Below are 57,252 nucleotides of genomic sequence, written 5' to 3'. Positions count from 1 at the left end.
TGAAGGCTATGCTCCTCATGGTGTAGCAGTAATTATTGATACCGCTACCGACAACACCACCCGTACGGTTGCCAACCTCCGTATGCACTTCACCAAAGGTGGAGGTAGCCTCGGTAACAGTGGCTCAGTGGGCTTCCTGTTTAACCGCGTAGGTGAATTCAAAGTAAAAAATGCCGGGCAAAACCTGGAAGACCTTGAACTGGAACTGATAGATTTTGGCCTGGAAGAAATAGGGGAAGATAGCGAAGGCAATATCATTATCCGCGCGGCATTTACCGAATTTGGTACTATGGCCAAAGCCCTCGATGATAAAGGCCTCGAAGTAATTAGCTCCGAGCTGAAACGCATTCCTACTACTACCGTTGAATTGAATGACGAACAGGCAAAAGAAGTGCTGGAACTGGTAGACCGCCTGGAACAGGATGATGACGTACAGCAGGTTTTCTACAATCTGAAATAGTTGTTTATCAACATATAAAAAAGAAAACGTCCGCCATTACAGCGGACGTTTTCCATTGGATGGAGTTAACCAAACCAAAAACAGCTAAATCTTAAAGATGGTGTGTGAGCGATCCAGGTCATCCGCGATAAACATCAGTCCCTTGCCATGGTAGGTTTCGAGTTTTACAGCAGGATCCTGTGCAATGTGTTTACGAAGCCTGGTCAGGTAAACGTCCATAACGCGTGATGAGAAGAAATCATCCTGCCCCCAGATACAAGTCAGGATATCATCTTTTTTCAGCTTTTTGTTTGAATTCTCGCATAGAAAGCGAAGCAACTCCGCTTCTTTTGGGGCCATACGAACATGGGAATCTGCATTTTTATGCCGAATATTATATTGAGAATAGTCAAAAACGAGGTTGCTGATGGTGTAAACAATGCGCCTTTCGCTCTTTAACAGCCTGCTCCGCTTCAGGTATACATCTACCCGGCAAAGCAATTCCTGGATGTTGAAAGGTTTTACAATATAGTCATCAGCTCCGGATTCAAAACCTTGCAGGCGGTCTTGCTCCATATAACGGGAGGAAGTAAATAAAATGGGGACATTTACGTCAGTTGACCGGATATCCTGTGCCAATGCAAAGCCATCCTTCTTCGGCATTACCACATCAAGCAGGCAGAGATCAAAAACATGTTTCTGAAATTTCTCCCAGGCTTCCTGTCCATTTTCACAAAAAGTAACATTATAACCGGCGCGTTCGAGTTGTCTCTTAACTACTTTAGCAAAAAAAATATCGTCCTCTGCCAAAAGAATGCTTGGTTGCATGTACGTTGGTTTTAAGCGGGTAAATATTTAGATTTTAGTTGTTGCTCTTAATGAGTGTATCCGATACGTTTATTCAAAAATAAATAACATATCTATAAACCTGTCCATCCATCCCTATTCACTTCTTACAGGAATATTCATTTCAACCATTCCTTTTAGAAATATCCCCCGGCGGTTATGATTTGCGGTTTAGTGCTCGCTTACAACATAAAAACATATTTACCCGCTTCACGGGGAATACTAATTAATAATATTTTGTGGCACCCCTCCCAAAAATGCTTTCACATTCTCTACAGCTGTATGCATCAGTCGTTTTCGCGCGGCCTGCGTAGCCCAGGCAATATGCGGGGTAATAATAGTATGAGGCGCAGTCACCAGCGGATTGTCGGCCAAAGGTGGCTCTACCGACAATACGTCCAGGGCCGCACCGGCGATAACGCCCTCTGCTAAAGCCCTCGCCAGGTCTGCCTCCTGGATCAGCGGCCCACGGCTGGTATTAACCAGGAAAGCTGTTTTTTTCATGGTAGATAATAATGCAGCATTTACAAATTCTTTATTGGCTGCATTCAGCGGACAATGCAGCGATACCACATCTGCTTCCCGGAAGCAGGTAGCCAGATCCACAAAAGTGACGCCTTCCATTTTATCCCGGTCGGGATGCTTATGATAAGCGATCACCTTCATCCCGAAAGCCAGCCCAATCCGCGCTACTGCCTGCCCTATCTGCCCCAGCCCTACAATCCCCAGCGTACCGCCGGCCAATTCTGTTAACGGAGTTTTCCAGTAACTGAAATCAATACTCCTGCCCCATTCACCTGCACGTACACTTTCCGCATGTAACCCGGCATGATGGCATAGCTCCAATATGAGCGCAAAAGTGAGCTGTGCTACGGAGGCAGTGCTGTAAGCAGGTACATTGCTAACCGGTATTTGCCGGCCGCGCGCGGCCGCAATATCTACTACATTATACCCCGTGGCAGTAACCCCGATATACTCCAGCTCCGGCAACTGACGGATAGTATCTGCATTTACAATGGCTTTGTTGGTCAGCAGGATATGTGCATCCTGGGCCCTGGTCAACACTTCCCCCTCCGGTGTACGGTCATACATCTTCACGTTTCCCAATGCTTCCAAAGCCCCCCAGTCAAGATCACCGGGATTCAGCGTGTAGCCATCCAGTACTACTATATTTTTCATCCTTTAATATTTGAAGGTTATTTGAATGTATTCACTGTTGCAATGATATAGCACATTACAACATAAAGCAATAATCCGCCCGGTTATCAATGGGGAAAATATCTGTTACATCAGCTTAAAGGCAGTATCCATATATATTTCAAGCCATCAACCACCTGATGTGCTGATGTGAAATAATCATTAACTCCGCTACTGGCGCATTGTTCATCTACAAAAAGCACACACCTTTGCTGCGCCATAATAGCAAAATATTACTAAGCCTTTCAACTGCTTAATTTTAAAGGAGCCATCACTTTAGCAGATAATATGCTAATATGATGGCTCCGCCAATTTGAGGACATACCAAAGAAAAAACGCCGGTTCCCGAAAAGGAAACCGGCGCCGTTATTATTTAGAGCAGTACTACTCCTGCATCATTTCTGTAACTATTCTGATCACATCTTCGGTATTGGGCTTGGAGAAGTAATCCCCGTCAGAACCATAAGCCGGGCGGTGTGCCTGCGCACTCAGGGTGCGGGGCGCTACATCCAGCCAACGGTAACCTCCCTGTACTTCTATCACCTGCTGGAACATATAGCCAGTGCCTCCACCGGGTACATCTTCATCAACAAAGAGAATACGATTGGTTTTCTTCAATGATTCCACAATGCTGTGGTGAATATCAAACGGCAGTAAGGTTTGTACATCTATCAGTTCACAGGAAATACCAATCTCACTTAAGGTTACCATTGCTTCTTCTATAATGCGGGTCATAGAACCGTATGTTACAATGGTTACATCTGTTCCTGCCTGCAGTACTTCCGGAATGCCCAATGGCACGGTAAATGATTCCAGGTTAGCCGGTAATTTTTCCTTTAAGCGATAGCCATTCAATGATTCAATCATTAGTGCCGGTTCGTTGGCTTGCAGCAAAGTATTGTACATACCGGCTGCCTGTACCATGTTGCGGGGCACGCATACATGCATACCTCTCAGGGAGTTAATAATCATTCCCATTGGAGAACCGCTATGCCAGATACCTTCCAGGCGATGGCCACGGGTACGGACTATCAGCGGGCAATGCATAATTCCTTTGGTACGATATTGCAACGATGCCACATCATCACTCAGTGGCTGCAAACCATACAACAGGTAATCGAGGTATTGTATTTCTGCAATAGGACGAAGACCTCTCAGCGCCAGGCCAATGCCTTGTCCCATGATGGTCAGCTCACGTATACCGGTATCGGCTATACGATCTTTTCCATGTTTTTGCTGTAACCCGGCAAAACCCTGGTTCACATCTCCGATCTTACCCACATCTTCACCGAAGGCAAATACTTTAGGGTTGTTGGTAAACAGCTGATCAAAATACCTGTTAAGTACTTCGTATCCATTGATGGTAATGCCTTCCGCATCATACTCGGCTGGTACTACCGGTACATTCAACGCTGAGTTAACACCGCTGGCATATAAATCAGCATTATAGGTGTCTTTCTGTTCCTGTAAATAGCTGTCGTAAAACTGCTGCAATGCCTGTATGGCCGGATCAGCCTTCAGTGACGCATGTTTCAGCAAAATAGTGGCAGTAGCTTTGAGAATATCGCGGCGTAAAGGTTCCCGGTTATGTTGCAGATCGCGGATCGCTACGTTAACCATATCAGCGTCGGCGCCGGCAATTGCAGCCACTGGCGTAGCCTGTGCTATGAATGATTGTACATGCGCTTTGATGGGCGCTATATATTTCTCCCAGGCAGATTTGCGGGCTTCCTGGGCTTTTACCTTGGCCTCTGCTTCAATTGCCTGCAGGTTTGCCTCATCGCTGATGGCATTCTCAATAATCCAGGAACGCATTTTTACGTTACAGTCAAATTCCCGTTCCCAGGAAAGACGTTCCTTGCTTTTGTAACGTTCGTGCGAACCGCTGGTAGAGTGGCCTTGTGGCTGTGTTATTTCCTCTACGTGAAACAGGGCAGGTATATGCGTTTCCCGGATTTTGCGGATGGCCGCCTCAAACACTTCGCACATGCCGGCATAATCCCAGCCTTTCACATTATAGATATCAAATCCGTTGGAATCTTCCGTTTTACGAAAGCCTTCCAGTGCGGCACTGATAGAGTTTTTAGTAGTCTGGTATTTACGGGGAACAGAAATGCCGTAGCCGTCGTCCCAAACAAATACCGCCAGGGGTACCTGTAATACACCGGCAGCATTCATGGTTTCCCAGAAATGGCCTTCCGACGTGGAGGCATCGCCGATAGTAGCAAAACAAATTTCATTACCATTATGAGAAAGCCCGGTGTAGGTATGTAACGCTTCTACTTCTCTAAATACTTTAGAGGCGTAGGCCAGTCCCAATGCGCGTGGCATTTGTCCGGCTGTAGGCGCCATATCAGCAGCAGAATTCTTCATATCCGCCAGGTTAAGCCAGTTACCGTCTTTATCGAGATTAGGCGTGGCAAAATGGGAGTTCATCTGGCGACCGCCTGAAAAGGGTTCATTTTTCAGGTCGGGATCTGCATATAACTGCGAAAAGAATTGTTCTGGAGTGGCAATACCAGTGGCAAATGCAACGGTTTGATCGCGGTAATAACCGGAACGAAAATCACCTGGCTGAAAGTATTTGGACATTGCTATCTGCGCCACTTCCTTACCGTCACCAAAAATGCCAAACTTTGCTTTACCTGTAAGCACTTCCTTACGGGCCAGCAGACTTATTTCCCTGCTATCACAGGCCAACCTGTAATCATTTAGCACTTCCTTGCGGAACTCTTCGAATGACAACCGGCTTTCTAAATTCATAGCTAGTTCGTTATTTTCTATCATGCCTCATGGTTAAAGTACAAAAGTAAGGTTAATTATACAGTAGAAAAACGGGACGATTCCACCATTTAAAATAATCTGATTTTTTTTAATAAGATTTTAATAAATTGTAAGGTTTATAATACTTTTTGGCCGTAAATTTGTTCATACCAAGAAAGATATCAATATTTTTTAACGGTCGCATTAAAACCATCATATGAAAATGAAAAAATTTATCTTATCCCTGTTTGCGAGCATGCTGCTGACAACAGCACTGTGGGCTCAATCTGCACCAGCTCAAAATCCGACTGACACCAAAGTAAAGTTTGCCAAAGAAACTGTCGATTTTGGTAAAACTGACTTCAACAAACCAGTGACCGCTGATTTCGAATTCACCAACATTTCCAAAGAACCTGTATTGATCGAAGCTGCCCGCGCAAGCTGCGGTTGCACCACTCCCAAATGGACACAGGAACCTATTCTGCCTGGTAAAAAAGGTAAAGTTACTGCTACTTACAGCGCTAACAGCTTAGGCCAACAGAACAAAACCATCTGGGTGAAATTCAGAGGTGTTGACCAGGATAAAGAACTGCACCTGACCGGTACAGTAAGCGCTGCCAACAAATAATCGTCTCCCATAAGATATTAAAACCTTACAGCCCAATGCTGTAAGGTTTTTTTGTTGCCTATAGTATCCCCTATACCCCTATATTTGTACCGCAAAAGATCAAAACAATTTTATGCCTACCATTAGTCAGAGAGGAGAGCAAATGCCACCTTCTCCCATCAGAAAACTTGTCCCATTTGCTGAAGCAGCCAAGAAAAGAGGGGTTAAAGTATACCACCTGAACATCGGTCAGCCGGACATTGAAACACCCAAACCAATACTGGATGCTGTACGTCATTCCGATTTCAAAATCCTGGAATACAGCCACAGCGCGGGTAATGAAAGCTATCGCCGTAAACTGGTGAGCTACTATGAAAGATTCAATATCTCTCTCCACCACAACCAGATCATTGTTACGACCGGCGGCTCTGAAGCCATTGTATTTGCATTCATGGCCTGCCTCGATCCGGGAGATGAAATCATTGTGCCCGAACCTTTTTATGCCAACTACAATGGTTTTGCAGTGGAAGCGGAAGTGAAGATTAAAACGATCACCGCCAGTATTGAAACCGGCTTTGCGTTGCCTGCTATGTCAGACTTTGAGAAAGCTATTACACCGCGTACCAAAGCTATTCTCATCTGTAATCCTAATAACCCTACCGGGTATCTTTATAGCAAAGAAGAGATGGAAGTACTGAAGCAGTTGTGTTTGAAACATAACCTGTTCCTCTTTTCTGATGAAGCCTACCGCGAATTTTGCTATACCGGTACGCACTTCTCCGCGATGAACCTGGAAGGAATGGAAGACAATGTCATCCTGATGGATACGATTTCCAAAAGATACAGTGCCTGCGGCGGACGTATAGGTGCCTTTGTTACCAAAAATCAAACGGTATTGGATGCAGCCATGAAATTTGCCCAGGCCCGTCTGAGTCCTCCTTCCTTTGCACAGATTGCAGGTGAAGCTGCAGTAGATCTGCCAGCCGACTATTTTGATGGTATCAAAGCAGAATACATGAGCCGCCGGGATATATTGGTAAAAATGCTCAACGACATTCCGGGTGTGTTCTGTCCTAATCCTGGAGGTGCTTTTTATGCTATTGCCCGTCTTCCTATCGACGATACTGATAAATTCTGCCAATGGATGCTGGAATCTTTCTCTTATGAAGGGCAGACCGTAATGATGGCGCCAGCTACCGGCTTTTATGCTACCCCCGGATTAGGTAAAAATGAAGTGCGGTTAGCCTATGTGCTTAATACCACAGACATTCGTCACGCAATGGTCTGCCTGGAAAAAGCATTGGAAATATATCCCGGCAGAACTACCAAATAATTTTTATTATAAAACCAGGCATAAGCATTCATAAAAGAGACTAAAAACACATTATGAATAAATTAATGTGTGTTTTTTAAAACAAAATGCAATTATTTAACACCAGATGCTTGGAATTTTGATGTTTTGTTTCGTACATTTGATATGTAAATAACAACAACGACAAAAAATATCGAATTATAAAAATATTTACATATACGATATCGGGCAAAATCTAAACTTGTTTAAGAAAAATTTAACCTGCTTTATTTCTTATAACGTTTATTTGGTCCGACCTTTGACTAGTCATTACAAGAAAGATTTATCAATCTTCTGTAAAACTCAAAGAATAACTAAAACGTTTTAGCAAAATATCGTATTTTTGTATCAGTTTTTCATAACGTGGAATTTATAAAGGCAAACGGCTCTGATCACAGAGCCGTATTTTTTTGCCCAATATTCCCATTATCTCCGTAAAAACTTCAAAAACTTCCATTTTACACCATTATTCCAAAAATATTCCCCTTTTCGTTGACCTTTTTTCTATAATATTGTTATGTAATAAAACGGGCGAGAAAACCTACACCTCGTGTTGTAGTAATTTCGTTTGTTTTCATAACGTGGAATTTTAAAATGCAACGGTCCCGATTCTTCGGGACCGTTTCGTTTTTTCGAGAAATAACCTAAAAAAAGAGCGAAGACAAATGCGGTCAGGCATTGTTCTTCGCTCGGTAGTAATATGAATGCTTCAGATAGTCTGAAAAATGACTTATGCTTTATGGGCTTTGATCATTTCAAAGAAATCATCGAACAGGTAACGGCTATCAAATGGACCAGGAGTTGATTCCGGGTGATATTGTACACTGAACGCTGGCTTATTTTTGATACGGATACCTTCCACAGAATTATCATTGAGGTTAATGTGGGTTACTTCCACATTTTCGCTCGCTGCTACTGCTTTAGGATCTACTGCGAAACCATGGTTCTGGGTAGTGATTTCACAAAGGCCTGTTTTCAGGTTTTTAACCGGGTGATTCAATCCGCGGTGGCCATGGTGCATTTTATAAGTAGGGATGCCATTAGCCAGGGCCAACAACTGATGCCCCAGGCAAATACCAAACATAGGCCTTTCCGCTGCCAGGATCTTTTTCACCGTATCCACTGCGTAGGTCAGCGGAGCCGGATCTCCAGGGCCGTTAGAGATGAAATAGGCATGTGGTTTAAATTCTTCGCAAGCTTCAAACGCAGTGTCTGTAGGGAATACCTGCAGGTAAGCGCCCTTATCAGACAGGCATTTCAGCATATTTCTTTTCACACCGTTGTCCAGTACCGCAATGCGGATGTCGGCATTAGGATCTCCAACATTGTACACCTCGGTAGTAGTTACCTCTTTGCACAGCGCCAATCCTTCCATAGAAGGTACTTTTGCCAGTTCTGCTTTCAGTTGCTCTACATCAAGGATAGCCGAAGAGATGATGCAGTTCATGGCGCCTTTGCTGCGAATGTGTGATACGAGGGCACGGGTATCTACGTCGTAAATAGCCACCAGGTTATTATCGGTCAGGAACGTTTCCAGGGAAGCGTCTGCCATTTTCCTGGAATAGTTGTATGCGATATTCTTGGCGATCAAACCATTGATCTTTACACTGCCGCTCTCTACATCGTCTTTCTTGGTACCATAGTTTCCGATGTAACAGTTGTTCATTATAAGTACCTGTCCTTTATAAGAAGGGTCCGTAAACACTTCCTGGTAACCCGTCATACCGGTATTGAAAGCTAATTCACCGGCTGCAGTGCCAATTTTTCCAAAAGCTTTTCCCTGAAAAACCGTACCGTCGTCTAACAGCAGTATGGCAGGTTGGATGGTTCTTGTCTGAGGCATTTCTGGTATCTGTCTTGTTTTATATTTTAAAAAAAACCTTCAAGGGTACAAAAAGCCCTGAAGGTTCGGATAAAAAACCGTGCAAAGGTATGAAATGCAACAGTTAATTACAGATTTTTTTTCCCGGAAATTGATATGTTACTTAATTTTTACAGATTTTAATACTCTTTGTGCCACCTGGCGCCCGATTTCATCGTCGTCGCGATAGCTGATCTGTATTTGCCAGCGGTTACTACCTTTAATCATTACCAGGTTGCAAAATGCCAGCCGGATACCTCCTTTATACATATAATTCCCCTCTTCCAGGATGCCTTGTGTGCCGGAAATCAGCACTGGCACAGACTTACACTGAACATCGGAGGCGTTTTCCTTTAACTGCATGCTATTATGGGAGTCGGCAATGGCTTCTTCCAGGGTATTGGTCACTTTACTGAGATAGCTGTACATATTCACTGCGATACGAATGCCTCCGCCTTCTTCATTCCGGTAACTTTTGGCATATTCGATCATTTTTGCCTCCTCTCCTTCCAGTGGCTGGTCGTGTACCCATAACTTTACCGGGGTACTGATTTCCAGGGCCTGCCGGCCAATAGTAGCTGTTTGCCAGCTGTTATACAAGCTACTGGAGGGCACCTTGGGATAAATAAACGTAAATACCGCTCTTTTCCCGAATAACGTGCCGGTTACTGCCAGTAATGCCACGAAAATGCCCATAAACAAAAATACCTTTCCCCGGTTAGCAGGCTCCCATTGCCGTCGGGCCCAGGTGAAAATATTTGTTTTTTCCTTTTGAAGAGAGATGCCCACTTCCCGGACATATTCAGGGAAGGAAGCCATAGGATGATGTTTTCGCCAATCTGCATAGATGTTCGGCAACTTTTTGCCACAGGCGTCACAAAAGGTCAGGTATTCAGATTTAAGCGGGTTGGTGTGTCCACAGCTATCGCAACGCAGGTATTTCATAGGACTATCATTATCTACTGTAATATTACGAAATATATACATTTATAAGCGCATAAAAAAGGACAAAGCCAGGCTTTGTCCTTTTTCTCGTATCGTTGATATAAGATTACTCAGCAGATTTTTCTTCTGTTGCAGTATCAGCAGCTTTAGTTTCAGTTGCATCTTCTGCAGCTTTCTTCTTAGCACCTCCAGCGCGACGGGTTTTCTTAGCAGCAGCTTTTTCTTCTGTTTTACCATAGATTTCGTTGAAATCTACCAGTTCAATCAGTGCAACTTCTGCGTTATCGCCCACACGTTTGCCTAATTTAATGATACGGGTGTAACCACCAGGACGGGTAGCTATTTTTTCACTGATCGTACTGAACAGTTCCTTGATAGCTTCTTTATCCTGCAGGTAGCTGAACACAATTCTACGGTTGTGGGTAGAATCGGTTTTGCCTCTTGTCAGCAGTGGTTCAACATACACACGCAGGGCTTTCGCCTTTGCCAGTGTAGTAGTGATACGTTTGTGGCTGATCAGTTCGCAAGCCAGATTAGACATCAGGGCTTTACGGTGAGAAGCAGTTCTGCTTAATTTGTTTAATTTAACTCCGTGACGCATGACATTTTGTTTTAGACCTTACACCGTGTCAGGAATTGCAAGGTATTGTTGATATAAAGCGGTTAAGCCAAAGCATCTGCAGATTGCAAAGCTTTGGCTTAACACAAAAATTTACTATTCTTCTTCGAGCTTCAGTTTAGACAGATCCATACCGAAGTGCAGACCTCTTTCGCCTAATACCTGTTCAATTTCGCTAAGGGATTTCTGACCGAAGTTTCTGAACTTCATCAGTTCTTCCTGTTCGTATTGAACCAGTTCGCTGAGGGAGTTGATCTTAGCTGCTTTCAGACAGTTGAATGCACGTACGCTCAGATCGAGATCTTCCAGTGGTGTTTTCAGTATCTTACGCAGTTGCAGTGTTTGTTCGTCTACTACATCTTCTTTTTCAGTATCCTTGGTATCAAAGCTGATGTTTTCATCAGTAATGATCATCAGGTGCTGAATGAGGATGCGGGACGCCTGTTTCACTGCTTCTTCTGGGTGGATAGTACCGTCGGTGATCACCTCCATAACGAGTTTCTCATAGTCGGTTTTTTGTTCCACACGGGTATTTTCTATGCTGTACTTTACGTTTTTGATGGGCGTAAAGATAGAGTCGATCGCGATGTAGCCAAATACTGCATCTTTGGGTTTGTTTTCCTCTGCCGGAACATAACCACGGCCTTTACCGATAGTCAGTTCAATATCCAGCTTGGCAGAAGGATCCAGGGTGCAGATTAACAGCTCAGGATTCATGATCTGGAAAGCACTGGTGGCTTTTTCAATCATATCCGCACGGAATTCTGTTTTACCCTTGATCGACAGCGTGATCTTTTCGTTCGTTACATCACTCTCAGAGATTTTCTTGAAGCGAACCTGTTTCAGGTTCAGGATAATCTCAGTAACGTCTTCCGTAACACCTTTCAGCGTAGCGAACTCGTGATCTGCTCCTTCAATTTTAATACCCACAATGGCATAGCCCTCCAAAGAAGACAACAGTACGCGACGTAACGCATTACCGACAGTCACAGCATAACCTGGTTCTAATGGACGGAACTCGAATTGAGCTTCAAAGTCGGTAGACTTCTGCAATACGATCTTATCAGGTTTCTGGAAATTTAAAATTGCCATTGATATGATTGATTTATTTGTTAAATATGAGGTTAGTCCATGACCTGGGAGTCATGGACTAATTATTTATTACTTAGAGTACAATTCTACGATCAGTTGTTCCTTGATATTTTCAGGAACGCTCTCTCTCTCAGGATAAGCAATGAATACACCTTTCATTTCTTTTTCATTCCAATCCAGCCAGCTGAATTTTGGATTTTTTCCACGAATAACGCTGGTCAGTGCAGAATTGTTTGCTGTTTTATTTTTCAGGCTGATAACATCTCCTGGTTTCAGTTGGAATGAAGGAGTGTTTACTACGATACCGTTAACAGTAACGTGTTTGTGAGAAACCAGCTGACGGGCAGCAGGACGGCTAGGAGCGATACCCAGACGGAAAACAGTGTTATCCAGACGGGCTTCCAGCAGTTTGATCAATACCTCACCGGCAACACCTTTTCTACGGGTAGCTTCGTCGAACAGGTTACGGAACTGGCGTTCCAGCAAACCATAGGTATACTTAGCTTTTTGTTTTTCTCTCAGCTGCAGTGCGTATTCGCCTAATTGTTTGCGTTTACGGTTAGCACCATGCTGACCCGGAGGGTTGCTGTTTTTGCTTAAATACTTACCATTACCGAGAATGGGTTCACCAAAAATTCTGGAAATTTTGGTCTTTGGTCCTGTGTACCTTGCCATGATTTAAATATACTTTAGATTTTTTAGTTAATGATGCATGCTCTTCAAAAAATCTGAAAACCTGATCATGCACCCATTGTCAAATATTAAACTACAAAGTCCAGATACCAAATTTCGAAAGAAACCTGGTATCTGGATGCAGTGAATATATATTCCTATACTCTTCTTTTCTTGGGAGGACGGCAACCGTTGTGAGGTAAAGGCGTAACGTCTTTAATCATGTTCACTTCGATACCTGAGTTGGCGATCGCACGGATAGCGCTTTCACGGCCAGCTCCTGGTCCTTTAACAAAAACATCTGCTCTTTTCAGACCTGAGTCCATAGCTACTTTAGCAGCATCCTGTGCAGCCAGCTGAGCTGCATATGGAGTGTTCTTTTTAGAACCTCTGAAGCCCATTTTACCTGCAGAAGACCAGGAAATAACCTGACCGTGCTTGTTGGTAATGCTCACGATGATGTTGTTAAAGCTGGCAGAGATATGAACATCTCCGTAGTTATCAACTTTTACTACTCTTTTCTTACTAGCAGCAGTTTTTGTATTATTTGCTTTTGCCATAATGATTTAAATTCCAAATATGAAATTCCAGATCCCAAATTTACACGACTCACAGCCATTGAAACCCCTCTGATTCGGAATTGGGATTTCAACCTGGGATTTTATTTATTACTTCTTAGTTGCTTTTTTCTTACCAGCCACTGTCTTACGTTTACCTTTACGGGTACGGCTGTTGGTACGTGTACGCTGACCTCTTACCGGTAAGCCTTTCCTGTGACGCAGACCGCGGTAGCAAGCGATATCCAGCAAACGCTTGATATTCATTTGTACTTCAGAACGCAGCTGACCCTCTACCTTGAACTCTCCGTTGATAATGTTACGGATGGCAGCTTGTTCATCATCATTCCACTCCCGCACCTTTTTATTTACATCAATTTCCGCCTTGTTCAGGATATATTGGGCGGTAGAACGGCCTATACCAAAGATATAGGTGAGGCCAATTTCTCCTCTTTTATTTTTAGGAAGATCTATACCGGCTATACGTGCCATATTTCTATTTTGATTTTATGATTCTGATTAAAAAATCAAATTCCGTTGGGGAACCGATTAACCCTGGCGTTGTTTAAAACGAGGATTCTTTTTGTTGATCACCAACAAAACACCTTTTCTACGAACTATTTTACAATCCGCACTTCTTTTTTTGATTGCAGCTCTTACCTTCATGATTATTACTTTATAAAAGGTTATGATATTTATTTAATTAAAAATCCAGTCGCCTCTACCCTTCCCGTCTTATTTGTATCTGAAAATTATACGGCCTCTTGACAAATCGTATGGGCTCATCTCTACGCCAACCTTATCTCCTGGTAGAATGCGTATATAGTGCATTCTCATTTTTCCAGAAATGGTGGCCAGGATCTCATGCCCATTTTCCAACTTTACACGGAACATAGCGTTCGACAAGGCTTCTAATATAATTCCATCCTGTTTAATGAGTGCCTGTTTTGCCATAAAAATTTTTAGGACTGCAAAGATAGCATTTATCTTTTGAAATAGAAAAATTTACCTCGATTATTATTATTATTGCCGATTTTTCCGTCAAAACCTACCTCATTTATCAATAAAACCCATTTGTATTAGAAAAATCCAAATGACGAATTAGTAATTTGAATTCAATTCCGGGTTATTTTTCTCTTCTCTTTCTATATCCACATAGGTAGATAATACATCTGCTTTCCCTTTTCCTACCGCTACCGTGTGCTCGAAGTGAACGGATGGGCTGCCATCACGGGTAGCAACTGTCCAGCCGTCTTCCAGGTATTCTACGTCCTTGGAGCGGAGATTAATCATGGGCTCAATGGCAATCACCAGGCCTTCCTTCATTACGGGGCCGCTACCGCGTTTGCCGTAGTTAGGTACCTGGGGATCTTCGTGCAAATGACGACCCAGGCCGTGGCCTACTAATTCCCTTACCACACCATAACCGCGTTCTTTCTCTGTATATTCCTGTATAGCGTAGGAAATATCTCCGATCCGGTTGCCTATCACCGCTTTTTCAATCCCTTTATACAGGGCCGCTTTGGTAGCAGTCATCAGTCGGAGTACATTCTCTGCCACGTTACCAATAGCAAACGTATAAGCGCTGTCGGAGTGGTAACCATTCATATACACGCCTACGTCTACTGTCACAATATCACCATCCTTCAGCACATATTGGTTAGGGATCCCATGTACCACTTCTTCATTCACTGAAATGCAGCAGGCGTTGGGGAAGCCCTTATAATTTTTAAAAGAAGGAGTAGCACCATTTTCAACAATAAACTTATCGGCAATCGCATCTACTTCCAGTGTGCTCATACCTGGTTTCAGCTTCCGGGCGACTTCAGCCAGGGCGGCACTCAGGAGCAAAGCACTTTTGCGCATCAACTCTATTTCTTCCTTCGTCTTATAATGAATCATACTTTCAGCTTTTAGCTGTTGGCTATCAGCTGTTAGGTAAATGCTAAAAGCTAACAGCTAACGGCTTCTAAAATAATATAGCCACTAAAGCGTAAAAGCTTCTGTGGCTATTTTATTGTTATTGTAACGATTTAACGTTCAATTACTTATGCATTAGCCGGGGCAGTTCTGCCTTTGATACGGCCGGTGCTCATCAAACCATCGTAGTGACGCATGAGGAGCTGGCTTTCAATCTGTTGCAGTGTGTCCAGGATAACTCCCACCATGATCAGCAGGGAAGTACCACCGAAGAAGGTAGCAAAGTTACTGTTGACCTTGAAGGCGGCAGCGATACCAGGCATGATACCCACCAGTGCCAGGAAAAATGCTCCGGGCAAAGTGATACGGTCCATTACTGCACCGATATAATCGGCAGTAGCTTTACCAGGCTTGATACCAGGAATGAAACCGTTGTTACGTTTCATTTCATCCGCCATTTGAGTAGGGTTGAAAATCAACGCAGTATAGAAGTACGTAAATACAATCACCAATACGGCGTAGATCAGGTTATACCAGCCATTAGTGTGGTCACTAAAGATGCGGATAAAGCCGGAAGCACTTTCAGAAGAAGTAGCAAAGCCTATCGCGGTAGCCGGGATAAACATAATCGCCTGGGCAAAGATGATAGGCATTACACCAGCTGCATTCACTTTCAGTGGGATGAACTGACGTACACCACCATATTGTTTGTTACCTACAATGCGTTTAGCGTAGTTTACCGGTATTTTTCTTGTACCCTGTACCAGGAGGATCAGACCTACGGTGATCAGGATGAAGATAGCAATTTCAATGAGGAACAGGATCGGTCCACCCGCTTCACCTGCCACCTTACTGGAAAATTCAGCGACCAGGGCCTGTGGCAAGCGGGCAAGGATACCCATCATAATGATGATGGAAGTACCATTACCAATACCTTTATCTGTGATCTTTTCACCGAGCCACATTACGAACAGGGTACCTGCGGTAAGCACAACGGTAGTAGAGAGCCAGAAGAAGAAGGTGCCATATTCAGCGATAATAGCGCCACCGGATTGATTACGCAGGTAGGCTACATAAGCGCTGGCCTGGAAGCCTGTTACGATTACGGTGAGATAACGTGTAAACTGGTTAATTTTTTTGCGGCCACTTTCCCCCTCTTTCTGCAGCTTCTGGAAGTAAGGAACTGCTATCGTCAGTAACTGGATAGCAATTGAAGCAGAGATGTAGGGCATAATACCCAATGCAAAGATCGAAGCCCTTGAAAATGATCCACCCGCAAACATGTTCACCAGTCCCAGGATACCCTGATTAGAATTTTTCTCAAAGTTGGTCAGTGCGTTTGCATCAATGCCAGGCAAAGCGATATAGGATCCTAATCTGTAGATGAGGACCAGGAGCAGGGTGGTCAGGATGCGGTTACGCAAATCCTCAATACTCCAGATATTCTTAATCGTTTCGATAAATTTCTTCACAGGAAGATAAAGGTTTAATAGCGCTATTAAATATGAAAAGACGCACTACTCCGTAGGCGTCTCCTCAGTCGTAAAGTCTTATACCAGTTCTACTGATCCACCTGCTGCTTCGATGGCCTGCTTAGCTTTTTCGCTGATTGCGTTTACTTTAACAGTCACTTTAGCTTTGAGTTCTCCGTTAGCGAGAATTTTAACTTTAGCTGTTCTGTTAATCAGGCCGTTCATGAACAGGTTTTCCAGATTAAACTCCTCGAGGCCATATTTCTCAACTAAATGATCCAGCTGACCCAGGTTGAAGATTGTGTATTCTTCACGGTTATTATTTTTGAAACCGCGTTTTGGCATACGGCGTTGGATTGGCATCTGGCCACCTTCGAAGCCCTTCTTGCTCGCGTAACCAGCACGTTGCTGGATACCTTTGTTACCTTTTGTAGAGGTACCACCTTTACCGGAAGCCTCACCACGTCCAAGACGTTTTTCTTTATGTACAGCGCCTTGTGCAGGCTGTAATGAATGCAGATTCATAAAATTAATTGTTTTTACTTGCGCGGAAATTAACCGCTCGCATATTCTAAAATAAAAATGGTAAAGTTACAAATGTAAAGGTAAGATTATCAGCAGACAATCCCACAGCAGTGTTACTTTAATTAAGCGTTCACTGTTTCTACCGATACAAGGTGATTAACTTTACGGACCATTCCGAGGATCTGAGGAGTTGCTTCTACTTCTACAGTAGTGTGCATCTTAGTCAGGCCCAGTGCCTTCAAGGTCAGTTTCTGCCTTTCAGGACGGTCTATACCACTTTTCACTTGAGTGATCTTAATCTTTGCCATAAACCCCTATCCGCTTAAAGGCGGAGTAATTTAATTGTTAATGAATTATTTTCAAAATTTCCCAATGGAAAAATAGGGTCCTCTGTACGAGGAACATTATTTATCCGTTGAAAACTTTCTTCAGGGAAACGCCTCTGGTTTTAGCGATGCCGATTGGCTCGCGTAATAAACCCAGTGCTTTGAAAGTAGCTTTCACCACGTTGTGTGGGTTAGCGGAACCTAAAGATTTAGCCAGAACGTCTGTTACACCAGCGCTTTCCAGCACCGCACGCATAGAACCTCCAGCGATCACACCAGTACCATGGGCAGCTGGTTTAATCAGTACTTTGGCAGCACCTTCCTTAGCAAACTGATCGTGAGGAATAGTACCGTGCATAACAGGAACCTTGATCAGGTTTTTCTTAGCATCGTCTATACCTTTAGTGATCGCCTGCTGTACTTCTTTAGCTTTACCAAGACCGTGACCTACCACGCCGTTTTCGTTACCTACAACAACCAGTGCGGAGAAACTAAAAGTACGACCGCCTTTAGTGGTTTTAGTAACACGGTTGATCGCCACTACTTTTTCTTTCAGCTCCAGATCACCAGCCTTTACTTTATTGAATGAATTCTTTGCCATTTTATTTTATAAGAATTACTTGTTCAGAATTATAAGATTCGGACTTCGTGATTAAAACTGAAGACCACCTTCTCTTGCTCCGTCAGCTACGCTTTTCACGCGGCCATGATATAAATAACCGCTTCTATCGAATACGCAGGTAGTTAAGCCCAGTGCAACTGCTTTAGCAGCCAGTGCTTTACCAACCAGTACAGATTTCTCGGATTTAGTTCCTTGCTGAGCTTTGATGTCCTTATCACGGGAAGAAGCTGAAGCCAGGGTAGTGCCATTGGTATCATCTATCAATTGCACGTAGATATCGCTGTTACTGCGAAATACAGATAATCTTGGTGCTTGTGCAGTACCGGAGATTTTCTTACGGATGCGGTAGCGGATTTTCTGTCTCCTGTTAACTTTTGTGCTCATTTTGAGTTTTATTTTATAATCCCGATGCTGCCGGGATTTTGTTAAAACTGGCTAACCAGCTGAACCAGCTGATTAGCCAATTAAAAATTTTATTTACCTGCTGATTTACCAGCTTTCTTACGTACCACTTCGTCACTGTAGCGAACACCTTTACCTTTGTAAGGCTCTGGTTTACGCAGGCTACGGATTTTAGCCGCTACCTGACCCAGCAATTGATTATCGATACCTTCCAGCATGATCTTAGGGTTCTGACCTTTTTCAGTGAGGGTAGCAACCTTCAGTTCCTGGGGAATTTCGAAGATGATATTGTGAGAGTAACCTAAAGACAGGTCCAGTAACTGACCACTGTTGGCGGCTTTATAACCCACACCCACCAGCTCCAGTTGTTTTTTAAACCCTTCCGTAACACCCTGAACCATGTTAGCCAGCAGTGCGCGGTATAAACCATGCAGTGCCTTGTGACGGATCTGGTCAGTTGGACGAACAACGGTTAAAATACCGTCCTTCACCTCTATTTTCATTTCCCGGTCGATGCTCTTTTTCAGTTCACCTTTAGGGCCTTTTACAGTTACTTCATTGGCTGGAGAAACAGTTACAGTAACACCGCTGGCCAATTTAATAGGACTTTTACCTATACGAGACATAACTTTAATTTAAAGTTGTTTGATATTGATGTACCCGTTATCCGTGTTCAGCGCCGTATAGAGAGCTTAATTGTCAGATAACTTAAGTGATTGACTGGTTGAGCAACAACCAATCAATCAATATATTAATAGATGAAGCAAACTACTTCGCCACCTACATTTTGAGCTTTTGCTTCTTTATCGGTCATTACACCTTTAGAAGTAGAGATGATCGCCACGCCTAAACCGTTCTTCACGCGCTTAAACTCTTCTGGTTTAGCGTACTGACGCAGACCTGGACGGCTGATGCGTTGTAATTCCTTGATAGCGGGCTCTTTAGAGATAGGATCATACTTCAAAGCGATTTTGATAACGCCTTGTTTGTTGTCCTCTTCGAATTTGTACTTCAGGATATAACCTTTATCGTACAGAATTTCTGTAATACGTTTTTTCAGCTTGGAAGCCGGAATTTCCACGATCCTGTGGGTGGCCATTTGCGCGTTCCGGATACGTGTCAGGAAGTCTGCTATTGGATCAGTAACCATTGTTGAAATAGTTTGATAATGTTTACAATGCGATATCCAATCGTAATAAGATGGGAATCAAATAACTTTCATTCGGTGATATGAGGGATCCGGTAGGAACCGGTTGCTCAGATCATTCAATTACCAGCTGGCTTTTCTTACGCCAGGGATTTTACCTGCGAGTGCCAGGTCACGGAACATGTTCCTGCAGAGACCAAAGTGGCGCATGTATCCTTTAGGACGACCGCTCAGTTGGCATCTGTTTTTCAGACGAACAGGAGAAGCATTTTTTGGAAGTTGATCCAGTGCAGCGTAGTCACCGGCAGCTTTCAGGGCAGCACGCTTTTCTGCGAATTTTGCTACCATAGCTTCTCTTTTCCTTTGTCTGGCTTTTACGGATTCTTTTGCCATAATTATATTATCGTTTCGATTTACTGATTATCTTTTTTCATACCCTTGAACGGCATACCCATTTCCTTCAGGAGCTCGTAAGCTTCTTCGTTGGTGTTTGCAGTAGTAACGAAAGTGATATCCATACCGGACATTTTAGTTACTTTATCGATATCGATCTCAGGGAAGATGATTTGTTCTGTGATACCCATAGTGTAGTTACCACGACCGTCAAAAGCTTTTTCGTTAACGCCTTTGAAGTCACGTACACGAGGGAGAGATACAGCGATCAAACGATCCAGGAAGTCATACATGTTAGTGCTGCGTAAAGTTACACGTGCACCGATAGGCATATTCTTTCTGAGTTTGAAGTTGGAGATATCCTTTTTAGACAGGGTAGCGATAGCTTTCTGACCAGAGATACGGGTCATTTCGTCTACTGCGATGTCTACCAGTTTCTTATCACCTACTGCACCATTAATACCCTGGTTCAGGCAAATTTTCACCAGGCGAGGAACCTGCATTACACTTTTGTAGTTGAATTTCTTCATCAGTGCAGATTTAACTTCCTCTTGGTATTTCTTCTGCAGTCTCGGAGTATATTTTGTGTTTGACATTATTTAATTTCCTCCCCTGATTTTTTAGCGATACGAATTAATTTACCGTTTTCTCTCTTCCGGCTTACTTTGGTAGGTTTACCTGCTTTGGCATCCCACAGCATTACGTTAGAGATCGCAATTGGAGCTTCCTGCTTAACAATACCACCTTTGGTATTCTGAGCGGTAGGCTTAGTGTGCTTGGTAATAATGTTAACGCCTTCTACAAGAATGCGGGCTTTGTCAGGCTGAACTTCCAGCACTTTGCGAGCTTTGGTTCTGTCTTTGTCATCACCGGCAATTACCGCAACCAGGTCGCCCTTCTTAATGTTGAATTTAGGCTTAAATCTAGTTTTCATTACTTTGATTTATTTATAAACGCCAAGCGAAACAGTTGTTTCGCTTGATTAATGTTTTTTCTCGTTCTGCAAACGGGCTGCAAAGATAAGAAATATTTATGAATTTTGGGATTCTGGAAATTTTCTTAAAATTTCCAGAATCCCTCCATCGACAATAATATTATAATACCTCAGGAGCGAGGGAGATAATTTTCATATAACCCTTGTCTCTCAGCTCACGGGCAACCGGACCGAAAATACGGGTACCGCGAGGTTCGTCTGAGTTATTGAGCAGTACAACTGCGTTATCGTCGAAGCGGATATAAGAACCGTCTTTACGACGTAATTTGTTTTTAGTTCTTACGATTACGGCTTTAGTAACCATACCTTTCTTCACACCACCACCAGGCATTGCGTCCTTAACGGTTACTACAATCTTATCGCCTACGCCAGCGTAGTCCTGACCAGAATTACCCAATACGCGGATGCAAAGTACTTCTTTAGCACCGCTGTTATCGGCTACACTCAGTCTTGATTCTTGTTGTATCATCGAAATGAGATTTGATATTGTTTAGTCAGCGGCTGTAACCGGGGTAGCCGGATGCAGCTTGAAACAAATAAATAATTATTTTACTTTAGCGATTACTTCTACCAGTCTCCAGCATTTGTTTTTGCTCAGAGGGCGGGTTTCCGCGATTTTCACGGTATCGCCGATGCTGCACTCGTTTTTATCGTCGTGCGCCATGAACTTGGTAGTTTTTTTCACGAACTTACCATAGATCGGGTGCTTTACCTTACGCTCCACCTTAACGGTAATGGTTTTATCCATTTTGTTGCTGGCAACCACACCAATCCTGGTTTTTCTTAATTTTCTTTCGGTCGTCATTGTTGAAAGTATTTAACCCTCCGTAAAGAGGTCCTATTTTGTTATACTAATGCTATTCAGCAGCCCCGGGTTGTTACCGGGACTGAAGATTTAGAAGCCCAGTTGTCTTTTACGCAGTTCGGTACTCATCCGAGCGATATCGCGTCTTACAGCGCGGATGCTCATTGGATTTTCGATTGGCGTAATTGCGTGACCAAAGGTCATTTTTTTCAAGCGGAGTTTTTCTGCAGAGATTTTCTCTTTCAGATCTTGCTCGCTCAGGCCTTTCAGTTCCAGCTTTTCTTTTGCCATTGTATTGAATTTGATTCGGTTAGCTGCCGGGGCAGGTTACCGGATTTTTAGATATTGATACCTGTAATTAAGCTACGTAGTCGCGGCTGGTTACAAATTTTACTTTAATGGGCAGTTTTTGTGCTGCGAGTTCCATTGCTTCTTTAGCTACCTGTAAAGGAACGCCATCCGCTTCAAATAAAATTCTACCTGGTTTTACTACTGCTGCCCAATGGTCAGGAGCACCTTTACCTTTACCCATCCTCACTTCCAAAGGCTTAGCTGTGATAGGTTTGTCAGGGAATATGCGGATCCATACGTTACCTTCACGTTTCATGTGCCTTGTCAGCGCAACGCGGGCAGCTTCGATCTGCCTGTCGGTGATCCATTTAGGTTCTAATGCTTTAAGACCGAAAGTACCAAAGGAGAGGGTAGCGCCTCTTTTAGCGTTCCCTTTGATGCGGCCTTTGTGCATCTTCCTGTGTTTCGTTCTTTTTGGCTGTAACATCGTCTATGTTGTTAATGTTAATAGTAATTGTTAATGTCTGTTCTACCGTCAGATATTATCTGCGGCCACCGCCACGGTTATCTCCACCGCCTCTTCTTTCACCACCACGGTTGTCTCTGCGTTCGCCGTGATGTTCTCTTCTTTCACCACCATGACCAGTGCCACGGTTATCGCCTTCCTTACCGGTTAAAACGTTCGGGTTCAGGTCGCGTTTACCCAGTACTTCACCTTTACAGATCCATACTTTGATACCGATTTTACCGTATACGGTTAAAGCGAACAGGGAAGCGTAATCGATGTCCATACGGAAAGTATGTAATGGAGTACGACCTTGTTTCATTTCTTCGGAGCGGGCAATTTCAGCACCACCTAAACGGCCGCTGATTTTAACCTTGATACCTTCTGCACCCATTCTCAGTGCGGTAGCAATCGCCATTTTGATAGCACGTTTGTAGTTGATACGGCTTTCAATTTGTTTTGCGATTGTTTCAGCAACGATGTTAGCATCCATTTCGGGACGACGGATCTCCAGGATGTTGATCTGTACATCTTCCTTACCTGTCAGCTTTTTCAGTTCTTCCTTGATGCGATCAACTTCGTTACCGCCTTTACCAATGATGATACCAGGCTTAGATGTATGAACAGTGATGATTAACTTACCTAAAGTTCTTTCGATCACAACTCTTGAAATGCCGCCTTTGTTGATACGTGCATTCAGATAAGTTCTGATCTTATTATCTTCGATCAGTTTGGTCGCAAAATCTTTTTTGCTGCCATACCAATTAGAGTCCCATCCTCTGATGATACCTAACCTGTTACCAATAGGATTTGTTTTCTGACCCATGTTCTGGTTATTTGTCTATTAGTTTAATAGTTTTGTTTCTATCTCGTTTCCGCACTAATTATTGTGCTTTGCTGTCCACTACAATTGTTACGTGGTTACTTCTCTTGCGGATTCTGTAACCTCTTCCTTGTGGAGCTGGGCGCATTCTTTTCAGTGTGCGGCCGCCGTCAACAAAAATAGTTTTAACGATCAGGTTAGCATCTTCTACCCTTGCACCTTCATTCTTCACTTTCCAGTTAGCGATCGCAGATACCAGCAGTTTTTCTAAAGGTACGCTTGGGTGCTTCGGATGGAATTTCAAAATATTCAAAGCCTTTTCTACATCCAGACCACGAATTAAGTCTGCCAGCAAACGCATTTTGCGGGGAGATGTAGGATTATTATTCAGCTTAGCTACTGCTTCCATTGTTATTAATTTCTTTTATTATTAGGTGTCTGATGTCTGCTGTTTGATCTATTGGTTTGAAACCGATACTTCAAACCTCAAACCTCAGACTATAATTTACATTTTCTTGTTAACGTGTCCTCTGAAGTTACGTGTAGGTGCAAATTCGCCCAGTTTATGACCAACCATAAATTCTGTTACATAAACAGGAATGAATTTGTTGCCATTGTGAACTGCGAAAGTGTGACCAACGAAATCAGGCGTGATAGTAGAACGACGGCTCCATGTCTTGATAACAGTACGTTTGGTGCCGGTATTCATTTTTTCAACCTTAGTTTCTAATTTCTGGTCTACGTAAGGACCTTTTTTTATGGAACGAGCCATGTCTTACTGATTTATGATTTTTCAAACCCGGGATCTGGTATTACTACCGGAGCCCGGATTCAGAAATTATAATTTTTTACCGTTTTTTCTGCTAATGATCAGCTTATCAGAACTCTTATGCGGTTTTCTGGTTTTCAGACCTTTCGCATATTTACCAGTTCTGGATCTTGGATGGCCTCCGGAAGATTTACCTTCACCACCACCCATTGGGTGATCTACAGGGTTCATCGCCACACCACGGTTGCGAGGACGGATACCTCTCCAGCGATTCGCACCAGCCTTACCGATGGATTGCAGGGCGTGATCGGAGTTAGAAACAGTACCTACAGTAGCTTTACAAGTATTCAATACTTTACGCAGCTCACCGGAAGGCATTTTCAGTACCGCATATTTCTCTTCCTTGTTGGACAGCTGAGCATAAGCGCCGGCGCTTCTTGCGATAGCACCACCTTTACCAGGTTGCAGCTCGATGTTGTGTACAACAGTACCCAGCGGCATGTTCTTCAGCGGTAAAGCGTTACCTACTTCAGGAGCTACATCGGTGCCGCTGATAACGGTACCACCTACCTGTAAGCCCTGAGGAGCAATGATGTAACGTTTTTCACCATCTGCATAGTTCACCAGTGCGATGAATGCGCTACGGTTTGGATCGTATTCGATAGTTTTTACGGTAGCAGGAATATTTTCCTTATCACGTTTGAAATCAATTACACGGTATTGTTTCTTGTGACCACCACCGATGTAACGCATGGACATTCTACCCTGTGCGTTTCTACCGCCGGTTCTCTTAATGGGTTCCAGCAGGCTTTTTTCCGGGGTATCCGTAGTCAGCTCAGCATAAGCGTTGCCTATTTTCCAGCGGGTACCGGCCGTCATTGGTTTGAACTTCTTCAGTGCCATTACTTCCTAAAAAGTTAAATGTTATTAAAATATAAATCGTGATCTGTATATACATCCACATCCCGGCTGTTCAGGCCGGAAAGGCACTACATGTTAGCATACAGATCTATAGCTTCACCAGCTGCAATGGTAATAATCGCCTTTTTATAAGACGGTTTTTTACCTGCGATGAAACCGGCTTTAGTAAAGCGGAATTTAGCTTTACCTGGCATTACAGCAGTATTTACATCTGCTACGGTTACGCCGTAAAATTCTTCCACTGCTTTTTTGATCTCCAGTTTGTTGGCTTTTTTGTCAACGATGAAGTAATAGCGGTTGAATTTATCGGTTGCTTTGTTAACCTTTTCGGATACCACCGGTTTGATTAAAACGTCAGAAAGTTTCATTTCTTTATTAGCTTTTAGCTATTAGCGTTCAGCTCTTAGCTTGTTTTGTTAATTGTTTTTGACATCTTACGCTTCTGCCGGCTCTTCCGTGAAGATTTTAGCAGCGCTTTCAGTAAACACGATGTAGTTGCTGTTCATGATGTCATAAGTGTTGATATCACTCAGAACGGTACCGTCTACAGTTGGGATGTTTCTTAAAGACAGGTAAACATTGTCGTTGTATTCAGGCGTGATGAACATAGTCTTTCTGCCTTCAACGTTGATGTTCAGGTTCTTCAGGAAACCAACGAACTGTTTGGTTTTTGGTGCTTCCAGTTGCAGATCTTCAACGATGATGATGCTGTTTTCCTTAGCTTTTACTGACAGGGCGGAGATCTTAGCGAGATCTTTCACTTTTCTGTTCAGTTTGAAGCCCCAACCATGAGGTTTTGGTCCGAAGATGGTACCACCACCTTTATACAGTGGGTTACGGATGTTACCTTTACGGGCGCCACCGGTACCTTTTTGTTTGTGTAATTTGCGGGAAGCACCTTTTACTTCAGCTCTGGTTTTTACCTTGTGGGTACCCTGACGCTGAGCAGCGAGGTATTGTTTAACAGCCAGGTAGATAACGTGGTTGTTAGGTTCAACACCAAAGATCTCCTCAGGAAGCTCAATAGATCTTCCGGTTTTCTTTCCTTGTATATTTAAAATATCTACTTGCATGTTACTTCTGGATTAAAACGATTGAACCATTGTGGCCGGGAACGGAACCACTTACCAGGATATAATTCTTTTCAGGGAATATTTTCACGATCTTCAGACCTTTCACTTTCACTCTTTCATTACCTGTCTGGCCGGCCATACGCATACCTTTAAATACGCGGGAAGGATAGGAGGATCCACCAACAGAACCGGGAGCTCTGCTTCTGTCGTGCTGACCGTGGGTAGCTTCACCCACACCGCTGAATCCGTGGCGTTTTACAACACCCTGGAAACCTTTACCTTTGGAAGTGCCTACTACGTCGATTGTTTCGCCTTCTGCGAAGATTTCGCAGGTGATGGATTCACCGAGGGCTTTCTGTACGTCCGGATTACGGAGTTCTTTAACGTAACGTTTGGGAGAAGTGCTTGCTTTCGCGAAGTGATTGCTTTCTGCTTTAGTGGTGTGCTTTTCTTTCTTTTCACCGAAAGAAACCTGAATTGCATTGTAACCATCTGATTCCAGGGTTTTTACCTGGGTTACAACGTTGGGACCTGCTTCGATAATGGTAACAGCAGTTTGTTTACCATTAGCTTCGAAGATACTGGTCATACCAATCTTTTTGCCAATAATACCTTTCATTTTTATATGATTTTACCCAGCGCCTGGGGGATTTCTAGCTATCCCCAGGATAGGCGGTTTAAATACATTTATTGGGTGGTCGCCCAGAAGGCGCGACCTATGTTTGTTTGTTAAAATTGTTATACTGTTGAAAATCAACAGTATAACCATAAATCAATTAAAGGCCGGCCTTTTGCCCGCCTTGCTGTTGTCCTATGCTTTAATTTCAACTTCTACTCCGGAAGGTAAATCGAGCTTGCTCAGCGCGTCTACAGTTCTGGAAGAAGACGTGTAAATATCCAGTAAACGTTTGTGAGTACACAGTTGGAACTGCTCGCGCGCTTTCTTGTTAACGTGCGGAGAACGCAATACTGTAAATATTTTCTTCTCGGTAGGTAAAGGAATTGGACCTGTTACCACGGCACCCGTGTTACGCACGGTTTTAACGATCTTCTCAGCAGACTTGTCTACCAGGTTATGATCGTAGGACTTCAGCTTGATTCTTATTCTCTGAGACATATGCAATGAACTTCTTCTTAGTTTTTTCCCAATACAATTTGGGAGGGCAAAGGTAACCCGTTTTTTCTATTTGGCAAATAATTCTCAGAAAAAAATGAAATATACCGGGCGAAAGGCTAGCTCCGGCGGCAGTTGGAAGGTAGATGGAGTGTGGTCATTTGGGCAATAAGGCTTCAGAAAACATTCATTGTGTGTGTGTTAAGCCTTAAGGTAACTTCACATGCTCGTTTTGACAAATATAGGAAAACAAATTTCAAAACCAAAAAAGAGAAAAATTTCTTTTTGTTTTTTCCGGCAGACCGATAAAAAGGTGTTTGCAACGGCTCCCGGAAGCACCGTCCCGGGGTTTCGGGAACGGCCTGGCCCGCTTTCCGAAAAGCCCCATACTGCTTACCAAAGGTAAGCTCTCACGGGCGCCTGGCTTATTAGACATACCATCCTGCCAGCCCAACACGAAAAGAGGGTATCCCGCTTTCCGGAATACCCTCTTTTAATAATTAAAGTGGCTCAATGAGCACAGTGGTCAAGCCCCCACTGATTACAGTGGTAAACCACCACCGATACCACCTAACAATGATTTTACTAATCCTAAGATTAATGCCAGCAGTTGATTCAGTAAATCCATGGAAAAAGGTTTTTATAAGATATTGCCTACTCTATTATCTGGTTTTCGGCATTCCCAGTTGTTATTCGGTTAACGGCAGCTAAATTAAAGTCAATCATGCAATAAACACGCGTTCATTTTATTCATTCCAACCGCTTTTGGCAATCCCGTTCATTGCACCACCAGAGGGAATTTGAAAGCTTCTATTCCGCATAAAAAAAGCTGTTCTTTTCAGAACAGCTTTCAGGATGATGTTCGTAAGGGAAATAGCATCACATTCATGTGGAATCATCCCTTACCGGGGAAAATCTTACAGACCTCCCAGCAGAGATTGCAACAGTCCGAGGATAGTTGCCAGCAGTTGACTCAGTAAAGCCATAAGATAGTTTTTACGACAGGTTACACCTACTCTGTTGCTTTGGTTTTCGGCAATCCCAATGTGCACCTGCTTTTGGTGCATACCGAAATTAAAACGTATTGCGTGAATTCCGTTCGTTCATTTTATTCAGTTCGGTATCCTGATGTTTCATTGTTCATTCCTCTGTACTACTACATGATCTGCATGGCTGGCATTAAAACGCTTTAACTAAAAAAGCTCCGGTGACTACCGGAGCTTTTTAGTTAAAAAGATAGGCGGGATATTTTACGAATGCTACCAGACATCCAACCGGGAAAACTGAAAGACAAAAGCGTGTCTGTCCGTATTGCCACACCATTGTATCAGTATCCTGGTGCGAGTTGAGCAGCATATCATCATCCCGGTGCATAGCACCAATAAAATCAGAGGCCTCCCAACGTAGATGTAAGCAGGGCAATTAACCCTTTCAGGAAGGTGTCCAAGGCATTGAGAATCATACTTGAGCGTTTTCATTTATGCCTACTCTGTTATTGGTTTTCGGCGATCCCATCTGGAAAAATCATTGCGTAACAATGAGAATTACAGCGCTGCACCAGCAACGATAGCAACGAATTTGAGTACTGCGGCGAGTATTGAGCTCAGCATACCGGATAGTTTATTCGTTTAATGCCTACTCTTTCCAGGGTTTTCGGCAATCCCCTTGCCCACAACTTTGCAGACAGGTTACTAAAATAATGGGTTCTTACCTAAAAGCATTCGTTCAATTAATTCATTTTCAACAAGGCTTATTCATTTTATTCAGTAGCCCAACTGATGAGGATGCCTAATAAAAAATGGTTACAAACAGCCTTGTAAGGACTGCTGTAACCATTTTCTGTGTTTATATTAATATTATTTACCTCTTTCCTCTTTGTAAATAGCCTTTGCCTTCGCAGATGGCAGGTAAATCTGGAAACCTATGCCAAGGCTGAGGCGATTAGCAGTAGTAGAATTTCCTCCTCCTACTGTCAGATCATACTTAAACAATCCTTCCAGGCCAACATTGGGCGTAATAAAATAAGAAATACCAGGCCCGATACCAACATTAAAACCATTAGTAGAAGCTCCACTGGCAGGGTTCTGCCCGGCAAACCCGGCATTCGCTTCCGCGAAGAACCTTACTCTTTTTGAAAACTCCAGTTTCCGGACGTTCTTATCCTCTACAAAATAACGGGCAAAAGCTCCTATGCCATAATTCGTATTTGAAGCCCTGGTATCTGTTGTCTTATTTTTGGTGGTATTTGCACCAAAGTCAACATAACCTCCAATAGCCAAACCATCTTTGATAAACCAACCCACTTTAGGGGAAAGATTAAAACTGAAGGCGGTACTCTCTTTTTGAAAAACCACGTTCATGTTGGTGAGATCAGCACCTACCATAATATTTCCTTTCTGAATCTGGGCATTAGCGGCGGAGCCAAACAATACAGCTGCAAGCGCAAGGGTTAAAAGACGAATTCTTTTCATAGTCTGATTTTTAGTTTTAACAATTTTACACGTTGAATGAATAAAACATACCGGCAAACGTTTTGCGTTTGCAACCACAGCTATCTACAGACAGCTATCAATACAATAAGAGGCAGGGGGATAATGGGGAATAATCTTCTGGATAGCATTCTTGCTACGACAAAAGTACTGAAAATGAATATAGTAAACATTCAATTTTCAAAAAAAATCTCAAAAAAGAGATATGATACCTGTTGAAATTTCCTACAACATGATCACTTTACCTTATTCATTATTACTATAACATTTCGTCTCTATATCTTGTTGCAGTAAAATAGCGGGGATTTTCGGCGCGGATGCAGCGTCATGCCTGTAATGCTGTTACTATATGCGTTTGCAGCAAGTCGGCGTGGGTACAAAAAGTTCCTTGTTTTTGTAAGAAACGTAGGAATCCATCCAATTTCTTCTCCATCTTCTTTCCGGAAACCCTTTTAACATAAGCGGGCAAGGCATATGCATCGATGTTGGCCATTTCCCAGGGATGAAAGTAAAAAGAGAGATAGTTATCTTTCTTGAGTGTTCTCCTGCTGAAATGTTTGGTAATCCAGAGGGGAATATTTTTAACGCTGAGCCAGAACAGGGGAAACCTGATATGTGGAGATACTGACGATGGAATGATCCAGGTATCGTTTTCCCGGAAAACGGCCCGAGGTTGTCGCCAGTTATTAAATCTTCCGGGGAGCCAGGTCGGATTAAGAGAGGCATCGTAGAGGTAGCCGGCATTTTTCAGGGCCGAAGTATCTACTTTACGCCGCAGGGGCATACGGAAACCCCGTATAGGTTGCCCACTGATTTCCTGTAGGGCTAGCCGGGAGCCTTCCAGGTCGGCTTCGGTAAAAGTGTTATGATAGTAAGCATGTGAGGCAATTTCATGCCTGGCAGCTATTTTACGGACCAGTTCCGGGTAATGCTGTGCCCAGTATGCGGTTATGAAAAAAGTAGCGCTCACCTCATATTTATCAAATAAGGCTAAGGTTGCCTGCAAGCCGCTCCTGGAAATTTCAAGTTTTTCCTGTAGGGTTACCTGCTGACCAAATTCCTCCGGAATATCAAATTCTTCCACCTCCACACTGATCAATATCTTTTTCTGTTGATCTGTCATCCATCCAAATATTAGGCGGTGCTAGTAAAAGTTCTTTCTTTCCAGGTAGTTATGCATAGTAATAAACGATCCTTCAGCGGAGAGATCTTTCAACAGCTTACTTATTCTGTCCTGCAATACCGGCCCGGCGTGTCTTTTTGTATAGGCAGGAATGTTATAATCTTTCAGATCAACAAATTCCCAGGGATGGAAATAGAGACATAAATAGCCATCCTTTTTCAGGGTTTGGATAGCGAGACGTTTAAATAGTGCGTAGGGGTAATTCTTAAATGCCAGCCAGAACAAGGGAATTCGCAGGTTAGGACTCACAGCGGCAGGTACCCGCAACATATCGTTTTCCGTGTAAACAGTACGGGGCTTTGAGCGATAGTTATATCGTCCGGGAATCCAGGTGGGATTGATGGAGGAATCGTACAGATAACCAGCCGCTTTCACGTCGCTCATTTCGACATGGCGCATGCGGGGCATACGCAGACCATATACCGGTTGTTGGGTGATATGCTCCAGGCAACGTTTGCTTTCGAGCAGATCAGGTACAGAAAAGGAAGAATGATAAAAAGTGTGGGAGGCTATTTCGTGTTTGCCAGCTATCTCCTTAATGTCTGTAGGAAATGTTTGCGCGAAATTGGCGGTGGTAAAAAAAGTACTGGTCGCCCCGGCATTATTCACAATGTTCATGGTAACTACCAGTCCTTCATGTCCGACACGCATTTGATCGGCCATTTCGATAGGCTGCTGGTATTCCAGGGGCATATCAAATTCTTCTACGTCAAAGCTCAATAATACAAAACGTTCCGTACTCATATCCTGTCCTTTACAATGCTTTCTCCCTAACCAGTTTGTTATCTTTTATAATATATCTTTCCTTTACAATGCTATTTTGTTCGATCAGGTAATTTTCTCTCAACAGGCTGCCATCTTTCATCACATTACTTTCCCTTACGAGGTAAACAGGGCGCTGTTTACTTTGAGAAAACAGTTTGCCGAGATATAGCCCTATAATACCCAGTATCATTAACTGCAGTCCTCCAAAGAAAGCGATGGTAACGATAATCGATGCCCAGCCGGAAATAGGATGCTCGAATACCAGGCTAAAAATGACGTAAGGTACGTATAAGGAAGAAAGCAATGCAAATGCAAATCCAAGGTAGGTAGCGGCATACAGGGGGCGGGTACTAAAGGAAGTAAAGCCGCGCACTGCCAGCGCAATCATTTTTTTATAGGTATATTTAGATTCCCCGGAAGAGCGTTGCTCTGGGACGTATTCTATGCCTAATTGCTTATAGCCGGTCCATTTCACCAATCCCCGGAAGAAAAGGTCATTTTCCTGCATGTTACGCAGTACGTTTACCACTACCCTATCGAGTAAACGAAAATCGGCAGCTCCTTTTTCTATTTTAATATCAGACAGCCGGTTCATCACGGAATAGAACAGGTTGGAAGTTTTCCTCTTCATGTAAGGTTGCGTAGGGTCTTCCTTCCTGATGGTATAAACGACTTCATAACCAGCTTCCCATTTCTCGATTAAAAGTGGGATGAGTGCCGGTGGATGTTGCATATCTCCATCCATGCTGATCACACAGTCGCCATCGGCCATATCCAGTCCTGCCTTGAGGGCAGCCTGGTGACCGAAATTCCTGGAGAAAGAAATAAAACGGATGTTGTCATACACGAGGGAAAGCCTTTTTAGGTTATCCAGGGTAGCATCACTGCTACCATCGTCTACGAATATGACATTAAAGTTATACGGCAATGGTTCAAATACCCGCTGCAGTGCATCATTGAGGCGTATTACATTCTCTTGTTCGTTATAAACCGGTACAACGATGGAAACTAGCTTTTTCATCTTATACACAAATTTTATGATCGTCGAATTTACCAGCTGCTGCTTCTTTAATCAGCAACAGCCATACTATCAGGCAGGGCAATGCTTTCAAGGCATAAGCCCGTATTAAATGTACTTTCACATACTGGGGAAAAAGATCTGTTGTTGACAGGCTGGTAAGCACGATGGCTAATACCAGAACGGCATTTACCCATGCTGTCTTTTTCTCCTGTAAAACATACCAGATACCTACTCCTACCATCGCAATTACGTAGGTGGCGGATTCTGCTGAGTTGCTGAATATCACAACGGCAATCAATGTCAGTGCCAGGTAGCGCATGCGATAGCATAAGCTTTTATACTGCGATGTGCGTAATAAAGGCAGTCCAAAAATGATTACCGCCGGTATCAGCACATATAAATCTTTAAAACTGGTTGTCTGAAAAGTGCGCCTAACCATTCCCATTACGGAGATATCCTGCATATTACTGGCGCTGAGCCCGCTTATATTCTGGATTACTTTGTCGCTGAGCGCATGATACCAGTCAGCATACGACTGAATAATAAATGCGGGCGAGGAGATTACCATTGGCAGACAAAACAATAGGATCATCCACATGATAAGATATCCAACGAATTTTACCTGGTGTTTTGAAAACAGGAAAAAAACGATGGCGGCGATGCCATATAATTTTGTCAGGAAGCCCAGGGCTATGAAAAAAGTAGCCCAGATATCCCTCTCCTCTTCTACCAATACAAATGCAAAAATTATAAAGGCAGCCGTCATGGTGTTAAACTGAACATTATGACTGGCTGTCATCATATCTACCACACTGATGAGTAATACGATCAGGAAATTTTGCTGGGTGAGTGGCAGCTTTTTAATCGCCAGCCATAACACCGCGGCATTGGCCAGGGTCCAGCATATTACTCCCAGCGCATCTGGCAAAACGGCAAAAGGAGCGATGATGAGGCTAAATACCGGGCCGTAGTGATTGACATCAAAATATTCGGATGGATATTCGAGGTAGAGGTTTTTCCGTTCGAGGGTATGCCAGAAAACCTGTTTGAAAATGAGATAATTATTGAATGATTGGTGCAGATATTCAGCCAGGCCTGCGATAAAAGCCAGTGCAAACCACAGCAACACAGGTAGTGAAATGCTCCATTTTTTAGACCCCTTGAACTCCGCAAACAAAAAATTCATAAATCTCGGCTTATTAAATCTCCATCCTATTATATTTATTGATTAGCATAGGATTATACATCTCAATAAATACAATTACAGGTATTTCGTAAAATCATCATTTGATAGCCAGCTTGCCCAATACCTTATTGTGTTGTTAGTTACTACAGTGCTAACAGACCATTGATACTGCCCCAAGGCTTCCTGATCGGATTTCGGCAGGGCAGTATCTCATCCAGGCCAGGAACCAGGGTATCCTGGTTCTTTGTTTTAAACAGTTGCAGGAGGTATTTTCTAATAATTCACGTTGTTAAACCTGTTATCAGTTGGCTATCAGTAAAATAAAGGCTTAGCTAGTTTATGTCTACAAATATTGACGTAAAAAAACGGGTTCCCCTCTATCAAATTATCGACTTTACATAAAAAAAGGTCCCGTAAAACAGGACCCATGGCAGCTGGCAAAAAGTAAATTTCAGTTGTAGGTTATTATTACCACCGAAAATATCGAATATTCTTTTCCTGACAATAGCATGTTCATGTCAGTTCGGAGCAAAAAAAAGGGTTGTTCCGTTGGTACGGAACAACCCCTTGGGTATAAAAAGCTAGATTAAGCGTTTACTTTACCTTTTACTTTAGCGATCACTTCTTCAGCTACGTTGTTTGGAGCTGGAGCATAGTGGGAGAACTCCATGATGGAGCTTGCGCGGCCGGAAGACAGGGAACGCAGCTGAGTTACGTAACCGAACATTTCGCTCAGTGGCACTTTAGCTTTGATTACCTGAACACCGTTTTTGGCGTCCATACCTTCCAGCATACCACGACGACGGTTCAGGTCACCTGTAACATCACCCATGTATTGATCTGGAGTTTGAACTTCCACTTTCATGATTGGCTCCAGCAATACTGGTTTTGCTTTGCGGGCAGCTTCACGGAAGGCTTGTTTAGCACACAACTCGAATGACATTGCATCGGAATCCACCTGGTGGAAAGAACCATCAAACAGACGAACTCTTAAGCTTGTCAGCGGGAAGTTAGCGAGAACACCCTGGTTGAGAGATTGTTCGAAGCCTTTCTGTACAGCAGGGATGAACTCTTTAGGGATCGCACCACCAAAGATATCATTGATGAACTGTAAGGATTTACCTTCGTTTTCTTTCAGCCATTCTGCGTCAGCAGGTCCGATTTCAATCTGGATATCAGCAAATTTACCACGACCACCGGTTTGTTTCTTGAATACCTCACGGTGTTCAACTTTGGTAGTCAGGGCTTCTTTGTAAGCTACTTGAGGAGCACCCTGGTTAACTTCTACCTTGAACTCGCGACGCATACGGTCAACGATGATTTCCAGGTGAAGCTCACCCATACCGCTCAATACGGTTTGGCCGGTTTCTTCGTCAGTTTTAGCTTTCAGGGTAGGATCTTCTTCTACCAGTTTAGCGAGGGCCATACCCATTTTATCAACGTCTGCCTGAGTTTTAGGCTCAATAGCGATGCTGATAACTGGTTCTGGGAAAGTCATAGATTCCAGGATAATTGGTGATTTTTCATCACACAGGGTATCCCCGGTTTTGATATCTTTAAAACCAACAGCAGCACCGATATCACCAGCTTCGATGAAATCGATCGGATTCTGCTTGTTAGCGTGCATCTGCATGATACGGCTGATACGTTCGTTTTTACCGGTACGGGTGTTCAGTACATAAGAACCTGCATCCAGGTGACCGGAATAAACCCGGAAGAACGCCAGACGACCTACGAAAGGATCGGTTGCGATTTTGAACGCCAGGGCAGACAGTGGTTCTTTCGCATCTGGTTTACGCTCGATTTCCTCACCGCTGTCCGGATCAGTACCTTTTACTGCTTCCACATCCATTGGAGAAGGCAGGTAGCGGCAAACCGCATCCAGCATCTTCTGTACACCTTTGTTTTTGAAAGAGGAACCGCACATCATAGGAATGATAGCGATATCGATGGTAGCTTTACGGATCGCTTCGTGGATTTCAGCTTCGGAGATAGAGTTAGGATCTTCGAAGAATTTCTCCATCAGGGTGTCATCATATTCAGCAACTGCTTCTACGAGTTTAGCTCTCCATTCTTCAGCTTCTGCCACCATATCTTCAGGAATAGGAATTTCCTGGTAAGTAGCACCTTTTCCTTCTTCGTCCCAGATGATACCTTTCATGGTAATCAGGTCAACTACGCCTTTGAAGGAATCTTCCGCACCGATTGGCAGGGTCAAAGGAACGGGGTTAGCACCCAGCATTTCTTTTACCTGTTTTACCACGTTCAGGAAGTCAGCACCAGAACGGTCCATTTTATTAACGAAACCGATACGGGGTACACGGTAGCGGTTAGCCTGGCGCCAAACGGTTTCAGACTGAGGTTCAACACCGGATACAGCGCAGAATAATGCCACCAGACCGTCCAGTACACGCAGGGAACGTTCTACCTCTACGGTAAAGTCCACGTGACCTGGAGTATCGATGATATTGAATTTATATTGTTTGGTATCAGGTAAGGCTTTACCTTGTAAGGTTGGAAAATTCCAAAAACAAGTGGTTGCCGCAGATGTGATGGTAATACCTCTTTCCTGCTCCTGTGCCATCCAGTCCATTGTAGCAGCACCCTCGTGCACCTCTCCAATTTTGTGGGATTTACCTGTATAATACAGGATACGTTCTGTGGTAGTGGTTTTACCCGCATCAATGTGCGCCGCAATACCAAAGTTCCTTTGAAATTTTAAGTCTGCCATAATATTAAAATGACTAAATAATGCAATTTGGGGGGCAAAGGTAATTTATTTTTAACAATAAATAAAACGCGGAGTTTTTCCAAATTGTTATTTCTTTTTGGCGACCACAGGCGTCAAAACACATTAAGATTATTAAAAATGAATAGTTTCCCCAAAACCAGTTTTAAGTCTTTATCTACCATTTTTTTTTCAAATACAACCAAAATTTAAATCATCATTTTCCAATTGTTTTAATTCGTTCAATTTAGTGGTAGTTAGATTAGTTGAGCCCCAACATCGAGAAGAACCATATAGCATCAAATCGGATGAATATATTCAGCATTGTTTTAAAATCATATTAATCATGAGAAAAACTTTACCTACCGTGCATGACGATATCCACATAAGATGATTACCCCTGCATTGTAGCCGAATTTCCACCCCTTGTTTATTGATTAACAACCTCATATGAGAACACTTGCACTCAGATGCGCCACTGCATTGTTTTTACTGACATGTCTTTGCCTGTCAACCAAAGCCCAGATTATCCTGCACCGGCAGGTAGTAGCCACCGGCGGTACGTCGGGCGCTACGCCGAAAATGATGATTTCCTATACCGTGGGAGAGGTTGCCGTGCAACCGATTACCAACGGGAAATTATTATTGACACAGGGTTTCCAGCAACCGGAAGACTTTCCCAAACTGCCACAAGGTACCAATCCTCTGAAGAGTTATATCCTGTTTCCCAATCCTGCAGTCACCACCACCAAGATCCAATTTGACCTGCTTTCGAATGCAAACATTACCCTTGAACTGATTAATCCGGCGGGTCAAACCATTTACCATCAATACCTGGAACTAGGGGGAGGCAGGAATACAGTGGTATTGCCTGTAAACCACTTTGCTGCAGGTATCTATACCGTGGTAATAAATGTAAGCGGGCAGGTTTCATTTGAAAAACTCATTGTGCAATAAGTTACTGCGTTGCACTTTATCACTACTTAACCAATGTTGTTATGAAATACAGTTATACAATTATGCTTTTCACAAGTATACTGGCAACTGGTATCCGTTTATCAGCACAAAAAACTACCCAAAGGCCGCCCAATGTAGGCGCCAGTTTCCTGTTGGTGAACCCGGATGCCAGAAGTGGCGGTGTGGGCGATGCCTGTACCGGGTTAAGCCCGGACGCCAACTCGCTGTTTTCCAATGCCGCCAAAATTATGTTTGCGGGAGACTGGGGAGTCAGCGCCTGCTATTCGCCCTGGATGTGGGAACTGAATAATAACCGGTCTAATATGGCCTATGTATCCGGTTATAAGACATTTAACGGCACTGAAGGGTTGGGCGTATCTATGAAATATTTCAACTATGGATCAGTGACCTTCCGGGATGATAACGGTACTGTAATGCAGGATTACAACCCCAAAGAATTTGCCATTGATGCCGCCTATGCCCGGAAGCTAGGGCAACATATGTCGCTGGCACTGAGTATACGGTATATCAGGAGTCAGCTGGGCCAGGGCACCTACAACAGCATACAGCAGAAGCCCGCATCCGGCGTAGCTGGCGATATCAGCTATTATTACCAGAACAGTGTGGATAAGCTGGACTTTGGCAACCGGTACTCTTTCGGCGTGAGTATTACCAATATCGGTACCAAGCTCCAGTACTCCGATGATAACAACCGTAAGAGCTTTTTGCCGATGAACCTGCGTATCGGTGGCGGCTATACGTTTGTGCATACCCAGGATCATGAATTTACTGTGTCGGTAGATATCAATAAGTTGCTGGTCCCTACTCCCCCACTCTATGCGCTGGATTCCAACGGTATAGAAACCGACCAGATTTTAAAAGGTAAAGATCCTAACCGGGGAGTGGTAGATGCCATGTTTTCCTCGTTTGGCGATGCTCCTGGCGGCTTTCACGAAGAACTACGGGAATTCACCATTGGCTCAGGTATAGAATATGCTTACCGGCAGGCTTTTTTTGTACGTGCCGGATATTTCTACGAACATCCCAATAAAGGTTACCGGCAGCATTTCTCTTCAGGTCTGGGTTTACGGGTTTCCAACCTGGAACTTGATATCGCTTACCTGATGCCTGTGGGGGAAAGCCTGGTGCAAAAAAGAACCCTGAAGTTTTCGCTGGTATACAATATCGGCAGATCCCGGCACGAGACTTCTGAGCAATAAACTATAGCCATCAATACTTTTTCAATATTTACAACACATCCATATATGAAATCACTTATCATACTTTCTATTCTACTTACCACGGGCTTATTACCATATGTATATGGACAAGAGAAACCAGAGAACACCAGTGGCCGTACCGGGAGATCTATTGATGTACTGTTTCCTACGCTGCGAAAAGATATTAGTGATATGAATGCCAGATCTGGTACTTCCACGCCTGACCGTACGGTAATATCTACCCCTACCAAAAAGCGGTTATTTACCAATTATCAACCTGCTACTACCCGGCCAAATGCTGCCCCTACCGTTCTCAAAAAAGCGGCAACATTGCCTTCGGAGGCCTCTTCAAAGGAATCGGCCGACCGGGTGAAACAAGCCAATCCGGTTCAACCGGCTAAAGTAACTATCCCCAGCCAGGGCGAAGCCAGGGAAATCACAAATCCAGTAAGAGCAACTCCCGTAAAAAAACACTAAACGTACTGTTACTACTACAAAATCTTTATTATGAAAAAGATATGTTACCTGACTCTTGTACTGTTAATAGCGTCCTTTCAGTTTGTTTCGGCCCAGAGTGGGCTTACAGGTACCAACTACCAGGCTGTAGCCCGCAATGTGAATGGCACCGCACTTAGCAATCAATCATTGACAGTACGTTTTTCTATCCTGGGTGGCTCCGCAGCCGGACCGGTGCAATACCAGGAAACCCATACCACTACCACCAATAATGTAGGATTGTTCACTTTACAAATCGGTAAGGGCACGCCGGTCACAGGCACTTATAGTACTGTTCCCTGGGCTGATGCCAATCAATATTTAAAAGTGGAAGTATCTATGAATGGCGCCAATTTTAGCGAGCTAGGCACTTCCCAGTTAATGAGCGTCCCCTATGCTCTTTTTGCGGCTAACAGTACTCCCGGGCCGGTGGGGCCACAAGGCGCCAAAGGCGATCCTGGGCCCACAGGACCTACGGGACCGGTAGGACCTGCGGGAGCCATAGGACCACAAGGCGTAAAGGGAGATCCGGGAATAGCGGGACCAGTGGGACCCATTGGACCTGTTGGGGCTGTAGGGCCAACGGGGGCTGTAGGACCACAGGGAGCTAAGGGAGATCCAGGTATAGCGGGGCCGGTAGGACCGATAGGACCCGCTGGCGCCGTGGGACCACAGGGTGCTAAAGGAGATCCGGGAATAGCTGGACCAGTAGGGCCAATTGGACCTGCTGGCGCCGTGGGACCACAGGGTGCTAAAGGAGATCCGGGAATAGCCGGACCGATAGGGCCAATGGGACCTGCTGGCGCCGTGGGACCACAGGGTGCTAAAGGAGATCCGGGAATAGCCGGACCGATAGGGCCAATGGGACCTGCTGGCGCCGTGGGACCACAGGGAGCTAAAGGAGATCCGGGAATAGCTGGACCAGTAGGGCCAATTGGACCAGCAGGTGCGGTAGGCGCAGCAGGACCGGCAGGACCACAGGGGCCGGTGGGACCTATCAACGGTGCAGCGGGAGGAGACCTCAGCGGCAACTATCCCAATCCGACTGTAAATGCCTTACAGGGAAAACCGGTTAGCACCACTGCCCCGTTAGCGGGACAAATTTTAAGATATGACGGCGCGCAATGGGCAGCAAGTGTTGCCGGGGGTGGCTTTTCCTTGCCATTCATCACCGTGGAAAATAATGCCTCTACGCTATTCAGCATTACCAATGATGGTGATGGTACCTCCATTGAGGGAGCGAATAACACCACCACTTCCAGTATTGCAGCTGTAAGGGGAATTATCAATTCTACTGCGCCCGGCGGTTTTTCTGCTGCTGTGCGAGGCATTAACAATGGCACCGGTGGTCTGGGTATCGGTACATGGGGGTCACAAAATGGAAGCGGATGGGGCGTATATGGTGTTACGCCAAATGGCCTTGGCGTTTATGGAAATTCAAGCGCGAATGGCACAGGCGTATATGCCAATAGTAACTCGGGTACGGGTTTGACTGCCACCAGCGTGAATGGTATTCCGGCTTCGATCTCGATCTTTAACAATGCCAACAACAATAGTGTACTGAATGCCTCGACTGTGGGAAATGGTAGCGTGATAAATGTTACCACTACCGGCAATGGCGCGGGGATTATAAGCTCTACAGGCGCCGGCTTCGGGGTACACGGAATTACCAGTGCCCAGACATCGGCCGGTGTTGTAGGGGATAATAATGGGGCAGGAGAGGCGGTAGTAGGCCGTACCACTTCTGATATTGCCGGAGCGGTAGTTGGGCGCAATGACGGCGGCGGGTATGGCGTGAGAGGCTTTATTGCCACTAATACCACTGGTACTGGTATTGGTGTGTATGGCCAGGTAGGTTTAAACAACAGTAGTGGAAGGGCTGGGCGTTTTGAGAATTTTAATGCTGACAATATAGCTGCCAACACATTGGAAGTTGCCTCCAATGGTAAGGGTAACATTCCGGATAATACGTTGGGGAACGCGGCCTCTTTTAAACTGGATAATATCAACAGTGTAGGCGCTGCCGTGAGAGCTGAGGTAAATACACAGTTTGGCAACTTCGGCGCTGCCGGCGTATTCGGTATTTCCTCCGGTACCGGTGGACGTGCGGGCCTGTTCTATGCTTCCAACCCGGCGGGTAATGGTGCGTCGCTGGTAGCTTTGACAGATGGTAATGGTAATGCCATTACTGCAAATGCCGGCAAAGACGGAAATGGTGTGGAAACAAATATAGATGGTGCAGGTAATGCGCTGTACGCCTGGGTCCCCTCCTTTGCCACAGGCAGGGCAGGCAGGTTCGAAATTTTCAATGAGAGCAACACCAGCGATGTTATTACCGTGAAAACCGTTGGTAATGGCACGGCAGGTAACTTCCTTGTAGACAGGACTACCGGTACCTCACCTGCTGTGAAGGGAGAGGTAAATTCCATATTTGCCAATTTCGGTACCGCCGGTGTATATGGCGTATCCTCGGGTACCGGGGGCTATGCGGGGTTATTCCACTCTTCCAATCCTGCGGGTAATGGGCCCGCAATACTGGCCCTGACCCAAGGAAATGGCGAGGGTATTAAGGCCAATGCTGGTGGAAATGGCAATGGGGTGGAATCTTCCTGTGATGGAGGTGGTAGTGCCATCTATGCCTTTACTCCGAACTTCGGAACTGGTAGAGCTGCCAGGTTTGCCAATTTCAATACTGGCAACGGCCAGAATACTGTACAGATAACCAATGCGGGAACCGGTAGTGCTATGCTGATAAACCACACCGGTGCCTCTGGCAATCTGGCTGTTTTCCAGAGCGCAGGAGGTAACGTTGCACGTATTAACAAGGCAGGCCGGGGCTTCTTTAACGGTGGTACTCAAAACGCCGGAGCTGACGTAGCAGAATCCTTTGCAGTTGCAGGTATGCGGGAGGCTTATGAACCCGGAGATGTACTCATTATTGCTACCAATGCCGACCGCATGGTAGAAAAATCATCCGAGCCCTATTCCAGCCTGGTAGCAGGTGTATACGCCACCAAGCCAGGGGTGCTGTTGACCGAAAAAGATATAGACGAGGATAATAACAGTGAAGTACCCATGGGGGTTATTGGCGTTATTCCCACCAAAGTATGTAACGAAAATGGCAATATCAGCCGGGGCGATTTATTGGTCACCTCCAGTAAAGACGGATATGCTATGAAAGCCGATGTGGATAAACTGAAACCCGGACAGGTGATTGGTAAAGCTTTACAGGAATTTAGCGGTGAAACAGGAAAGATTAAGGTACTGGTAAACGTAAAATAAATTGAATTTTCTTCTGTACTGGCAGGCATCCTGAAAGAGGGGCCTGCCTTCTATTTATATAAAGCATTGTGTTATAAACAGGCATTAGAATCGTTAGCCGGGGCGTAGGCAGTTGTTGGGGTTGTCCATCTCATCAAACCCCAAAAGCTATTATTTACTCTTTCTTCTATTAAATAAAACAGCTTCAAATGAAACTATTCTACACAGTGCTTTGTCTGTTTATGGCAGCCATAGCACAAGCACAAACCGGGAAAGTGCCTATTAAACAAGGTAGTCCTACCGGGCAACTGAACCGGGCATCCCTGGATAACAACAAAGTACCTATTAAAGGGGGTGGCGCTAACGCATCTCCTACAGGTAATCACCTATCGGTGACATCCATATCAGATGTCAAAATACCTGTAAAAGAAGGCGGTAGTGTGGGTACTAGTTCTACTCATATCAACCGGCCGGCCGGGCGAATATCAGAAAGCACCAAAGGCCCTTCTGCTCAGGAGCTTCCCGCTAAATCCGATATAAAAGTGATTGTACCAGCTGTACCATTCACCACGCAGCAAGGTACTCCTCCCAACACGATTGTACAGCCCCCCAAAACCTCTGTTATCAAAAGAGAGGCAAAAAACTAAAACAGACCCCTTATGAAACGAATTATATTTTTAACCATCATCGCCTTGTTTCCCACATTGCTGCAACTACGCGCTCAGAGCGGATTACAAGGCATCAACTACCAGGCGGTAGCCAGGAATATGAATGGGACTACCCTCCCCGCTCAGGCGCTAAAAATCAGGTTTACCATTTTAGGAGGATCTGCCTCTGGAAACGTGCAATACCAGGAAACGCAGGATGTGACTACCAACCAGGTAGGGCTTTTTACTGCGCAAATTGGTAAAGGCGATGTTGTATCCGGCACCTTTGCCGGTGTTCCCTGGGCCCAGGCCAATCAGTATTTACGGGTAGAGGTATCTTCTGGTGGAAATAATTTTACAGAACTGGGTACTTCACAATTAATGAGTGTGCCCTTTGCTATTTATGCGGCAAACAGCGCGCCGGGGCCGGCAGGGCCGCAAGGACCTAAAGGTGACCCTGGTGTAGCGGGAGTACAAGGTCCGAAGGGAGATCCGGGCGTAGCGGGCCCCACAGGGGTAACGGGGCCGGTGGGACCACAGGGGCTTAAAGGGGATCCCGGCAATGTAGGGCCACAGGGTGCCACCGGGCCCGCAGGGCCTGTTGGCGTAACCGGTGCCATGGGGCCACAGGGGCTTAAAGGAGATCCCGGCAATGTGGGGCCGCAAGGAGCTACAGGACCTATAGGCCCAGTGGGGCCCATAGGATTGCAGGGACCTGCCGGGCCCGTAGGCGCAACCGGGGCAGTGGGGCCAGCAGGGCCGATTGGTCTTACAGGTGCTACCGGACCCGCAGGACCGATAGGATTAACAGGACCTCAGGGATTGCAGGGACCTGCAGGACCGGTGGGTACCGCAGGTGCTACAGGAGCCGTAGGGCCAGCGGGGCCTATTGGACCGACAGGCACTACCGGACCGGTTGGCCCAATCGGGCCTGCAGGACCACAGGGACCTCAAGGTCCTCCGGGAAGCATCACTGCTTCACCTGCGGGTGGCGACCTAACGGGCAACTACCCCAATCCTCTTATCGGTAATGGCAAGGTGACTGCGGCGAAAATTGCCGCTGGCGTCATTCCCACTACGTTACCGCCCAACGGTCCGGCAGGCGGCGACTTACAAGGAACTTATCCCAATCCCGGAGTAGCCAGATTACAGGGAATAGCTGTTAATACCGTGGCTCCTTTAAGCGGACAAGTATTGCAATATGACGGAACCAAATGGACGCCGGCAACAGCCGGAGCGCCCTTTGCACTTCCTTATGCCAATACTGTGAATTTGCCGGGCACAGTGTTTTCCATTACCAATCAAGGCGATGGTACAATACTGGAAGGCGTTAGTAATAGTACCAGTGCCAGTATTGCCGCACTGAGGGGAATTGTTTCGTCCACTTCTCCAGGTGGCTTTTCCACCGCCGTGAGAGGCATCAATAACGGCACCAGCGGTCTTGGTATAGGTGTATGGGGATCGCAGAATGGAAGTGGATGGGGCGTATATGGCAGCACTCCTACGGGAATCGGCGTATATGGCAACGCCACTGGTGCAGGTATTGGCGTATATGCCAACAGTAGTTCCGGCACTGGGTTGACCGCTATCAGCAACACAGGTATAGCTGGATCCTTTCTAATCAGCAACAATGCGAATAATTCCACTGTATTGCAGGCCAGTACCACCGGAAACGGCGTGGCCGTTAACGGCAGTACAACAGGCTCCAATAATGCTGTAGTAGGAAACAGCTCCGGAGGCAGCGGTGTATATGGAGCTACTGCTACCATAAGTGGCGCCGGCGTGCTGGGAGACAATACTGCCGGCGGTGAAGCTGTAACTGGTCGTACTAAAAGTATTGGAACGGCCACTGGCGCTGTAGTGGGAAGAAATGACGGAGTCGGTTATGGCGTTTATGGATTTGCCACTACCGATGTCAGTGGTAATGCCATTGGCGTCTTGGGACGGGCAGGCATAGGCGGAGGCACTGGCCGGGCAGGATTCTTTGAAAATCTTAACACCGCAGATACCCACAATGTACTGGAGGCGGTAAGTACGGGCCAGGGAGTTATAGCAGACCATTCGCAGGGAAATGCGGCGAACTTCTTTGCCAATAATGCCAATGGCGTTGGCGCTGGTGTACGTGGAGAAGTTAACAGTATTTTTGGGAATAATGGTACGGCGGGTGTATATGGTGTGGCTTCTGGTACCGGTGGTTATGGCGGTTATTTTGAACATTCCAGCACTACAGGTTTTGGGAATGCGCTGGCTGTAATCAACAAGGGACAAGGAAATGGCATGACAGTCACCCAAAGTGGCCCTAGTGGCAGCGCTGTATTTGTTCAAAATACAAACAATACCAACAGTGCCGATAATACCATCCAGGTAACCTCCACAGGCCCGGGGAATATTCCCGATAATAGCAAGGGTAATGTTGCCAACTTCTTCGCAAACAACACCACTGCTGTTGCTGCGGCAGTGCGGGGAGAGGTAAACAGTTTATTTGGCAATGCCGGCACTGCAGGCATATACGGGGTAGCCTCCGGAACCGGGGGATATGGCGGTTATTTTGAACATAGCAACACCACCGGATTTGGACATGCACTATACGTTACAAGCCTGGGGCAGGGTACTGCCACGATACTGGATCATAGTGGCCCCAGTGGTAATGCGGCACTGATTCAAACCTCAAACAATACCAACACTGATAACACCTTACAGGTAACCAGTATCGGGCCTGGCGTGATAGCAGATCACTCGTTGGGAAATGCCGGCAATTTCTTTATAAACAACACTACTGGTGTTGGAGCCGGTGTACGTGGAGAGGTAAACAGTATATTTGGTAATAACGGTACAGCTGGTGTATATGGCATTGCTTCCGGCACAGGTGGATATGGAGGTTATTTTGAACACAGCAGTTCAACCGGCTTCGGCATTGCGCTCCAGGTAGTTAACAATGGGCAGGGATCTGCCTTTGTAGTGAACCATTCAGGAACAAGCGGGGATCTGGCGATATATCAAACGGGAGGCTTTAATATGGCGCGTATTGACCGTACCGGCAGGGGCTTTTTTGATGGGGGCTCCCAGGTGGGTGGAGCAGACGTAGCCGAAGCATTTGATGTAACCGGGGAAAGAGCGGCTTATGAACCTGGGGATGTGATGGTGATTGCGATCAGTGCTGACCGTACCGTAGAGAAATCAACAGAGGCCTATTCTTCACTCGTAATAGGCGTATATGCTACGAAACCTGGTGTACTGATGACAGAAGCTGCGGTAGATACTACCGAAACGGCAAAGATCCCGCTGGGAGTGGTAGGTGTGATTCCAACAAAGGTGTGTAATGAAAATGGACCAATTCACCGCGGCGATATGCTTGTAACCTCACACAAACAAGGCTATGCAATGAAAGCAGATATGGATAAAGTGAAAACAGGCCAGGTAATCGGTAAAGCGTTGCAGGAATTTGATGGGGAGGAAGGTAAGATCAAAGTATATGTAAATGTAAAATAGCGCACGCAAAAAGTATAATCGTGACAGGCATCGGATCTCCGGTGCCTGTTTTTTATTGCTATTTTAGGGGGGACCAAACATAAAAAGGCAAACAGCTCCGAAGGAACTGTTTGCCAAATATATTGAGTTGCCTTTGCAGGCTATAACTAGATTCTGAAGTGAGAGAAAGCTTTATTCGCTTCTGCCATACGGTGAGTATCTTCCTTCTTCTTGAATGCTGCGCCTTCACCTTTGCTTGCTGCTACGATTTCGTTAGCCAGCTTGTCGGCCATGCTCTTTCCGTTTCTTTCACCGGCGTAGCGTACTAACCATTTGATGCTCAGTGATATTTTTCTATCAGGGCGAACTTCAGCAGGAATCTGGAAAGTAGCACCACCGATACGACGGCTTCTAACTTCAACACCAGGAGTAACGTTTGTCAATGCTTTTCTCCAAACCTCGTAACCGTTTTCGCCGGTCATCTGGCTTACCTTATCCACAGCATCGTAGAAAATTTTATAGGCAATGCTCTTTTTTCCTTGTTCCATTACGTTATTAACAAAGCGGGTTACCAGCTTGTCATTGAACCTTGGATCTGGAGCCAGAGGCAATTTTTTTGCAGCTTGCTTTCTCATTTATTGAAAATTACGACTATTTATAATTGTTATTTTTTAGCCTTTTCCTTCTTAGTACCATATTTGGAACGGCTCTGCTTTCTGTCTTTCACACCAGCAGTATCCAGGGAACCGCGAACGATGTGGTAACGAACACCTGGTAAATCTTTTACCCTTCCACCACGGATCAGTACGATAGAGTGCTCCTGCAAGTTGTGACCTTCACCAGGGATATAGGCAATCACCTCAACTTTGTTGGTTAAACGCACTTTCGCTACTTTACGCAGAGCGGAGTTCGGTTTCTTAGGCGTGGTAGTGTATACACGAGTACAAACGCCACGGCGCTGAGGGCAGCTATCTAATGCCCTGGACTTAGACTTAGCCCGGATAATTTCTCTTCCTTTTCTTACTAATTGTTGTATAGTAGGCATTCTTTACCTAGTTTTTTATGTCGGTTTACAATGACATCCAAATTCCCCAGAAAGGGATTTTGGGACGGCAAAGGTAAAACTATATGTGTGAATAACAAAATTGTTTCGAAAATATTTTTGCCGGGATGATCACCTGTATACAGGGAGTGGTCTTAATTATTTTGGTAGGAGCTCAGGATTACCAAAAACCGGACTGCAAAGGTATGTTTTCTCGAAGAAACTACCATAAAAAAATAGGGCCTTTTTATCAGCCCTATTTTTATCTATATATTAATATATAAAGCTCTTATTTCTTATCTATTATATAATTCCAATGACGCGTATCGGCAGTCCGGCCTGTACGGATATCGTCCAGGCGCTGGATCACTTCAGCCCCGATATCATATTTGGAAGTATCCAGTTTAATATGGGTACCCAGGTAATCGAGCTGCTCTACATAGGCCACGCTGGAAGCGGTACCGGTGCCGAACACTTCTCTCAGGGTACCATTTTTATAAGCGGTTACTACCTCGTCGATCGAAATGGGTCTTTCTTCCACCTGGAGGCCCATATCTCTGAGGATATCCATGACACTGGCCCGGGTTACTCCTTCCAGGATGGTACCCTGGGTAAGGTCGGGCGTAATGGCCGTATTGCCGATAATGGCAAACACGTTCATAGTACCGCATTCCTGGAGGTATTTGTGTTCATATCCATCTACCCATAAAATCTGGTCGTACCCTTGTTTCCGGGCCTGCATGGTAGGATACATGGTACCACCATAGTTACCTGCTGCTTTAGCAAAGCCAACGCCACCCGGGAACGCCCGTACGTATTTGTCCTGTACCAACAGCTTGATAGGTTTATTGAAATAGGCTCCTGAGGGAGAGTTAATCACCACAAATTTGTAGGTATCTGAAGGACGTACGCCGATAAATTCATCCGCTGCAATCATGAACGGGCGAAGGTAGAGCGAACAACCTTTACCGGTAGGTACCCAGTCGCGGTCCATATCAATCAGGAGATCGAGGCCGCCAATGAAGAGCCATTCCGGTACTTCCGGCATACCCATTCTTTCTGCGGAGGTATTAAAGCGCTTGTAGTTATCATAAGGCCGGAAGATCATCGGGGAACCCTGGGGATCTTTATAGGCTTTAATTCCTTCAAAAATTGCTTGCCCGTAATGCCAGGCGGCATTAGAAGGACTTACAGACAGGTTTTGGAAAGGCAGGATAGCCGCATTTTTCCATTCTTTACCATCAAAATCGGCCACCAGCATATGGTCGGCATACATTTTACCAAATGCCAGGTTATTAAAATCTACTTCACTCAACCTGCTTTTCGTAGTTTTGGTGACTTTGATCTTCTGTAGTGCCTCTTCCTTAACTGTTGATTTATCTACCATCATGGTTAATCAATTTTATCTCAATATTTTTACACTTTAATCGTTGTGTCGCTGGTAGCCTGAGGGCCCGGCAGTGCAAATAAACTGATTTTTCCCCAGAGGGGTTTTTAATATTAAATTAAATAATAATAAATATGCCACTTGAGCAGCTTGATCTTGATCCGTACTTTTTGGCTAAGATCTTTACCCAGCCGATCATTCCCGGGAAAAGCATGCCGGTTGCCGCCGAAGAAAAAGTGGTGCCCAAAGTCAAATATTTAGGAGAAAATCAAAAAAACATTGCGCTCTTCATACAAAACGAAAACGAAGCGTACTTAAACGAAGAATTATTCAACCTCCTTACCAATATATTAAATGCCTGTAAACTGAGTATGCAGGATGTATCCCTTTTGAATGTCTCGCACCATCCTTCCCTGGCCTTTCCTGACTGGAAAGCTGCCGTGAAGATAACGCGGGGCGTTGTATTTGGGATTGCACCGGAACAGTTAGGATTTAACGATATTCCCTTATATCAACTGGTGACCGTAAATGATACCACGATGTTATTTTCCGATGAATTGACGCTGATTGGAAGCGACAAGTTATTAAAAGCCCGGCTTTGGGCAGGATTGAAACAATTATTAAATATTTAATTTATTTACAATACAACAAGATGAAATTGATATTTGCTACCAACAATCAAAATAAGGTAAAGGAATTCCGGTCGCTGCTGGGAGACCAGTTTGAGATTATCACTCTGCTGGAAGCTGGTATAGACATAGACATCCCGGAACCACATGACACCCTGGAGGCTAACGCCACCGAAAAATCGGCTACCATTCACCGGATGACGGGAGAAAATTGTTTTGCAGAAGACACCGGACTGGAAATCAATGCCCTGGATGGCGCACCAGGTGTTTTATCTGCCCGGTATGCCGGCGAGCAAAAAGAGGCGGCGGACAATATCGTGAGAGTGCTAAAGGAAATGGAAGGTAAAACCGACCGCAGCGCTCAATTCCGTACCGTTATTTCCCTGATATTGGATGGGAAAGAATACCAATTTGAGGGCGTCAGCAAAGGCCATATTACCAATGCCTCCCAGGGCGGTGAAGGTTTTGGGTATGACCCTATTTTTGTGCCTGAAGGAGAAACCCGTGCCTTTGCGGAAATGGAACTGGGTGAAAAGAACCAGTACAGTCACCGGGCCAGGGCCTTCCAAAAATTTGTAGCCTTCCTGAAACAAACAGCAAACGTTTAGCATCTACCTAAAAAAATATAATGGCAAGGATTAAGATAGATTTACCGGCAGCATTTCCTTTTAGTATAGCGATACCCGTACGGATACAGGATGTTAACTATGGCGGCCATGTAGGTAATGATGCGATACTTTCGATTATGCATGAAGCCAGGATCAGGTTCCTGGAAAGTTTGGGTTACAAAGAGCTCGACAAAGAAGCGGGCGCTGGTCTTATTATGGCCGATGTAGCAGTAGCCTATAAAGGCGAAGCATTTCATGGGGATGTGTTTGAGGTGTCTGTAGCCGCCGGAGAATTCAATGCCTTCGGCTTTGAGTTATTTTACCGTATCACAGCTCAACGTAACGCACAAACGATTACCATTGCCGAGGCTAAGACTGGCATGATCTGCTTTGATTATCATCAACGTAAAATAGCGAAACTGGCACCAGACATGAAAACACGCCTGGAAGCCGGTAAATAAACATATTATATGGATACTATTACTTCAGTTAACACCATAGAGCAGGTTATTACGGCCCGTCGTACGGTGAAACCAACCAGCATGAACGGCCGGAAAATAGCCGATGAAACCGTGCAGCAATTATTACAGCTGGCCGACTGGGCGCCTACCCATGGTCATACAGAGCCCTGGTATTTTTTGGTGTACAGCGGCGATAAAGTACAACAATTTTGCGCCGACCATGCCGATCTATACAAGCAATATACACCGGCCGATAAATACATTACCGGCAATTATGAGAAGTTGAAAAACCAGGGGAATCTGGCCTCTCATATCCTGGCTATTTGTATGAAAAGAGGTAATAATCCTAAGATTCCGGCGATAGAAGAAATTGCTGCCGTGTCTTGCGCCGTGGAAAACATCTGGCTGGGAGCTACTGCCTTGAATATAGCCGCTTACTGGGGATCTGGCGGGATGACCTACCACCCTGCTATGCAGGATTACCTGGGTTTAGGAGATGATGACCAGGTACTGGGATTCTTTTATATGGGATATACAGATGAACCTGTGATACCAGGCAGAAGGATAAAACCTTTTGAACAGAAATTCAAATGGATGTAAGTATAAATTAGCAGGGCCTTTGTTTAGTACAAAGGCCCTGATTTTTATGCCACTACAATTGATATCCTTTGGCTTCTGCTTCGAAGCTGGCGATCTGGGTGGCTACCCAATGTTCGTCTTTATGCAGTTCTTCTGCCATGATCCTTGCTACGGCAGGGGCTATACGCATTGCTTCCTTTGCATCCAGCAAGAGGAGGCGGGTACGGCGGGCCAGAAAATCTTCGATGTTGCGGGCCATTTCCTCTCTCACGGCCCATATCACCTGGGCTTTTATAATATGATATTCGCGGCTTAGTTCTTCCTGCAGGTCAGGTTCGCGGGCTACCATCTGGTGGATATGTAACACGTCGCTGCCATAGAAATACCAGGGATCGTTCCAGTTAACATTATGAGTAGCGCCATGGATACGGAGTTCGTGGGTAACAGAAGACGTTTGTTTCCAGCGAAAGGCTTCTTCCAGTTGTTGTATCACATCTTCCGCCATGCGGCGGTAGGTAGTCCACTTTCCGCCAATAATAGTAACCAGGCCGGATTTAGCGACCATGATCTTATGGCTGCGGGAAATTTCTTTGGTTTTATGTCCTTCAGCTTTGGCAGCGGCCAGCGGGCGAAGTCCAGCCCACACGCTGCGTACATCGGAGCGTTGCGGCGGTTTGGCGAGGTATTGTCCGGCAGTGCTAAGGATAAAAGCAATTTCCTTTTCCAGTGCCCTTGGTTCGAGACTAATGTGATTGATAGGCGTATCAGTGGTACCCACTACCACTTTATTATGCCATGGCACTACAAATAATACCCGTCCATCGCTGGTAGCGGGGATCATGAGGGCGTTATGCCCGGGCAGGAAATCGCTGTCGAGGACCAGGTGCACGCCCTGGCTGGCCGCAATAGATTTTGGGGCCCGTGGGTTATCCATCTCCAGAATATCATCGGCAAACACGCCGGTAGCGTTAATAACTGCCCGGGTATTCAGATGGATCTCCTCTCCTCCTTCCAGTGTATCCTTCACCGTTACTCCATTGATATTGCCGCTTCCATCTTTGGTGAGGCTGGTCACCCGCATGTAATTAAGCACCGTACCTCCTTTATCGGAGATAGTTTGGGCGAGATTGATCGCCAGGCGGCTATCGTCGAACTGACCATCGTGATAGAGCACCCCTCCTGCCAGGTTATCTTTTTTCAACGTAGACAAGCGTTCGAGCGTAGCCGATTTGGATATATGTACCGACTTACCGAGACTGAGCCGCCCGGCGAGCCAATCGTACATTTTGAGGCCGATCGTGTATTTAATATTCTCCCAAAAATTAAAAGTAGGAATTACAAACGCCAGGTTACGTACCAGGTGTGGCGCATTAGCCACCAGGCGGCCACGTTCCACACTGGCTTCCCTTACCAATGATACATTGCCCTGCGCGAGGTAACGCACTCCTCCATGCACCAGCTTCGTACTTTTGCTGGAAGTGGATTTGGCAAAATCCACCTGTTCGAGCAGCAAGGTGCGATAACCTCTTGTTACGGCTTCCAGGGCGGCCCCCAGGCCAGTAGCGCCACCGCCTATTACAATTATATCCCAGGGCTGAAGGTCTTTCCGTAGGGCATTTACGAGCATTTCTCTGTTCATAAACTAATTTTCATGGTCTGGCAATGACTTACAAATTACAGCGGAAATAGCGAATGAGCAACCGGATTCCGGAAAACTTAACCGCCAGGCCGGCTAAAAGTTTTAAATTCAGCAACAATTGGGCATAAAAAATGTTCCAACATAAGCATCTACTTTTTACAGACACCTGTTTATATGTTTACCAAAGCTACATGGCTGTTGCCCATTATTATTCTATCTATTATTACCGGCGGTAGTTTTCACGCCCAGGCGCAGCGTAAAAAACAAAAGGCAAAAGTGGATACCATTCACATGGTAACCATCGACAGCGCCACTATCCGGAAAAATATTGCCGCCCTCGCAAAGGATAGCAACCGTATCAAAAAATCCGATACTTCTGTTGCCATATTGATCAATCGCATTGAAGATTACACGCTGATGCTGAACGAGGTAATGAGTTCCCTCCGGCGTGGATTTGACACCGTAGGCATCAGCAACGGACTGCCCATGACAGACACTTCCCTGGCACTGATAAAATATAATATCGCCAGCCTGGGCCGCACTCCCAACATCAACGATATCTATACCAATAAAGTAATGCTGGAACAGCTGCAACGCAAGCTGGACTCCTGGCAGTCGACCCTCTTTTCCTATTATGATAAACTGGTAGGCATTAATGATACTATCTATTCACTGCGGCGGGATTCCGCTATGCGTAACATTCCGGCAGAAAATGAATTGTATGGTTTTTATCTTGGTCAGATCACTAACCTGATCCTTAAATTTCATGCGGTAGACAGTGCCAACAAGGTTAACCTGATCAGGATAGGGCTATTACAGAATAAAGTGGCCAACCGCTATATAGAAGTGTCTAACCTATATGAAGACATGGACTACCGGCTGGAGCAGCATTCCGCCAACATGTTTGCACGCGACTACCGCTACTTGTGGCGACCACACCGGGATAGCATTAATCCCCTGGATTTCTTCCCGGTATTGAAAAGCTCCCTGCATAAGAGTGGTAAGGTGATGGGTATATTTTTCACCATACAATGGCCGGTATTTTTTGTGTGGCTGCTTTTGGCGGTATTGTTTACCTGGTGGGTATACCACAACATCCGGCGTATAAAACAAAATCATACCGAAGAAGAAGGCGAAACGATTTTACAGCATACACAATACCTGTATCGTTTTCCGATAGCCTGTACCGTTGTACTGGTGACTACGTTATCTGCTGTATTATCTATCCGCTACCCTATCCTATTTACCGAAATCACCTGGCTGCTGAATGCTATCGCGCTAACGTTTATTTTCCGCCGGCTGTTATCTCCCACCTTATTCCGGACCTGGCTACTAATGATAGGATTGTTGTTCCTGTATTGCCTGAACAACTTATTGATAGAGGTGACCTACGCTGAACAATGGGGGTTGCTGGCAGGCGCTATTTTCTCCACCGTATTAGGTTACCGGCTGTTAAAAGAGACGGCGCTGAGCACTTTTGCCCCTTCCCGATTTATACGACCGGTAGTAAAGCTGTTTATCGCCACCAGTATTTTTTCGCTGGTGCTGGTGATACTGGCCAGGGTGGGCACCGCAAAGATCATGGGTTCCAGTGCTATTGTTAACACCGTTATGGCTCTTAGCTTATTTACCCTGGTGAAAATATTGATGGAAGCGGTGTACCTGCAGGTAGAGGCAAACAAAGATTCCAGCACCTTCATCTCATTTATGGACTACCAGGATGTACAACGGAAGTCGAAAACCTTCCTGGCCATATTAGCCGTCGTAGGTTGGCTGATCATCATTGCCCGCAATCTTTACCTGTATGACGCCATTCATGAAAGCATTTCCGATTTCCTGTCATCGCCGCACCAGATAGGTAATTCCGACTTTACTTTCAGCAGCATTATTATCTTCATACTGGTGATATGGGTATCTACCGTGGCTTCACAGTTGATTGCCTATATGTTTGGCAGCACCGGGCAAACCACCAGTGGTAAAAAAAACAAATTCGGCTCCGCCTTATTGCTCCTGCGTTTGGCGGTGTTGGCGGGAGGTGTACTACTGGCTTTTGCTGCCTCCGGCATTCCCATGGATAAATTAACCATTGTTATTGGCGCCCTGGGCGTTGGTATTGGCTTTGGCTTGCAAAATGTTGTCAACAACCTGGTATCCGGCATCATCCTGGCTTTCGAGAAGCCTATCGAAGTGGGCGATGTGATTGAAGTCGGCTCCCGTTCAGGCACCGTAAAGGAAATAGGCATCCGTTCCAGTAAAATCAACGCCCCTGACGGCTCCGAAGTCATTATTCCCAATGGAGACCTCATTTCTCAACAGCTGATCAACTGGACCCGCACCAACCGCACCCGTCGCGTTACGTTCCTGATTGGGGTAGGCTATGGCAGCGATGTAAAGCAGGTAACCGATATTATTAAATCCGCCTTCACTGATCGTAAAGATGTGCTGACCCTGCCGGCGCCGGTAGTTCAGCTGATCGAATTTGGCGATAATGCCGTCAACTTCCGGGTGTACTTCTGGGTGGGCGACCTGGATAACGCGGGTACGGCGATGAGCGAGGTGCTTGCCACGATTTATACAGCCCTGAATAACGCCGGCATCGAATTGCCTTACCCACAGCGGGATCTGCATATTAGGTCTATTGATGAGCTGCTGATGAAAAAGTGGGAAAAGCCGGGTACAGATGAAGTTGTTTAAAAAAAATTCTAAAAAAACGGGAATACATTTTGAATTTTCATTTTTAAGCCGTTATCTTTGCACTCCCGTTTTGGGTCAGCAGTCGCTACAGATGGTAGTTACAGCGGGTCAAAAAGGAATATGGCGAGGTAGCTCAGGTGGTTAGAGCGTTGGATTCATAACCCAAAGGTCTCGGGTTCAACTCCCGATCTCGCTACAAGGAAAAAGGCTTTTAAGCAGGTGCTTGAAAGCCTTTTTGTTTTACACACCTTCTTCTTAGGTGAAATTTAGAAGCTGAAGATTTAAGAGGATCTGACTATACGGAAAATTGGATTTAACCTACGCAAGCTATTAGGTAGCTTCACAATTATTTTTTTGATTAATTTATTAGGTACATATTTGTATCTATATATATTCCCACCCATTTACAACAAATCCGTCTAACGTTATGAGTTCAATTACTCTCGGTTACTAAGAGATGAAGATCTTGTCGAGCATTTTCTTGTAAAGGTTCTTCAATTTGACTACATTAAGGATACGCCCAAAATAATTAGAAAAATTGTCACTAGTGAGAAAATGTTAATGGATTTTCGAGAAGATGAGAATACGCTTATCAGTACTAAACACAGAGATAGAAACTACAAAGATGATATTCCTAGATGGAGCTTACGTAAAGAAATAATCAATGAATTATTTACACTACCGAGATTAGAAAATGATGATGATACAATACTAGGTAGTGGTGGCTCACTACCTATATCAGGAATAAAAAATGAAAAAAAAGCCTTTATTTTAATTGGCCCGCCAGCTTCTGGTAAATCTACGATTGCTAATAACATATCCGAACACCATGGTGCAATTATCTTAGATTCTGATTATGCGAAAAGAAAGCTACCAGAGTTTGATTATGACTGTGGAGCTACATTGGTACAAGAAGAATCGAATCGCATCTTATTTGGATTTAGTGACAATAATCCACAAAATATTAAATCAGTTTATGAGTTGGCTTTAGACAACGGCTACAATCTTGTTATTCCCAAAGTAGGACAAGACCCCGGTAGCATAATTAAGATGGCAGATTTTTTAGCCAAAACAGGTTATGAAATTCATTTAACATTGATTTCCCTAAGAAGAAGAGATGCAACAATAAGGGCATTACGCAGATTCAACAACACTAAAAGATATGTACCTCTTGGTTATGTATTTGACCAAGTAGGGAACGATCCATTATTAACTTATTACATAATAAAAGAAAAGGGGAAACAATTTTTCAGTACATTTGGGGCAGTCAGCACTGAAGTAAACCTGTCAGACCATCCTAAATGTATTGATTTGCAAGGAGATAACCCAGCAGCCTTGTATGAGAAAAGTAATGATCGTTTTTATTAGCCTTAACACTTAATAAATTTCTGATGTATAAAATAAGTAAAAGTAATAGAGGGCGTTCGAATGACAATACTAGAAAAGCATTCAAGTTAAGATTTAGAAAAAAAAGCCCAGAGCGTATAGCAATCGAAAAATATAGCAGAGTTATTTCTTATATACAAAAGGAGGAAGCAAATGAAATCGACTTAATGATTGCTTCCACCAAAGCTTATATCCAAAGTAGATAATCGCTATCTCTTTAAAATAGCTAATATGTAAAAGCTCCGATTTGATCCGACAGTAGGATAAATTTTTAGGCAGCTGGAGGTAGATCATCCAGCTGCTTTTCTTTTGCCAAATGTAACGTTTCTTCAAAAGTATGTAGTGGTGTCCTGCCA

60 protein-coding genes, 1 tRNA gene and 1 pseudogene (1 of these 62 only partly in view) are annotated in these 57,252 nt (G+C 44.8%); 16 read left to right on the top strand and 46 right to left on the bottom strand.

The features are described 5' to 3' along the window. A protein-coding gene (locus HGH91_RS24535) for a YebC/PmpR family DNA-binding transcriptional regulator (RefSeq protein ID WP_168741546.1) crosses the window boundary here: on the top strand, positions 1-460 show its 3' portion. 251 nt of this gene lie to the left of the window's left edge; 460 of the gene's 711 nt are visible here — the last part of the coding sequence; its start codon lies off the left edge, out of view; it ends in the stop codon at positions 458-460. 84 nt (positions 461-544) lie between these two features. Here HGH91_RS24535 and HGH91_RS24530 read toward each other — a convergent pair whose 3' ends face one another. From HGH91_RS24530 to HGH91_RS24520, 3 genes are all read right to left on the bottom strand, one after another. Next, positions 545-1,267, bottom strand: coding sequence for a response regulator transcription factor (locus HGH91_RS24530; RefSeq protein WP_168741545.1), 723 nt, complete (start codon positions 1,265-1,267; stop codon positions 545-547). 240 nt (positions 1,268-1,507) lie between these two features. Beyond that, positions 1,508-2,464, bottom strand: coding sequence for a D-2-hydroxyacid dehydrogenase (locus HGH91_RS24525; protein WP_168741544.1), 957 nt, complete (start codon positions 2,462-2,464; stop codon positions 1,508-1,510). A 402-nt stretch (positions 2,465-2,866) separates the two neighbouring features. Further along, entirely contained in the window at positions 2,867-5,245 is a 2,379-nt protein-coding gene (locus HGH91_RS24520; protein WP_247651837.1) for a thiamine pyrophosphate-dependent enzyme, read from the bottom strand. A gap of 223 nt (positions 5,246-5,468) precedes the next feature. On the opposite strand from HGH91_RS24520, the gene HGH91_RS24515 reads away from it, so the two are divergent. Together HGH91_RS24515 and HGH91_RS24510 are read left to right on the top strand one after the other, a co-directional pair. Next, a complete protein-coding gene (locus HGH91_RS24515) occupies positions 5,469-5,873 on the top strand; it encodes a DUF1573 domain-containing protein (protein ID WP_145672606.1) in 405 nt (134 codons plus the stop codon). Positions 5,874-5,985: 112 nt separating this feature from the next. Then, positions 5,986-7,185 (top strand): pyridoxal phosphate-dependent aminotransferase, encoded by a 1,200-nt coding sequence (locus tag HGH91_RS24510; RefSeq protein WP_168741542.1) that lies wholly within the window; start codon positions 5,986-5,988, stop codon positions 7,183-7,185. Between the two features lie 748 nt (positions 7,186-7,933). Here the strand turns inward: HGH91_RS24510 and carA are convergent. From carA to fusA, 38 genes and pseudogenes are all read right to left on the bottom strand, one after another. Then, on the bottom strand, positions 7,934-9,046 hold the full coding sequence (carA, locus tag HGH91_RS24505; protein WP_168741541.1) for a glutamine-hydrolyzing carbamoyl-phosphate synthase small subunit: 1,113 nt from the start codon (positions 9,044-9,046) through the stop codon (positions 7,934-7,936). 138 nt (positions 9,047-9,184) lie between these two features. Next, positions 9,185-10,009, bottom strand: coding sequence for a hypothetical protein (locus HGH91_RS24500; protein ID WP_168741540.1), 825 nt, complete (start codon positions 10,007-10,009; stop codon positions 9,185-9,187). Between the two features lie 250 nt (positions 10,010-10,259). Then, a pseudogene (rplQ, locus tag HGH91_RS24495) lies at positions 10,260-10,610 on the bottom strand (50S ribosomal protein L17); the annotation flags it as partial. A gap of 114 nt (positions 10,611-10,724) precedes the next feature. Next, positions 10,725-11,720, bottom strand: coding sequence for a DNA-directed RNA polymerase subunit alpha (locus tag HGH91_RS24490; RefSeq protein WP_168741538.1), 996 nt, complete (start codon positions 11,718-11,720; stop codon positions 10,725-10,727). Between the two features lie 69 nt (positions 11,721-11,789). After that, entirely contained in the window at positions 11,790-12,395 is a 606-nt protein-coding gene (gene rpsD, locus HGH91_RS24485; protein ID WP_079470751.1) for a 30S ribosomal protein S4, read from the bottom strand. Between the two features lie 155 nt (positions 12,396-12,550). After that, positions 12,551-12,952, bottom strand: a complete 402-nt coding sequence (gene rpsK / locus HGH91_RS24480; protein ID WP_168741537.1) for a 30S ribosomal protein S11 — start codon at positions 12,950-12,952, stop codon at positions 12,551-12,553. A 108-nt stretch (positions 12,953-13,060) separates the two neighbouring features. After that, positions 13,061-13,441 carry a 30S ribosomal protein S13 gene (rpsM, locus tag HGH91_RS24475; RefSeq protein ID WP_079470753.1) on the bottom strand — a complete coding sequence of 127 codons (381 nt, stop codon included), beginning with the start codon at positions 13,439-13,441 and terminating at the stop codon, positions 13,061-13,063. Positions 13,442-13,498: 57 nt separating this feature from the next. Further along, positions 13,499-13,615, bottom strand: coding sequence for a 50S ribosomal protein L36 (gene rpmJ / locus HGH91_RS24470; RefSeq protein WP_073083232.1), 117 nt, complete (start codon positions 13,613-13,615; stop codon positions 13,499-13,501). A 69-nt stretch (positions 13,616-13,684) separates the two neighbouring features. Further along, positions 13,685-13,903 carry a translation initiation factor IF-1 gene (gene infA, locus HGH91_RS24465; RefSeq protein ID WP_012789309.1) on the bottom strand — a complete coding sequence of 73 codons (219 nt, stop codon included), beginning with the start codon at positions 13,901-13,903 and terminating at the stop codon, positions 13,685-13,687. A gap of 147 nt (positions 13,904-14,050) precedes the next feature. Continuing rightward, positions 14,051-14,851, bottom strand: coding sequence for a type I methionyl aminopeptidase (map, locus tag HGH91_RS24460; protein WP_168741536.1), 801 nt, complete (start codon positions 14,849-14,851; stop codon positions 14,051-14,053). A 146-nt stretch (positions 14,852-14,997) separates the two neighbouring features. Then, on the bottom strand, positions 14,998-16,341 hold the full coding sequence (secY, locus tag HGH91_RS24455) for a preprotein translocase subunit SecY (protein ID WP_145672620.1): 1,344 nt from the start codon (positions 16,339-16,341) through the stop codon (positions 14,998-15,000). A 78-nt stretch (positions 16,342-16,419) separates the two neighbouring features. Continuing rightward, positions 16,420-16,866, bottom strand: coding sequence for a 50S ribosomal protein L15 (gene rplO / locus HGH91_RS24450; RefSeq protein WP_168741535.1), 447 nt, complete (start codon positions 16,864-16,866; stop codon positions 16,420-16,422). Positions 16,867-16,988: 122 nt separating this feature from the next. Then, a complete protein-coding gene (rpmD, locus tag HGH91_RS24445) occupies positions 16,989-17,174 on the bottom strand; it encodes a 50S ribosomal protein L30 (protein WP_168741534.1) in 186 nt (61 codons plus the stop codon). 100 nt (positions 17,175-17,274) lie between these two features. Further along, positions 17,275-17,793 (bottom strand): 30S ribosomal protein S5, encoded by a 519-nt coding sequence (gene rpsE / locus HGH91_RS24440; protein ID WP_145672631.1) that lies wholly within the window; start codon positions 17,791-17,793, stop codon positions 17,275-17,277. A 51-nt stretch (positions 17,794-17,844) separates the two neighbouring features. After that, positions 17,845-18,198: a 50S ribosomal protein L18 gene (rplR, locus tag HGH91_RS24435; protein ID WP_168741533.1), complete on the bottom strand. Its 354-nt coding sequence runs from the start codon at positions 18,196-18,198 to the stop codon at positions 17,845-17,847. 89 nt (positions 18,199-18,287) lie between these two features. Continuing rightward, the gene (rplF, locus tag HGH91_RS24430) at positions 18,288-18,842 is read right to left on the bottom strand and encodes a 50S ribosomal protein L6 (protein WP_168741532.1); all 555 of its coding nucleotides are present in this window, start codon (positions 18,840-18,842) and stop codon (positions 18,288-18,290) included. 125 nt (positions 18,843-18,967) lie between these two features. Then, positions 18,968-19,366: a 30S ribosomal protein S8 gene (rpsH, locus tag HGH91_RS24425; protein WP_168741531.1), complete on the bottom strand. Its 399-nt coding sequence runs from the start codon at positions 19,364-19,366 to the stop codon at positions 18,968-18,970. Positions 19,367-19,486: 120 nt separating this feature from the next. Further along, positions 19,487-19,756: a 30S ribosomal protein S14 gene (gene rpsN, locus HGH91_RS24420; RefSeq protein ID WP_145672653.1), complete on the bottom strand. Its 270-nt coding sequence runs from the start codon at positions 19,754-19,756 to the stop codon at positions 19,487-19,489. Positions 19,757-19,776: 20 nt separating this feature from the next. Further along, on the bottom strand, positions 19,777-20,352 hold the full coding sequence (gene rplE / locus HGH91_RS24415) for a 50S ribosomal protein L5 (RefSeq protein WP_168741530.1): 576 nt from the start codon (positions 20,350-20,352) through the stop codon (positions 19,777-19,779). Next, positions 20,352-20,690 (bottom strand): 50S ribosomal protein L24, encoded by a 339-nt coding sequence (rplX, locus tag HGH91_RS24410; protein ID WP_145672659.1) that lies wholly within the window; start codon positions 20,688-20,690, stop codon positions 20,352-20,354. Before rplX ends, rplE begins: the two co-directional genes overlap by 1 nt. Positions 20,691-20,850: 160 nt before the next feature. Further along, complete coding sequence (gene rplN / locus HGH91_RS24405) at positions 20,851-21,219, bottom strand: 50S ribosomal protein L14 (RefSeq protein WP_079470765.1); 369 nt, start codon at positions 21,217-21,219, stop codon at positions 20,851-20,853. 75 nt (positions 21,220-21,294) lie between these two features. After that, entirely contained in the window at positions 21,295-21,555 is a 261-nt protein-coding gene (rpsQ, locus tag HGH91_RS24400; protein WP_079470766.1) for a 30S ribosomal protein S17, read from the bottom strand. A gap of 90 nt (positions 21,556-21,645) precedes the next feature. Beyond that, positions 21,646-21,846 carry a 50S ribosomal protein L29 gene (rpmC, locus tag HGH91_RS24395; RefSeq protein ID WP_145672661.1) on the bottom strand — a complete coding sequence of 67 codons (201 nt, stop codon included), beginning with the start codon at positions 21,844-21,846 and terminating at the stop codon, positions 21,646-21,648. Positions 21,847-21,913: 67 nt separating this feature from the next. Continuing rightward, complete coding sequence (gene rplP, locus HGH91_RS24390; protein WP_142685977.1) at positions 21,914-22,333, bottom strand: 50S ribosomal protein L16; 420 nt, start codon at positions 22,331-22,333, stop codon at positions 21,914-21,916. 55 nt (positions 22,334-22,388) lie between these two features. Continuing rightward, positions 22,389-23,177: a 30S ribosomal protein S3 gene (gene rpsC / locus HGH91_RS24385; protein WP_168741529.1), complete on the bottom strand. Its 789-nt coding sequence runs from the start codon at positions 23,175-23,177 to the stop codon at positions 22,389-22,391. Positions 23,178-23,235: 58 nt separating this feature from the next. Then, on the bottom strand, positions 23,236-23,583 hold the full coding sequence (gene rplV / locus HGH91_RS24380) for a 50S ribosomal protein L22 (RefSeq protein WP_089760310.1): 348 nt from the start codon (positions 23,581-23,583) through the stop codon (positions 23,236-23,238). A gap of 96 nt (positions 23,584-23,679) precedes the next feature. Then, complete coding sequence (gene rpsS, locus HGH91_RS24375; RefSeq protein ID WP_145672666.1) at positions 23,680-23,946, bottom strand: 30S ribosomal protein S19; 267 nt, start codon at positions 23,944-23,946, stop codon at positions 23,680-23,682. Positions 23,947-24,012: 66 nt separating this feature from the next. Next, positions 24,013-24,846, bottom strand: coding sequence for a 50S ribosomal protein L2 (gene rplB, locus HGH91_RS24370; protein ID WP_168741528.1), 834 nt, complete (start codon positions 24,844-24,846; stop codon positions 24,013-24,015). 86 nt (positions 24,847-24,932) lie between these two features. Then, complete coding sequence (gene rplW / locus HGH91_RS24365) at positions 24,933-25,232, bottom strand: 50S ribosomal protein L23 (RefSeq protein ID WP_168741527.1); 300 nt, start codon at positions 25,230-25,232, stop codon at positions 24,933-24,935. Positions 25,233-25,298: 66 nt separating this feature from the next. Further along, positions 25,299-25,937 (bottom strand): 50S ribosomal protein L4, encoded by a 639-nt coding sequence (gene rplD / locus HGH91_RS24360; RefSeq protein ID WP_168741526.1) that lies wholly within the window; start codon positions 25,935-25,937, stop codon positions 25,299-25,301. Between the two features lies 1 nt (position 25,938). Further along, positions 25,939-26,556: a 50S ribosomal protein L3 gene (rplC, locus tag HGH91_RS24355; protein ID WP_145672675.1), complete on the bottom strand. Its 618-nt coding sequence runs from the start codon at positions 26,554-26,556 to the stop codon at positions 25,939-25,941. A gap of 192 nt (positions 26,557-26,748) precedes the next feature. Further along, the gene (gene rpsJ / locus HGH91_RS24350) at positions 26,749-27,054 is read right to left on the bottom strand and encodes a 30S ribosomal protein S10 (RefSeq protein ID WP_012789286.1); all 306 of its coding nucleotides are present in this window, start codon (positions 27,052-27,054) and stop codon (positions 26,749-26,751) included. A gap of 1,853 nt (positions 27,055-28,907) precedes the next feature. Then, positions 28,908-29,522 carry an outer membrane beta-barrel protein gene (locus tag HGH91_RS24345; protein ID WP_168741525.1) on the bottom strand — a complete coding sequence of 205 codons (615 nt, stop codon included), beginning with the start codon at positions 29,520-29,522 and terminating at the stop codon, positions 28,908-28,910. 343 nt (positions 29,523-29,865) lie between these two features. Beyond that, a complete protein-coding gene (locus tag HGH91_RS24340; RefSeq protein WP_168741524.1) occupies positions 29,866-30,663 on the bottom strand; it encodes a polysaccharide deacetylase family protein in 798 nt (265 codons plus the stop codon). Between the two features lie 21 nt (positions 30,664-30,684). Continuing rightward, positions 30,685-31,467, bottom strand: a complete 783-nt coding sequence (locus HGH91_RS24335; RefSeq protein WP_168741523.1) for a DUF3473 domain-containing protein — start codon at positions 31,465-31,467, stop codon at positions 30,685-30,687. Positions 31,468-31,477: 10 nt separating this feature from the next. Further along, the gene (locus HGH91_RS24330; RefSeq protein ID WP_168741522.1) at positions 31,478-32,509 is read right to left on the bottom strand and encodes a glycosyltransferase family 2 protein; all 1,032 of its coding nucleotides are present in this window, start codon (positions 32,507-32,509) and stop codon (positions 31,478-31,480) included. A gap of 1 nt (position 32,510) precedes the next feature. Continuing rightward, entirely contained in the window at positions 32,511-33,695 is a 1,185-nt protein-coding gene (locus HGH91_RS24325; RefSeq protein ID WP_168741521.1) for a glycosyltransferase family 87 protein, read from the bottom strand. A 586-nt stretch (positions 33,696-34,281) separates the two neighbouring features. Beyond that, positions 34,282-36,426: an elongation factor G gene (fusA, locus tag HGH91_RS24320; protein ID WP_211092414.1), complete on the bottom strand. Its 2,145-nt coding sequence runs from the start codon at positions 36,424-36,426 to the stop codon at positions 34,282-34,284. A 447-nt stretch (positions 36,427-36,873) separates the two neighbouring features. Between fusA and HGH91_RS24315 the strand changes: the two genes are divergently transcribed. The 6 genes from HGH91_RS24315 to HGH91_RS24290 all read left to right on the top strand — a co-directional run bounded on the left by HGH91_RS24315 (position 36,874) and on the right by HGH91_RS24290 (position 46,492). Next, positions 36,874-37,380 (top strand): T9SS type A sorting domain-containing protein, encoded by a 507-nt coding sequence (locus tag HGH91_RS24315; RefSeq protein WP_168741520.1) that lies wholly within the window; start codon positions 36,874-36,876, stop codon positions 37,378-37,380. Between the two features lie 41 nt (positions 37,381-37,421). Further along, positions 37,422-38,600, top strand: coding sequence for a type IX secretion system outer membrane channel protein PorV (gene porV, locus HGH91_RS24310; RefSeq protein ID WP_168741519.1), 1,179 nt, complete (start codon positions 37,422-37,424; stop codon positions 38,598-38,600). 45 nt (positions 38,601-38,645) lie between these two features. Then, entirely contained in the window at positions 38,646-39,077 is a 432-nt protein-coding gene (locus HGH91_RS24305; protein ID WP_168741518.1) for a hypothetical protein, read from the top strand. A 30-nt stretch (positions 39,078-39,107) separates the two neighbouring features. After that, positions 39,108-42,377 (top strand): collagen-like protein, encoded by a 3,270-nt coding sequence (locus HGH91_RS24300; RefSeq protein WP_168741516.1) that lies wholly within the window; start codon positions 39,108-39,110, stop codon positions 42,375-42,377. Between the two features lie 188 nt (positions 42,378-42,565). After that, positions 42,566-43,003, top strand: a complete 438-nt coding sequence (locus HGH91_RS24295; protein ID WP_168741514.1) for a hypothetical protein — start codon at positions 42,566-42,568, stop codon at positions 43,001-43,003. Between the two features lie 12 nt (positions 43,004-43,015). Further along, positions 43,016-46,492, top strand: a complete 3,477-nt coding sequence (locus HGH91_RS24290) for a hypothetical protein (RefSeq protein WP_211092413.1) — start codon at positions 43,016-43,018, stop codon at positions 46,490-46,492. 146 nt (positions 46,493-46,638) lie between these two features. Here HGH91_RS24290 and rpsG read toward each other — a convergent pair whose 3' ends face one another. The 3 genes from rpsG to HGH91_RS24275 all read right to left on the bottom strand — a co-directional run bounded on the left by rpsG (position 46,639) and on the right by HGH91_RS24275 (position 48,903). Next, positions 46,639-47,106: a 30S ribosomal protein S7 gene (gene rpsG, locus HGH91_RS24285; RefSeq protein ID WP_168741512.1), complete on the bottom strand. Its 468-nt coding sequence runs from the start codon at positions 47,104-47,106 to the stop codon at positions 46,639-46,641. Between the two features lie 29 nt (positions 47,107-47,135). Then, positions 47,136-47,516 (bottom strand): 30S ribosomal protein S12, encoded by a 381-nt coding sequence (rpsL, locus tag HGH91_RS24280; RefSeq protein WP_012789278.1) that lies wholly within the window; start codon positions 47,514-47,516, stop codon positions 47,136-47,138. A gap of 286 nt (positions 47,517-47,802) precedes the next feature. Further along, entirely contained in the window at positions 47,803-48,903 is a 1,101-nt protein-coding gene (locus HGH91_RS24275) for a branched-chain amino acid aminotransferase (protein WP_247651836.1), read from the bottom strand. Positions 48,904-49,034: 131 nt separating this feature from the next. Here HGH91_RS24275 and HGH91_RS24270 point away from each other — a divergent pair, with 131 nt between their 5' ends. From HGH91_RS24270 to HGH91_RS24255, 4 genes are read left to right on the top strand one after another with little or no spacing between them, the layout of a single operon-like run. Beyond that, positions 49,035-49,532: a hypothetical protein gene (locus HGH91_RS24270; protein ID WP_168741510.1), complete on the top strand. Its 498-nt coding sequence runs from the start codon at positions 49,035-49,037 to the stop codon at positions 49,530-49,532. Between the two features lie 20 nt (positions 49,533-49,552). Beyond that, entirely contained in the window at positions 49,553-50,137 is a 585-nt protein-coding gene (gene rdgB, locus HGH91_RS24265; protein WP_168741509.1) for an RdgB/HAM1 family non-canonical purine NTP pyrophosphatase, read from the top strand. 20 nt (positions 50,138-50,157) lie between these two features. Next, positions 50,158-50,598 (top strand): acyl-CoA thioesterase, encoded by a 441-nt coding sequence (locus HGH91_RS24260; RefSeq protein WP_168741507.1) that lies wholly within the window; start codon positions 50,158-50,160, stop codon positions 50,596-50,598. Positions 50,599-50,607: 9 nt separating this feature from the next. Then, on the top strand, positions 50,608-51,198 hold the full coding sequence (locus tag HGH91_RS24255; protein ID WP_168741505.1) for a nitroreductase: 591 nt from the start codon (positions 50,608-50,610) through the stop codon (positions 51,196-51,198). A gap of 52 nt (positions 51,199-51,250) precedes the next feature. On the opposite strand, the gene HGH91_RS24250 is transcribed toward HGH91_RS24255, so the two are convergent. Beyond that, positions 51,251-52,816, bottom strand: a complete 1,566-nt coding sequence (locus HGH91_RS24250) for a glycerol-3-phosphate dehydrogenase/oxidase (protein ID WP_168741503.1) — start codon at positions 52,814-52,816, stop codon at positions 51,251-51,253. Positions 52,817-52,990: 174 nt separating this feature from the next. On the opposite strand from HGH91_RS24250, the gene HGH91_RS24245 reads away from it, so the two are divergent. The 3 genes from HGH91_RS24245 (at position 52,991) to HGH91_RS24235 (ending at position 56,878) form a co-directional block, all read left to right on the top strand. Beyond that, positions 52,991-55,510: a mechanosensitive ion channel family protein gene (locus HGH91_RS24245; RefSeq protein ID WP_168741501.1), complete on the top strand. Its 2,520-nt coding sequence runs from the start codon at positions 52,991-52,993 to the stop codon at positions 55,508-55,510. Positions 55,511-55,632: 122 nt separating this feature from the next. After that, positions 55,633-55,706 (top strand) — tRNA-Met (locus HGH91_RS24240). Between the two features lie 365 nt (positions 55,707-56,071). Then, positions 56,072-56,878, top strand: a complete 807-nt coding sequence (locus HGH91_RS24235) for a zeta toxin family protein (protein ID WP_168741500.1) — start codon at positions 56,072-56,074, stop codon at positions 56,876-56,878. A 141-nt stretch (positions 56,879-57,019) separates the two neighbouring features. On the opposite strand, the gene HGH91_RS31130 is transcribed toward HGH91_RS24235, so the two are convergent. Beyond that, positions 57,020-57,252 (bottom strand): hypothetical protein (locus HGH91_RS31130; protein WP_211092412.1); only part of this gene is annotated, 233 nt, incomplete at its 5' end.

The organism is Chitinophaga eiseniae (genome assembly GCF_012641265.1).
GTDB lineage: Bacteria > Bacteroidota > Bacteroidia > Chitinophagales > Chitinophagaceae > Chitinophaga > Chitinophaga eiseniae_A.
This window is presented reverse-complemented; position numbering and strand designations above follow the sequence as displayed.

Bases quoted from the DNA above. Each gene is read 5' to 3' on its own strand.
- HGH91_RS24530 (WP_168741545.1), bottom strand. From the start codon at position 1,267: ATGCAACCAAGCATTCTTTTGGCAGAGGACGATATTTTTTTTGCTAAA.
- HGH91_RS24525 (WP_168741544.1), bottom strand. From the start codon at position 2,464: ATGAAAAATATAGTAGTACTGGATGGCTACACGCTGAATCCCGGTGAT.
- HGH91_RS24520 (WP_247651837.1), bottom strand. From the start codon at position 5,245: ATGAATTTAGAAAGCCGGTTGTCATTCGAAGAGTTCCGCAAGGAAGTG.
- HGH91_RS24515 (WP_145672606.1), top strand. From the start codon at position 5,469: ATGAAAAAATTTATCTTATCCCTGTTTGCGAGCATGCTGCTGACAACA.
- HGH91_RS24510 (WP_168741542.1), top strand. From the start codon at position 5,986: ATGCCTACCATTAGTCAGAGAGGAGAGCAAATGCCACCTTCTCCCATC.
- carA (WP_168741541.1), bottom strand. From the start codon at position 9,046: ATGCCTCAGACAAGAACCATCCAACCTGCCATACTGCTGTTAGACGAC.
- HGH91_RS24500 (WP_168741540.1), bottom strand. From the start codon at position 10,009: ATGAAATACCTGCGTTGCGATAGCTGTGGACACACCAACCCGCTTAAA.
- HGH91_RS24490 (WP_168741538.1), bottom strand. From the start codon at position 11,720: ATGGCAATTTTAAATTTCCAGAAACCTGATAAGATCGTATTGCAGAAG.
- rpsD (WP_079470751.1), bottom strand. From the start codon at position 12,395: ATGGCAAGGTACACAGGACCAAAGACCAAAATTTCCAGAATTTTTGGT.
- rpsK (WP_168741537.1), bottom strand. From the start codon at position 12,952: ATGGCAAAAGCAAATAATACAAAAACTGCTGCTAGTAAGAAAAGAGTA.
- rpsM (WP_079470753.1), bottom strand. From the start codon at position 13,441: ATGGCACGTATAGCCGGTATAGATCTTCCTAAAAATAAAAGAGGAGAA.
- rpmJ (WP_073083232.1), bottom strand. From the start codon at position 13,615: ATGAAGGTAAGAGCTGCAATCAAAAAAAGAAGTGCGGATTGTAAAATA.
- infA (WP_012789309.1), bottom strand. From the start codon at position 13,903: ATGGCAAAACAGGCACTCATTAAACAGGATGGAATTATATTAGAAGCC.
- map (WP_168741536.1), bottom strand. From the start codon at position 14,851: ATGATTCATTATAAGACGAAGGAAGAAATAGAGTTGATGCGCAAAAGT.
- rplO (WP_168741535.1), bottom strand. From the start codon at position 16,866: ATGAATCTGCATTCATTACAGCCTGCACAAGGCGCTGTACATAAAGAA.
- rpmD (WP_168741534.1), bottom strand. From the start codon at position 17,174: ATGGCAAAGATTAAGATCACTCAAGTGAAAAGTGGTATAGACCGTCCT.
- rpsE (WP_145672631.1), bottom strand. From the start codon at position 17,793: ATGGCAAAGAATTCATTCAATAAAGTAAAGGCTGGTGATCTGGAGCTG.
- rplR (WP_168741533.1), bottom strand. From the start codon at position 18,198: ATGAGCACAAAAGTTAACAGGAGACAGAAAATCCGCTACCGCATCCGT.
- rplF (WP_168741532.1), bottom strand. From the start codon at position 18,842: ATGTCTCGTATAGGTAAAAGTCCTATTAAATTGGCCAGCGGTGTTACT.
- rpsH (WP_168741531.1), bottom strand. From the start codon at position 19,366: ATGGTTACTGATCCAATAGCAGACTTCCTGACACGTATCCGGAACGCG.
- rpsN (WP_145672653.1), bottom strand. From the start codon at position 19,756: ATGGCAAAAGAATCCGTAAAAGCCAGACAAAGGAAAAGAGAAGCTATG.
- rplE (WP_168741530.1), bottom strand. From the start codon at position 20,352: ATGTCAAACACAAAATATACTCCGAGACTGCAGAAGAAATACCAAGAG.
- rplX (WP_145672659.1), bottom strand. From the start codon at position 20,690: ATGAAAACTAGATTTAAGCCTAAATTCAACATTAAGAAGGGCGACCTG.
- rplN (WP_079470765.1), bottom strand. From the start codon at position 21,219: ATGATACAACAAGAATCAAGACTGAGTGTAGCCGATAACAGCGGTGCT.
- rpsQ (WP_079470766.1), bottom strand. From the start codon at position 21,555: ATGACGACCGAAAGAAAATTAAGAAAAACCAGGATTGGTGTGGTTGCC.
- rpmC (WP_145672661.1), bottom strand. From the start codon at position 21,846: ATGGCAAAAGAAAAGCTGGAACTGAAAGGCCTGAGCGAGCAAGATCTG.
- rplP (WP_142685977.1), bottom strand. From the start codon at position 22,333: ATGTTACAGCCAAAAAGAACGAAACACAGGAAGATGCACAAAGGCCGC.
- rpsC (WP_168741529.1), bottom strand. From the start codon at position 23,177: ATGGGTCAGAAAACAAATCCTATTGGTAACAGGTTAGGTATCATCAGA.
- rplV (WP_089760310.1), bottom strand. From the start codon at position 23,583: ATGGAAGCAGTAGCTAAGCTGAATAATAATCCTACATCTCCCCGCAAA.
- rpsS (WP_145672666.1), bottom strand. From the start codon at position 23,946: ATGGCTCGTTCCATAAAAAAAGGTCCTTACGTAGACCAGAAATTAGAA.
- rplB (WP_168741528.1), bottom strand. From the start codon at position 24,846: ATGGCACTGAAGAAGTTCAAACCAATGACGGCCGGTACCCGCTGGAAA.
- rplW (WP_168741527.1), bottom strand. From the start codon at position 25,232: ATGAAACTTTCTGACGTTTTAATCAAACCGGTGGTATCCGAAAAGGTT.
- rplD (WP_168741526.1), bottom strand. From the start codon at position 25,937: ATGCAAGTAGATATTTTAAATATACAAGGAAAGAAAACCGGAAGATCT.
- rplC (WP_145672675.1), bottom strand. From the start codon at position 26,556: ATGAAAGGTATTATTGGCAAAAAGATTGGTATGACCAGTATCTTCGAA.
- rpsJ (WP_012789286.1), bottom strand. From the start codon at position 27,054: ATGTCTCAGAGAATAAGAATCAAGCTGAAGTCCTACGATCATAACCTG.
- HGH91_RS24345 (WP_168741525.1), bottom strand. From the start codon at position 29,522: ATGAAAAGAATTCGTCTTTTAACCCTTGCGCTTGCAGCTGTATTGTTT.
- HGH91_RS24340 (WP_168741524.1), bottom strand. From the start codon at position 30,663: ATGACAGATCAACAGAAAAAGATATTGATCAGTGTGGAGGTGGAAGAA.
- HGH91_RS24335 (WP_168741523.1), bottom strand. From the start codon at position 31,467: ATGAGTACGGAACGTTTTGTATTATTGAGCTTTGACGTAGAAGAATTT.
- HGH91_RS24330 (WP_168741522.1), bottom strand. From the start codon at position 32,509: ATGAAAAAGCTAGTTTCCATCGTTGTACCGGTTTATAACGAACAAGAG.
- HGH91_RS24325 (WP_168741521.1), bottom strand. From the start codon at position 33,695: ATGAATTTTTTGTTTGCGGAGTTCAAGGGGTCTAAAAAATGGAGCATT.
- fusA (WP_211092414.1), bottom strand. From the start codon at position 36,426: ATGGCAGACTTAAAATTTCAAAGGAACTTTGGTATTGCGGCGCACATT.
- HGH91_RS24315 (WP_168741520.1), top strand. From the start codon at position 36,874: ATGAGAACACTTGCACTCAGATGCGCCACTGCATTGTTTTTACTGACA.
- porV (WP_168741519.1), top strand. From the start codon at position 37,422: ATGAAATACAGTTATACAATTATGCTTTTCACAAGTATACTGGCAACT.
- HGH91_RS24305 (WP_168741518.1), top strand. From the start codon at position 38,646: ATGAAATCACTTATCATACTTTCTATTCTACTTACCACGGGCTTATTA.
- HGH91_RS24300 (WP_168741516.1), top strand. From the start codon at position 39,108: ATGAAAAAGATATGTTACCTGACTCTTGTACTGTTAATAGCGTCCTTT.
- HGH91_RS24295 (WP_168741514.1), top strand. From the start codon at position 42,566: ATGAAACTATTCTACACAGTGCTTTGTCTGTTTATGGCAGCCATAGCA.
- HGH91_RS24290 (WP_211092413.1), top strand. From the start codon at position 43,016: ATGAAACGAATTATATTTTTAACCATCATCGCCTTGTTTCCCACATTG.
- rpsG (WP_168741512.1), bottom strand. From the start codon at position 47,106: ATGAGAAAGCAAGCTGCAAAAAAATTGCCTCTGGCTCCAGATCCAAGG.
- rpsL (WP_012789278.1), bottom strand. From the start codon at position 47,516: ATGCCTACTATACAACAATTAGTAAGAAAAGGAAGAGAAATTATCCGG.
- HGH91_RS24275 (WP_247651836.1), bottom strand. From the start codon at position 48,903: ATGATGGTAGATAAATCAACAGTTAAGGAAGAGGCACTACAGAAGATC.
- HGH91_RS24270 (WP_168741510.1), top strand. From the start codon at position 49,035: ATGCCACTTGAGCAGCTTGATCTTGATCCGTACTTTTTGGCTAAGATC.
- rdgB (WP_168741509.1), top strand. From the start codon at position 49,553: ATGAAATTGATATTTGCTACCAACAATCAAAATAAGGTAAAGGAATTC.
- HGH91_RS24260 (WP_168741507.1), top strand. From the start codon at position 50,158: ATGGCAAGGATTAAGATAGATTTACCGGCAGCATTTCCTTTTAGTATA.
- HGH91_RS24255 (WP_168741505.1), top strand. From the start codon at position 50,608: ATGGATACTATTACTTCAGTTAACACCATAGAGCAGGTTATTACGGCC.
- HGH91_RS24250 (WP_168741503.1), bottom strand. From the start codon at position 52,816: ATGAACAGAGAAATGCTCGTAAATGCCCTACGGAAAGACCTTCAGCCC.
- HGH91_RS24245 (WP_168741501.1), top strand. From the start codon at position 52,991: ATGTTTACCAAAGCTACATGGCTGTTGCCCATTATTATTCTATCTATT.
- HGH91_RS24235 (WP_168741500.1), top strand. From the start codon at position 56,072: ATGGATTTTCGAGAAGATGAGAATACGCTTATCAGTACTAAACACAGA.